Source organism: Halalkalibacter krulwichiae (assembly GCF_002109385.1).
Taxonomy (GTDB): Bacteria; Bacillota; Bacilli; order Bacillales; family Bacillaceae_D; genus Halalkalibacter; species Halalkalibacter krulwichiae.
Genome location: NZ_CP020814.1, coordinates 1,964,216 through 2,021,886 on the forward strand (window position 1 = coordinate 1,964,216; position 57,671 = coordinate 2,021,886).

Below are 57,671 nucleotides of genomic sequence, written 5' to 3' on the forward strand. Positions count from 1 at the left end.
ATCATATGATGTAAGGGTGTTCATGTAAAGAGGGGGAAAGTTGTATGAAATTTGTTTTTGTCTTTATAACATTGTTGTTGCTTGCAGGTTGTAATGGTTTTGCTTTTGCGGAAAATCCTAAAATAGTAGCGGCCCACTCTTCCTATTTTGTTAATGAAGTAAAAGCAAAAGCACCCGTGTATTGGCCAGTTGAATTAATTGATGAATGGAATGATACAGTTCACTCTATCTCAATGAATGATTATGGTTATTTATTTTCTGAAAAGATTGACAATGAGTCTCTGAGCCAATTAGCTAGTAAGCTTGCTAGTCAGATAGATAGCCCGATGGAGAATGCAAGGGTGAAACCAAATGACGAATTTGACCCGGGGAAAAAGCGAGTGATTTTATCTGAGAGTGAACTAGTAGAGAGTCTATTGAACCTTGAGGTTGGAACGAAGGAACTTATCTTACCCATTTATGTTACGGAACCAACTGTGACGAAGAATGATATTACGGGCATTGAGCAGAGAAAAATAGGTGAATTCAAGACGTTTTTTAATCCCTCGGTTACAGGTCGCTCTCAAAATGTTTTATTGTCGGCAGAAGCAATTTCTGGGATCGTTCTTGGCCCTGGAGACAGCTTTTCGTTCAATCAGATGGTAGGAGAGAGAACGAGAGAGAGAGGCTACCAAGAAGCAATGGAGATCGTTGATAAAGAATTTGTAATGGGAATTGGAGGAGGAATTTGTCAGACATCATCGACACTGTTTAATGCGGTTGATAAAGCCGGTTTAGAGATGATTGAACGCTATACTCACTCAAGAGAAATTGGCTATGTACCAACAGGAAGGGATGCAACAGTTTCTTGGGGCGGACCAGACTTTAGATTTAGCAACCCCCATCCTTACCCAGTTATAATTCGGTCAAATGTTGATTTGCAAAAAGGAGAATTACTCGTTTCCGTTCATACGAAATAACAATTTTAAAAGGTTAATCATCTACATAACATGTGGTGATTGACCTTTTCTTTGTTTGAAAATACAAACGGGACTGCATAATCCATTCATTTCTTTTCATACTAAGTAAAAGATTGGTAAGGAGAAAGTGAGGAAGTGTAACATGCTTGGTAAATGGTTGTTGAAGCAGTTAAGGGATAGTCAAAAGGAAACATTAAATGATGTCTTACAGTTGTTTCAACAGTCGAGTGACTTTGTCATTTTTCCTTTGCGTGTAGAAAAGAAGTTATTTCACGTTGGCTATTTTCAAACAATGATTGATAGTGATCGGTTGAATCGCGATTTAATGCCTTATATTACAAAGAGCAAGCAGCAAACGCTAGAAACGATACTTCCTAATATACCGATACAAAATAAAGAAATCATTGAATCGCCTAACGATCTCCGTGAAAGAGTTTTGCATGGCTCGATCGTGATCTATGATGGACAAAATCCAAAAAAATGTGCTGTTATTGATGCAGCGCTCGATTCTAATCGGGATGTTTCGGCTCCTGAAACGGAGTTTAGTGTAAATGGACCTCAGGAAGCATTTATTGAATCGCTAGAAACGAATATTAATTTGGTTCGCAAAAGATTGCCATTGCCTCAACTTCAAATTAAAGAATTAAAACTTGGCAAAATTACACAAACTCGTGTGGCAATCCTCTATATTGAAGGTTTTGTCGATCAAGACAACTTAAAAACATTAGAACAAAGATTATCAGATATTGAGTTTGATCAAGTAATTGATTCAAGTAGCCTTGCGCAAATGATTACAGATAATTCTATGTCTATCTTTCCTCAATTAATTAATACCGAAAGACCAGAGCGAGTCGCAGCGGTGTTAGCAGAGGGGAAAGTAGCTTTCTTAACCGATGGTTCTCCTGATGCAGTGTTTGGACCGGCAACATTGGTCGAATTCTTTTCTTCGTTAGAGGATTATTATTTACCATGGCAAATCGCGAGCTCTGTTAGATTGCTACGTTTTGCTGCCGTTATGTTTTCAGTATTAGCGACTCCTATCTATGTTGCTGTCTTGACATTTCATTATGAGTTAATTCCAAGAGATTTATTAGCGACCATTATTGCTTCTCGTAGTAACATCCCTTTTCCACCGATAATTGAAGCGATCTTTCTGGAATTGACGATTGAACTGTTACGAGAAGCAGGGGCACGATTACCAACTAAAGTAGGGCAAACCATTGGGATTGTTGGTGGGATTGTAATTGGACAAGCGTCAGTGGAAGCGGGCTTAACAAGCAACATTTTACTAATTATTGTTGCGTTAGCTGCACTCGCATCATTTACAACACCTGTTTATCAAATGGGTAATACGATACGTTTAATTCGTTTTCCATTCATAATCATTGCATCATTCCTTGGTGGAATAGGAATTGCTTTTAGTTTGTTGTTTACAGTTGTTCATTTGCTTCATTTAACGTCATTGGGTAGGCCATATTTAGAGCCTGTTTTTCCACCGAGATTCTCAGATTGGCGAGATGCTTTTGTCAGACTTCCATTTAGCTGGATGTCGTCTCGCCCTGTGTATTTAAGACCGAGAGATAAGGGGAGATTTAACTTTTCAAGGGCGACAAAGAAGAAGGATATTGATGAATAAGGCGGTGAGAAAATGGACAAACCGATTAAAGAACAATACCTTGTTTCTAGCTTCATGGCCAGCTTCTTAATTCATGGCATGCAAGTGGGAGTTGGAGTACTCGGCTTTCAACGAATTATTGTGAAAACGACAGGATACGATGCTTGGATATCTGTCATAATAGCTGGTATTATTGTCCATTTTATCATTGCTTGTATGTATGTGATGTTAAAAAAGGCTGATGGTGATATCGTAACAATTCAACGGCAAATCTTTGGTAAATGGATTGGCAATCTATTAAGTATTATTATTTGTTTTTATTTTATTGCGTTAGCAACAGCCGTGTTACGAACATATATTGAAGTTATTCAAGTATGGATCTTTCCAGATTTACAGACGTGGACTGTTGCTCTTGTTGCAGCTGTTTTTTTCTATTATGTTGTAGCGGGAGGTTTCAGAACAGTAGTTGGATTAACGTTTATTGGCGTAATCATACCATTTCTTTTGATGCCGATCTTATTAATGCCACTTGAGTTTGCCCATTTTATTAATATGCTCCCAATCTTAAAACACTCTATCGTGGAATTGCTGTTAGGCGCTAAAGATACTACGCTGACATTCCTAGGTTTTGAATTACTGTTATTGTATTATCCTTTTTTGAAAAAGAGGGAGCTCAGTCAAAAATGGGCGCAGTTTGGAGCGTTTGTGACCAACCTCTCCTACACAACCATCATGATTGTTAGTCTAGCATTTTATAGTGAACAACAGTTAGACAAAACGATTTGGGCTACTTTAACTTTATTTAAAGTAATACAACTTCCTTTTTTAGAACGTTTTGAGTACATTGGTATTTCGATGTGGATGTTTTTAATTGCGCCGAATATCGCACTAGCGTTATGGGGAGCAAGCCGTTGTGCCAAAAGGGCTTTCTCAATTAATCAACGAAAGGCTTTAGTGATTGCATTAGCAATGATGACAGTCATAACGATGCTGCTTCCGACACGACAAGAGGTTGATATGATGAGCAATATTGTCTCACAATTTGGCTTTTATTTTGTCTTTGTCTATATCCCTTTGCTCGTCATTCTTCAAGCGATTGTATTAAAAGTAAGGAGGAAGAAAAGTGAGGAAACGACTGCAATGTAGCTTCCTTATTCTTTTATTTGTAGTTATATTATCTGGTTGTGTTGAAACGAGTGTCGTTGATGAAGTGTCAATGGTTCGTGCAGCAGCATTTGATACAGTTGAAGGTGGACGAATAAAAGTAACGGCTAATTTTCCGACTTTCCCAGAAGACGGTGCGGAGAATACACTAGCAGATGGATTGCTAGCAGCTACAGGTGATACGACAAAAGGAGCGCGTATTATCTTAAATCAAAAAAATCAAAAGCCTTTAGTCGCCGGTCAACTTCGCTTATTGCTGTTTAGTGAAGAATTAGCGGAAGGAGGAATTGAGAACTTAATTGATGCTATGTATCGTGACCCTTCGGTAGGAAACCGAATTTATCTTGCTATCGCAGAGGGAAGTGATGCTGGTCGATTTTTAGAATCAGATGAAAAAAGTGGGGAGCTTTCAGGTGTTTTTTTACCTGAACTGATTGAGCATAACATGGAAAATAATATGGTTCCAGAGACGAATATGCACCAGTTTCTTTTTAGTTTATATAACGATGGACGCGATGCTTTTTTACCTTTAGTACGAAAAACGGAAGAAGAAAACATTGATGTCTGGGGGACTGCTGTTTTTTCAGGTGATAAGTTACATACGAAACTTGATCACGACGATTCTTTTATGTTGAAAATGATGCTTGAACGAACAAAGAGATCAACGAAACAGTTTAGCTTACAAAATGATGAAGATGAAACCTTTGTTGTCATCGATAATATTCATAGTTCGGTATCTAGGACCATTCATACACAGGGAGAAGTTCCAGAATTCAAAGTTGAGATCGATATCATTGGAGCTATAGATGATTACAGCGGCGACAAGAATTTAGATGATGAAACGATTATTAAAGAGATAGAAACCTCAGTTGAGGAAACCATTAAAGCGGATTCAGAAAATTTATTAAATGATTTTAGAGAGAAAGGTATAGATCCAGTTGGAGTTGGGGAAGTTTATCGAAGTACGAACAGGAATTGGGATGCGGAAAGATGGAAGAATGAGATTTATCCAACAGTTAGCTTTACTGTCGATGTTGAGTTGAAAGTTGTTCAATCTGGAGCAGTAGAAAATTAAGGAATAAATTGGATGAAATTCCATATGATAAAAAGTGTATGGAATGGAAAACTGAATATCGGTTTGGAATTAGAGGAGGAAAGTATGGTTGACTTTATTAAGCGTATTTGTATTGCCTTAGCTTTAGCGACATTTATTGGTTTGTTGTTTATGAGTACAACAACGACATTCGCGCAGACAAAATCCGAAGTGCCAGAGGAGCTTTTCGAAGCCCTCATCTGGCCTACTGTCGGTGAAATTACAGATACATATGGAACAAGAGGTGGCGAACATTATGGAATCGATGTAGCAGCACCTGAGGGTACTCCTGTCGTTGCCATTGCTGATGGGATTGTCAGTCGTTCCTATTATTCTGATACATATGGTAACGTTATTTTTATCGAACATGATAATGGATTAGAAACAGTCTATGCTCACCTTCACAAAAGAGAAGCAGAAGAGGGACAAGCTTTAATAGAGGGAGAAAAGATTGGAACGGTCGGGAATACCGGTCGATCATCAGGGAATCATCTTCATTTTGAGGTCCATGACGGCAATTGGAATATTGAGAAAACTGAATCGATCGATCCAATGTTAGTTCTTTCAAAAGAGTCTGAGTTTATGTATGCTGCTTTAGGAGTGGATTCTCCATATGGACAAGATTGGAAAGAAAGAGAAATTGCATCTGCTATGAGTCCAAATATGGACGAGACATCAAGAGAAACAAGTAAACCATTAAATAACAAAGAGCAAGTTGTGCAAGTGAAAGTACAGTCTGGAGATACACTTTGGAGTATATCAAGCAGTTTCGATGTTACGGTTGACGAGTTAAAGGAATGGAATGAACTAGAAAATGATGTGATTCAAGAAGAGGATGTATTAATTATTGAAGAATCAACGTTCGTTCATATTACGGAACAAGGAGATACATTATCATCGATTGCTACACAGTATGGCAAAACGCCTAATCAACTAGTAGAACAAAATGATTTAAATTCAGATCTCCTATTACCTGGACAAGCCATCATTGTAAACTAAGTCCGCCTCTACAAAAAAAAAATCAAATATGATAACATAAAGTCAAGTTTACATAGGTTAGGATGAACGTAGATGGCAATTGTTCAAGTGAATACGAATACGGAGTTATTTCAATGGTTGAATGAACAGACGGATTTAAATAGTACCCAAGTGGACCTTGTTGACGGTTTTATTTTTATGCTGAAAAAAATAAATCTTCATCGGTCGATTCGTCTTATAAATAATAAGACATTGCATCCAAGGTTCTGGAGGTCACATGATCGAACATTTGGTTATGAGTTAATGAAACAAAAAAAGAGAAGAGTCGCACACCTCTATCAATTCTATGTTGATGTTGCGTTTGCAGAGCATCTCGTTGAAACCGTGAATGACCATATTGCTTTAACTGAAGAAGGTCAGCGCTTTCTTGAAAAGACTTGTGATGAACAATTAGATTTATTGTTCTCTTATATATGGTAATTATTTCAAGAGCAAGTGGATATCCACTTGCTCTTATTCGTATAACAATCGTTGCTCTCTCCTCCGATAGAAATACTATCTTGGTAAATTTAGTTGTATGGTTCAGGGATTAAACTCATATATATGGAATAGAGGAGGGATTGTTATGAAGTATATTGTTCAAAAGGGCGACACGCTAATGAAAGTGTCAAAGAAATTTGGAGTCAGACCGTTTGATTTATTATTGTTTAATCCTCATATTTATTCAGCTGAAAGTTATATATATCCAGGTGTAGAATTACACATCCCAAAAATGAATCGTGACCATTCAATGGTCGATGAGCAATATATAGAAACCGAGTTTGGACAGGTCGATTTAGAAAATAGGCTACCAGATCTGAAGAAACTTGGCGTGAGAGTAGAAATTATTGGGTATTCCGTTATGAATCAGCCGCTTTACGCTCTGTCAATTGGAACTGGGAAAAAGGAGATTTTTTATTCAGGGGGCTGGCATGCGAACGAATGGCATACGAGTAAATTTCTTTGTAAATACATAGAAGAGTTAGCTATCCATCAACAACAAGCGATGATTTGGAACGGTTATGATGTGAAAAAAATGTTAGAAGATGTCACTCTTTTCATCGTGCCTCTTGTAAATCCTGATGGGGTTGATCTTGTTTTACAAGGAATTTATGACGAGCATCCTTATTTTAACGAAGTTCTCACCATTAATAAAGGCATGAGGCGATTTGATCATTGGTCATCTAATATTAGAGGAGTCGATTTAAATCATCAATGGCCAGCAGGTTGGGACATTGAAGCAAAAGAAAGCCCCCAACAGCCATGGGCGAGGCATTATAGTGGACCTGCACCACTTAGTGAGCCAGAAGCAAAGGCTATTTTCGATTATACGAAGAAACACTCCTTTTCACATGTATTAGCCTTTCACTCTCAAGGCCAGGTAATTTATTGGGGGTATCGTGGAATGGAACCAATCGAAAGCAAAGAGATGGTGGAAAAGTTATCTCTAGTAAGTTCGTATACACCTGTTCATACTGCTGATAGTGATGGTGGCTATAAGGATTGGTTTATTCAGGATTCAGGAAAGCCAGGGTTTACAATTGAAGTTGGAGTTGGGACGAATCCACTTCCAGTTGAGTCATTTGCAGAAATTTGGTCTAATAATTGTCTTCTTGCATTAGAAGGACTTTCGCTTTAACGTTTACAGTAGTTGCCAAACCTCGTGAACAGAGTTACAATTTTATTGTAAAAGACGGTAGATAGGTAGATTTACGGGGGTAATTACGATGGCTATAGAACATGTGCGACCAAAAAAGATATACGAAATTGTCGCAGAGCGTATAACTGAAATGATTAAAAACGGAGAAGTTTCGCCAGGTGAGCGATTAGCATCTGTACAACAACTTGCTGAAGACTTTAATGTAGGAAGATCAGCTATTAGAGAAGCATTAAGTGCTCTAAAGGCAGTTGGGCTAGTTGAAATTAAGCAAGGAGAAGGGACCTTTGTTAAAAAGATTAACCACGATATAGCAGCAAACGTCATTCCTTCTGTAGCCTTTATGAAGCAAGAGGATGTTAGACAGTTATTTGAAATAAGAAAGATTGTTGAAACAGGTGCTGCCTCATTGGCTGCTTTGAATCACACTGAAGAAGATTTACAGCAAATTGAAAACATTATTGACGAAATGAAGCGGGCAGTAGGAGACGGTGAGTTGGGTGAGAAGGCCGATGTTGACTTTCATATGGCAATCGTCCGTTCTACGAAAAATGAAATGCTTTTAAAGTTACTAGAGACGGTTTCAGATACGATGCAAGTGGCGATGAGAGAAGCTCGAAAGCTCTTTCTTTATACAGAAAGTGATCAAATGCAAAAATTGTATAAGGACCATCTGGAAATTTTTGAAGCAATTAAAAGCAAAGATTCAAAAAAGGCCTACGATGCCATGATGAAACACATTGTTGATGTAGAAAAGTCTGTTTTCCAAACTAAAGGGGTTTCAAAATAAAAAAGAGAGTAGCCTCCATTTGGCTACTCTCCAATTTTTTAAAAAGCGCTGATTCTATTCAAATTTTAAAGCATCGCCATCAAAAGACTCATCTGCTACTTTAATTGAGTCCGTTGGGCAGCCTTCTTGAGCATCAATCATGTCTTCTTCAAGCTCTTCAGGAATAGCAGCCGTTCCTTGGTTGTCATCAAGAATTACAAATGCGATACCTTCATCATCGTAATCATAAATATCAGGTGCTGCTGCGCCGCATGCACCACATGCAATGCATGTGTCTTTATCTACAATTGTGTACTTTGCCATTGGATTAAACCCTCCATTAATTTTCTCCTCGTTGTCATGGACAACTTTTTATCCAGAAATGTATTTTTCTACTGACTTATTGTAAAACGGATTGCCAAACTTTTCAACCAATTGATTTTAAGAAGCGGTATAAAAAGACAAGAATTGATAACGTTAGGCAAATAGTTGAAGCAAGAGTCCTTAGCTTATTTATTTCCTTGTTGTTATTTTTCAGACACTTTCTTCTCTGGAATTTGTTACAATAATAGTATGACGAGTGGCTTGTAAGGGTGATTAAATGAAAATGAGACTAAACATTATTGTAACCATTTTACATGCTTTTAATGGCGAACGTTCCATTTATGGAGCTTTCCATTTATTAAAGGGGAAAAGGTCAGCTCAAACGATTCAAGACGGAGCATTCTTCGGTTTAATGTCCTACTTTGGTTTATATCCAACATTATCTAGACAGCAATTAGAAGATGATGTAAAGCAATTAATTAAGACAGGAATTGTAGAAGTCGTGGAATCAGAACGTGTTAACGTAACAACCAAAGGAAAAGATCAATTAGACCAATTTCATAAGAAATATGCTTTTTTAACGGACCTACAAGGCTGGCGATATCATTCGTACTCTGAAGAAGTCTGGTTAAGACTATGTTTATTTATTCAAACATTACTAAATATTTCATCTAAAAATAGTAAATTTTTTCCTATAACACATCGGGTGCCCATTCAACTTTGGGTTAAAAGGAATCTTCCGCATCCAAATGAACGAAATCAAACGATTCAGTCTTTGTATGAAGAACTTTCAATATTCTTGTCAAACTGTTCAGAGGCACAGGCAATGATCTTCACTCACCAATTAAGTGGTTATAAAAAAGTTGGATTAATTCATAGCCAAATAGCTGAAAGTATGATGCTTAGTGAAGAAGAAGTTGAGCTTTGTCATAAAGCAAGCGTTCACCGTCTCATCACCGAAGTGACAGAAAATCCTCTTCAATTCAAACAGTTAGCAAGATTTATTCAAGATCAACAACAATCAGTTATTCTTACGGAATCAGCTAAACATACCTACTCCTTGCTTAAAAAAGGCATGTCTGCTGAAGCTATTTGTGAAAAAAGAAAGTTAAAAAAGAGTACAATTGAAGATCACATTGTTGAAATAGCCATTCAAGATCAACAATTTTCTATTAGAGAGTTTGTCCCTACCGAAACAGAACAAGCGATTCTGCAATTATCATCTCAAATGCAGACAACGAGGTTGCGTGAACTAAAGGAACATTTAGCTATTGAAGTTTCTTACTTCATGATTCGATTAGTATTAGCAAGAAAGAAGGGGAACTATGGAGCTTGAAAAGGCATTGTTGCATTATTTTGGCTATGAAAGCTTTCGAGAAGGTCAAAAGGAGATTATAACTTCACTTATGGATGGAGTAGATGTTATCGCAATGTTGCCAACGGGTACAGGAAAGTCAATCTGCTACCAACTACCGGCAATTTTGTCTGAAGGGGTTACAATTATCGTTTCGCCACTCTTATCGTTAATGGAAGACCAAGTGCAACAATTACGAAGTGAGGGTATAAAAGATGTTGTTGCAATTAACAGTTTCATGAATCGAGAAGACCGTGAAATCGTTTTACAGCAATTACATACCTATAAAATGATTTATCTTTCACCAGAAATGTTGCAATCTCCATTTGTGTTGTCAAAAATAAAAAAATTAAAAATTACTTATTTTGTAGTTGATGAAGCTCATTGTATCTCACAATGGGGGCATGATTTTAGACCAGATTACTTACGGTTAGACGCTGTACTACATACATTAGGTAGGCCTACCTGTTTAGCGATAACGGCAACAGCAACCACTGAGGTTCAACAAGATATTAGTAAACAGCTAGCACTAAGAAATCCGAACTACTATATCTATTCCGTTGATCGTCCTACAATTTCCTATCAAGTGGAAAAATGTCAAAATGCACAAGAGAAAATTGAGAGGATTAAGGATTTGGTTCAAAACTTGCAAGGGCCGGGAATGATTTATTTTTCTAGTCGAATGTGGGCTGAAAATATTTCCAATTTGCTTAAACAAGCAGGTGTAAAACGTGTTGCTTATTATCATGGTGGATTATCAACAGAAGATCGACTTTTGTTGCAACAACAATTTATGAGTGGTCAAATTGAACTAATCTGTTGTACTAGTGCTTTTGGAATGGGAATTAATAAAAAAGACATTCGGTATGTCATCCATTTTCATTATCCGATTGACCTTGAGTCTTATGTGCAAGAAATAGGACGAGCTGCAAGAGATGGAAACTCAGCTGCAGCAATTTTGTTATATTGTGAAGAAGATCAAGGTTTAGTGAATATGCTTTTGGAACGAGAGCTCTTAACAGATGAGCAACTGTATCAATTGTTAGCGCACTTACAAAAACATTCAGAGCTTGAGGATAACAAAGAGCAAGAGTTGGTTCAGTTTATGCAAATAAATGAAGTCTCATGGCGGACGATACGGTACCAGCTTGAGACTAGAGGTGTGTTAAAGAAACATCGAGTGTATCCTTTTTCAATGGACTCGCTGTTTGAAAGTATCCGACAAGAAGAACAGGAAAGAATGCAGAACAAACAAAAGAATCTTGCTAGTTTTTTGAGATGGATACGTACGAAAACGTGTCGACGTGAAAAGCTTTTATTATATTTCAACGAACAGTTAGAGAAACATCCAAGTAATTGCTGTGATAATTGTGGAGCCAATCTAACAAACTTTAAGCGTGCTGTTGGACGAGAAGATTCTCCCGTTTTGATACCGTGGAGGGAAGCATTAAGCGATTTATTTCGACAAAATGAAATGAGGAATAATGAGAAAACAACGTGAAATAGTAGCAGAATTAACCGACCGTCAATTAGTATTAAATGTTTATTTATCACAATTCATTATGTTGTTATTAGCTATCATTTTAAGTTTTTTTGTTTTCGATCATTGGATCGATTTTCTAGAATTATTTCAAGGTAATCTTCTAACGGTTGTCTTTCTTAGTGGTGCTATTGCGACTGTGATTGTAATGGTTGACCTGTTAATGGAAAGAGTTTTTCCGAAAGAGTGGCTAGATGATGGCGGGATTAATGAAAGAGTGTTTCGTGGTTTAACGATTCCTAAATTGTTCCTGCTGTGTGCAGTTGTAGCTATAGCAGAGGAGCTGTTATTTCGGGCAGTTATCCAAAGTACTTTTGGACTAATCATTGCCAGTTCAGTATTTGCGCTTATTCACATTCGCTATTTAGACAAGCCTGTTTTGTTTATAAATGTTTGTCTGGCAAGTTTTTTGCTTGGAGGGTTATTTTATTGGACTGGATCCATTACCGTTACGATTTTTACTCATTTTTTAATTGATGTTATTCTTGGGTTAATTATTCGCAATCGATACTTAAAGCAAGTTAAAAGGAGTGTAGTCAAATGACCATGCATGCAAAAGATGATAAGGAAAGAAGTGAACATGACGTTACATCCCAATCATTGCCTCCTAGAAGCCGAATGCATAGAAGAAAGATACAAAAAAAGAAAAAACAATCCTTATCTTTTCCGTTAATTCGTTTATTGTTGGTTTTATTTCTTGCACTCATTGTTGCTGCTGTTACTTCACCATATTGGTTACCGTAACTCACTTCTAAATTATATATAACCCACATATAGTTTGATGTGAGGGGGTGAAAGGAGTGAAGCCTTTTAAAGATTGGAACATAAGTTCATATTATGGTCCAGAAGCAGTAAAGTTTATGTTAGAGGAGCTCGTTAGCCGAAAGAACAAACTAGAAAAAATGGAACATGCAAAATTGTGGTGGTCGATGTTTGCATTATTTTGTGCAGCAGTCTTTTTCTTATTTGGTTATAGAGTAGTTAATACTCATGGAACCGATTATTCGGCCAATTTTCTGAGTGCATTATTAGGACATCCTGTGCTGCTTATTCTAATGCTACTTCTATCAATCTCTTTTATTCAATTAAATCATTTCGTCAAAAAAGCAAATAAGGCAGAAAAAGAATTTGATGAATTAAGAGAAGAATTCATCGCACGGAGCACTGAATTGTGGGAGATGGATGCGACTTGGGAAGCTCGGGACAAAGTATTCTCATTTATGAAGCAAGAACACGATATTAACTTATACCATAAATAAAAAGAGAATGATCAAATAAGGCCTTGATTCATTCTCTTTTTCCTGTAATTATGGCTCATGTTATTCTTGAAAATGGGCATCATTTAAGAATGAAAGCGATACATACGGCTTTCCAAAAAATAGAAAGGTTGAACGGCAATATTCGTCACCGCGAATTTGAATATATTTGTCATTAAAATCTCGAATAGCTCCAAAAGCTATCGTCTTCCCTTTCTTGAAACAGAAGACTTCAACTGGAAGCCCTAATCGATGATTATAATCGAGATCTTCATTGGTCACGAGCGATTTATCGATTAATTTAGTTAAAATCAAGCAGATCACTCCCTGTTGTATTTTGTAAGCGCTACCTTTTTGCTAATAATCTAAGTATATCCTTAATTTACTAAATTTTCAATCAAATTGTTCGCTTTTCTAACAACTGAATTCCCTCGATAAAATTCTTTAAATTGTCACATTGTTTTTTACGTTCCATTTCCATACTATGCTACTATTTTTATAGTGCAAATGTGAAATAGTAAAGACGTGAGATGAAGAAGGAGTGATTAGTATGACAGCGGTTCAATTAGTCGCGGTATTAAGCATTGGATTTATCGCTATGGCTTCAGCTATTGCGATGGCCATTTACATGCTTAAGGTGGCAGAACATACAGAATAATCTAACATAGTCATGAAGCTTCTTAAAAGGTGCACATCGAAATGATGTGCACCTTTTTCGTTTTTAATTAACAGAAGATTTTGGTTTGATTCTTTTCTTTTTATATTTTGAAGAGTACAATAGTAGGATAGGAGGGGTTTTCGTGCTTGATTCATTGTTCTTAAGATTAGAAGAATTGTATCCAGAAATGGTTGAAATTAGACGAGAATTACATTCGGAACCGGAATTGTCTTTTCAGGAAGTTAAGACACCAAAGTTTATTGGTGATTACTTAGAAAGATTAGGAATAGAAGTAAAACGTAATGTCGGTGGTCGCGGTGTTATAGGTGTTATAAAAGGAGCGAAGCCTGGAAAAACAGTAGCGCTTCGGGCAGATTTTGACGCGTTACCGATTGAAGAAGAAACAGGTTTACCTTTTGCTTCGAAGCATAAAGGCATCATGCATGCATGTGGCCATGATGGCCATACGGCTATATTACTTGTATTAGCTAAGGCATTAGCTGAACATAGGGATCAATTGAGGGGGACAATTGTCCTGATCCATCAATTTGCAGAAGAATTAGCTCCTGGAGGGGCAATTGAAATGATTAAAGATGGTTGTCTAGATGAGGTAGATGTAGTATTTGGAACTCATTTATGGTCAACGATGCCATTAGGAAAAATTGGTTATCGTAACGGACCAATTATGGCCAATGCAGATCGCTTTGATCTTGTCATTCATGGTCGTGGGGGCATGGAGCGAGTCCACATGAAACGGTTGATTCAATTGCTGTTGCGTCAAGTGTAGTTGCTCAACTACAGCAAATTGTTAGCCGGAATGTAAATCCTCTTAAAGCTGCTGTTGTAACTGTAGGTTCGTTCCACTCTGGGTCAGCCTTTAACGTTATAGCTGATCAAGCTGAGTTGACTGGAACAGTGAGAACATTTGATTCAGAAGTACAAGAGCTTATTATAGAACGAATAGAGCAGGTTACAAAAGGAATTTGTGATTCAATGGGTGCTACATATACACTTGATTATAAGAAAGGGTATCCTGCTGTTATCAATGATGAGGAAATAACGAACCATTTTGTTAAGTCGGTTGAATCAGTCGATGATGTGTCACTATTTGAAATGGAACCTGTAATGGGTGGAGAAGATTTTGCTTACTACTTACAAAAAGTTCCTGGTACGTTTTTCTTCACAGGAGCTGGGAATAAAGAGAAGCAAATTGTGTATCCGCATCACCATCCTAAATTCGATTTTGATGAGAAGGCAATGCTTTATGCGGCAAAATGCTTAGCGAAAGCGGCTATCGCTTATGGAGAAAGAATGGAAGTGAATGGGAATAGGGAAGTGCAATCGATTTAAAGAGTCAAAAACCAATAGGTGTCTTAAAAGATGAGATTGATCTTTTAAGATGCCTTATTTTTTGTGAAAAGTGGACTTGGTTGATAGCAGATGCATATAGTGGGTAAGGGAGGGAATAAATTTGAGATATTGGATCTATAAAAGAACCTTATTATTATTGGCAGCATTCGGAGGGGTAAGTGCTTCTGCAAGTTTATTACCGGATTCTCCGATTTGGTCTTTTTCATCATTTTTAGGTGAAGTGTTGTTTTCTCCTTTTAAATTACTACTAGCTGTATTATTATTTGTACTTGGCTTTCTATCTTACTCTATTTTTGTCAGAGACGTAGTGAAAATAGGTACAAGCAAATGGGTTACTTATTCTTTAGGCTTTCCGAAGTTAATCTTTATCATTATTTCTTTCATTTCCATCCTGTATTTAATTTTTAAAATTGGAACAATTGCTTTCATAGCGTTAGTGCTAGCCCTTTGGTATGGTATTATGGATGTTGGCTTAAAAAAACTTAACTGACTTGTCTTTTTTGGGAGGAGAATTATTATGACGTTTTTCATTGGAGGTATGTTCGTATTTCTCCTTCTGTTACATATGTTTATAGAAGCAAAAAGAAACCGAATTGACTACTTAGCATTAAAATATGAGACGTTACCTGAAGAATTTCATGGTTATCGCCTTTTTTTTATTAGTGATGTTCATAAGAGGATAATCTCAAAAAAAATATATCAAGAATTAATCAATCAGGTAGATATCATTATTATTGGTGGCGATCTTTGTGAGAAAAATGTACCTTTAGAACGTATTGAAGAGAATGTAAAGCAACTTTCTGCCATTGCTCCATGTTACTTTGTTTGGGGGAATAACGATCATGAAGTGGGGAAAGAGAATGTAAAGAACATTCTTATGAAATATCATGTTAAAGACCTAGAGAATAAAGAATGTGTAATAAAAAAACAACAAGATCAAATAACTTTACTAGGGCTTGATGATACGGGATTTGAAAAGTTACCTGAATTAATTCTCCCATTATCTCAGTCTTTTTCAGTGTTAATTTGTCATTATCCTGATGTGACAGAGCTTCTCCCTTCGAATCATCCTTTTTCATTGATATTGACTGGACATACTCACGGTGGCCAAATTAGGTTTTTTGGGTTTGGGATAGCAAGAAGAGGGGGACTTTTTAACGAAGGCAACTATAACCTTCTAATAAGTAATGGTTATGGAACTACAGCACTCCCTTTTCGATTAGGTGCACCTGCTCAAACACATATTATTACGCTTCTCAAAAAGTGATAATTTACTTGTACATTATTTACACAAGTTGTTTATTTCGCTATACTGACAAAAAGAAACGATCGGTATATGTTTTGTGATTGTATGGGAGGAAAGAATATGGCTTCAAAAGAAGGGAAATATAACATCAAGGCAATCTCAAAAATGCTCGGTATACAGGCTGGAACATTAAGAGCTTGGGAACGGCGTTATCAAATTATCGAACCCGTTCGCAATAAAGCAGGTCATCGTCTGTATTCGGATGAGCATGTTGCGATCTTACGATGGTTGATTGATAAGGTTAACAAAGGTTTTACAATTGGACAAGCAGTTGATTTAATGGAGAAAGGTTCTATTGCAGTTGAGTCGAATAATTTTCAAGGTGGAGATTATTCTGTTCAACTCTCAGATGAGATCCTTAAAGCACTGCTTTCATTTCAAGAGAATAAGGCGAATCAACTATTAAACGAAGCTTTTTCACTTTTTAGTGTCGATAAAGTTACAATAGATATCCTTGGAGCTTTAATGGTTAAGGTCGGACATATGTGGGAGAGTAATCAAATTACAGTCGCACATGAACATTTTGTTACCTCTTTCTTAAGAACCAAAATAGGTACCATTTTTCATAATATACCTATTAACGGTATGATGCCAAAAGTCGTTGCCGTTTGTGCTCCGAACGAAACACATGAATTAGGATTATTAATCTTCACTCTATTTCTAAGAAGAAAAGGATTTGAGGTTATCTATTTAGGAGCCGGTATTCCAAAAGAAGACTTAGAAGTCGTGATTAAAGAAGTAGAAGCAGATATTTTTGTGACTTCATGTACATTAGAGCCAAATTTATCTGAAGCACTTTCTTTAATTTCACATTTGAATCAAGTATTTCCGAAATTGAAAATTGGAGCTGGAGGCTTTGCTTTTGATCATCTCATCGAAGGACGAACTGATTATCAAAACATTTTAGTAGGAAAGACCAAACAAGATTGGGAACAATGGTTAAAAAACGTTGTTTAATTTGAAAATCTAGACTTGTGTATCGAACCTTCTTTTCAGTCTTTTCATATTGTATAGTAAACGGTTTATGACGGACCCAGAGATTGAGTAATGGATGTTCGTAATAAGGAGGGTTTCAAATGCGTCTTGAACGTTTGAATACAGATAAATTCAAAGCTTTCTTAACCTATGATGACATGCATGAAAGAGGGTTAACGAAAGAAGACTTATGGCAAGACTTGCCTAAAGTTCATGATTTATTTAGAGACATGATTTTAGAAGCTGATGATGAACTTGGATTTAAAGTTGATGGACCTATTGCTGTAGAGGTTTATGCAATGCCAGCTCAAGGCATGGTAATCATTGTTTCAAAGAGCAATTCTGATGATGAATTTGATGAGGAAGGCTTTGAAGAGGGCTATATTGAAATGCAAGTAACGCTTGATGAAACTGAAGATATATTTTACGTACTCCAAGATATAGAAGATGTCATCGCTCTAGCATCTAGACTTTATCCTTTTGGGATAAAGGGGGGCACTCTATATTCGTTTAAAGATAAATATTTCATCAAATTTGAAGAATATGATGTCGATGTAGTAGATGAAGAAGCTTTTGTCGCATTATTGTCGGAATTCGGATGTCCTTCAACAGTTTCTCCATATATGGTAGAAGAATACGGAAAAAAAATTATGGATAACAATGCAATTGCCTCGCTTTACCGTTATTTTATGGAAAATTAAAGGACTGATGTTAGATAGTCAGTTCTTTTTCTTTTTAAATGTAGAGTGCTTATTTAAGAAAACTTGAATTCTTGAATTAATAGTGGAAAAATCGTAGGCGTTTCTTTATAGTAGTATTGATAATAGCTTTAATTACCATTATTGAGGTGAAAAGGGAATGGCAGAAAAAGAACAGCAGGCCGAACAATTAGATGTGCTTGCATCGACACAAAGTGTCATCAAAATAGCATTGGACAAGCTTGGGTATCCTGAGGAAATGTATGAACTGATGAAAGAGCCTATTCGTATGCTCACAGTTAGAATACCTGTTCGTATGGATGATGGTTCAACGAGAATCTTCACTGGGTACCGAGCTCAACATAACGATGCTGTTGGTCCAACAAAAGGAGGAGTGCGCTTTCATCCGAATGTATCTGAAAAAGAAGTGAAAGCTCTATCGATCTGGATGAGTTTAAAAGCTGGGATTGTAGACCTTCCGTATGGCGGGGGAAAAGGTGGAATTATTTGTGATCCTCGTGAAATGTCTTTCAGAGAGCTTGAACGGGTAAGTCGTGGTTACGTACGTGCCATTAGTCAGATTGTTGGTCCAACTAAAGATATTCCTGCTCCTGATGTATTTACAAACTCTCAAATCATGGCTTGGATGCTGGATGAATATAGTCGAATACGTGAATTCGACTCTCCGGGATTTATTACTGGAAAGCCGTTAGTTTTAGGAGGCTCTCATGGAAGAGAATCGGCAACGGCTAAAGGTGTAACTATGTGCATAAGAGAAGCTGCTAAAAAGAAGGGGATAGACATTGATGGAGCTCGTGTCGTCATCCAAGGATTTGGGAATGCTGGTAGCTTTTTAGCGAAATTTATGCACGATGCTGGTGCGAAGGTGATCGGTATCTCAGATGCTTACGGTGCTCTTCATGACCCAGAAGGCTTGGATATAGATTACTTACTTGATCGTCGAGATAGCTTTGGAACTGTTACTAAGTTGTTCCGAGATACAATCTCCAATCAAGAGTTACTAGAATTAGATTGTGATATTTTAGTTCCGGCAGCAATTGAAAATCAAATTACTGAAAAAAATGCACACGATATTAAAGCGTCGATCGTTGTTGAAGCTGCAAATGGTCCAACAACTATGGAGGCTACTCGAATCTTGAATGAACGCGATGTGTTGCTTGTACCAGATGTATTAGCTAGTGCGGGTGGCGTAACGGTTTCTTACTTTGAATGGGTACAAAATAACCAAGGTTATTATTGGACGGAAGAAGAAGTTGAAGGTAAATTAGAAGCAGTCATGGTAGATGCTTTTGAAAATATTTATAAACTGGCGAAAACAAGAAGAGTAGACATGAGGCTTGCCGCTTATATGATTGGGGTAAGAAAGATGGCAGAAGCATCAAGATTTCGTGGTTGGGTATAGTTTGTTATAATATGAAGGACCCTTGCGTCATTATGATGTAGGGGTCTATGACGTTTAAAAGGGGTGAGAGCATGGAAAAAAAAGAGGTAATCATTGTTGGCGGTGGACCATGTGGTCTTGCTGCGGCTATAGCTTGTATGAATAAGGGGCTAGAGCCATTAGTCATTGAAAAAGATAATATTGTTAGTGCCATTCATCGGTACCCAACTCATCAAACTTTTTTTAGTACGAGTGAGAAGCTTGAAATTGGTGATGTGCCCTTTGTGATAGAGGATCGAAAACCAAGAAGAAACCAGGCGCTAGTTTATTATCGTGAAGTTGTCAAACGCAAAAATATACCTGTCAAGACGTATGAAAGAGTAATGAAAGTGGAAAAGTTAGAGAATGGAAGCTTTTACATAGAGACAACGAAACAAACATACCTAACTAACTATGTGATTATTGCAACAGGTTACTATGATTCTCCTAATATGCTGGATGTACCTGGTGAGAAGAATGATCACGTCCTTCACTATTTTAAGGAAGCGCACCCATACTTTGATCTTGATGTAGTTGTTATCGGTGGAAAGAATTCCGCTATTGATGCAGCTCTTGAGTTAGAGAAGGCTGGGGCACGTGTGACCAATTTATATCGAGGTAACGAATATTCTCAAAGTATTAAACCTTGGATTTTACCTGAATTTGAATCACTCGTCCGTCATGGGAACATAAAAATGGAATTCAATGCACATGTGAAAGAAATAACGACAAGTGAAGTTATTTTTAGTCAGAATGGTAAAGAGCATAGAGTGGCAGCTGATTTTGTTTTTGCGATGACCGGATATCATCCAGATCATTCCTTTTTACGTAAAATGGGAGTAGATGTCGATCGTGAAACGGGGCGACCAATGTTTAATCCAAACTCAATGGAAACGAATGTTGATGGTTTATTTATAGCTGGTGTGATTGCAGCAGGAAACAACGCAAATGAAATCTTTATTGAGAATGGTCGCTTTCATGGAGATCAAATAGCAGAGGCGATAGCTGAAAAAAAAACAAATAAGTGTTAATAAAACTTGTCTCATTCGTAATTAAGAGGCGTCAAAATGGTTGAGTGCATTGCAAACCTTTATGACGCCCCTTTTTTATTTGTAAAATATTTCTTGTAGTGTATATTTATCAGTCGTTTGTTCTAGAACGACCATTAATTTTAAACGCGCTTTTTGTCCATTTAAGCCATTTGTAAAAATGACTCCGCGTTCTTTAAGTATTCTACCACCGCCCTCATAGGCGTATGTATCTTGAACGACTCCACTAAAGCAACGTGAAACGAGTACTACAGGGATCTTACGTTCAATCAACTTTGTTAAAGCTTCCATAACTTGAGGCGGTACATTACCTTGTCCGAATGCTTCGATTATTAAACCGTCAATGTCTGTATTGGCTACAGCTTCAATGATGGTGTCATCCATTCCCGCGTAGGTTTTCAATAGTGCTACTTTTTTACTCAGTTTTTTAACTGGATAGCATTCACGGACCGAAGGAGTGTGGTGAAAAAAGACTCCGCGTTTTGTAACGATACCAATTGGACCATATTGAGGACTTTGGAAAGTAGCGATATTACTAGAATGAGTTTTCGTTACGTTCTTTGCTGTGTGTATTTCATCGTTTAATACAACCAATACTCCTTTCCCACAAGCTGAATCACTTGAAGCGACACGCACTGCTGAAATTAGGTTGTGTGGTCCATCAGCGCCTAGTTCATTGCTAGAGCGCATCGCACCAGTCACAACAACAGGTAGGTCCCAATCAAGTAAGAGATCTAATAAATAAGCAGTCTCTTCAAGAGTGTCAGTCCCGTGTGTAACAACGATGCCATCTAATTGATCAGAACTTGCTCTTTCCTTTAACCGTTCAGCTAAGTCAATCATTAATGATGGTGTCATATGTGGTGATGGTATATTTAAATAGTCATCGACAATGACTGATGCTAAGGTTGATAGCGATTCAATCGTGGAATATAATGGATTTATCAAATTTGGTTGGACAGCACCTTGCTCATTTTCTTGCATGGCAATTGTGCCGCCTGTATGTAAGATAAGAATTTTTTTCATATCGGCACCTCTACTTTAGTTTGTCTTAAATCCTTATACATATTAACATAATTTTCGAGAGAAATTATAGTAAATTTATGCAAGAGGAAAGGAAGGGCGAATTGTTTGCGATCGTAACAGCTGCAATGGCGCCGGGGATGGCATTATTATCTTATTTTTATTTGAAAAATGGTTATAGTTCAACAACAAAATCACTTGTATTACGAACGTTTATTATCGGAATTCTTCTTGTTTTTCCCGTAATGGTTTTGCAATATGCTTTCACAGTTGAAGGTTTTTTTATACATCCGTTTACGAAGGCATTTATCTTGTATGGTTTTATAGAAGAATTTTTTAAGTGGTTCTTGCTATGGGCTTTTGCTTACCAACATGCGACTTTCTCAAGGCGTTATGACGGGATTGTATTTGGGGTATCCCTTTCATTAGGGTTCGCAACGGTAGAGAATGTCTTTTATTTAGTTGCAAATGGATTGGAAGCGGCTATTGGTCGTGCGTTACTTCCGGTATCGAGTCATGCTTTGTATGGAGTGATTATGGGCTACTATTTTGGTTTGGCAAAAGTTGAAAAAATAGGTAGGAGAAAGAATATGGTGGTTGCTTTACTGTTGCCTGTTGTTCTTCATGGTACTTATGATTTTATTCTGTTAAGTTTTGATATCTACTTTTTAATTGGTCTTATCCCGTTTATGTTAGTACTATGGTGGGTAGCATTAAATAAAGTAAAGCGTGCCAATGAACTTGATTATTAAATACACAAATAGGGAGGTTGTTAAAAGTGACATCTGAAGGGCGTTATCGTGTAGTAATCCGTTGCCCACTTTGTGGAGAAAAATATATTTTACGTGGTAGAAAAAATGAAAAAGGAGAATATGAAACGGGTTTTAAGCGCTGTATTTGTGGAAATGAGGAAACTTTGCATGTAGATGCAACTCTTGAATAATTGCTTTCTAAAAAAAAATTCTCTTGCAATATTGTGAGAATTGTTGTAATTTTGATTAAACGAATAACTTTATACATTGATTTCTTATCAAGAGAGACGGAGGGGATGGCCCGAAGAAGTCTCAGCAACCAGCCAAGTTTGGTCAGGTGCTAATTCCATCAAGTCATGAGACTTGAAAGATAAGAAGAAGAGACTAACGATACAACCACCTTCTTCTTATAATGAAGGTGGTTTTTTGATTTTTTATTATTGGAGGGCAACTATGAACAGAGAAAAATTAGAGACCATTTTAGTACAAATCGGAAACCGATCAGAGGATCGAACAGGAACGATTAACACACCTGTCTATTTCTCGACTGCCTATCGCCATACTGGTATAGGAGAGTCGACTGGATATGATTATGCTCGTACAGGTAATCCAACAAGAGAAGTTGTTGAAAAGACAATTGCGACGCTTGAAGAGGGAGACAGGGGGTTTGCATGTAGTTCTGGAATGGCTGCAATCCAAACGGTACTTTCATTATTTGAACAAGGAGATGAAATATTAGCATCTCAAGATTTATATGGAGGGACATATCGACTCTTCGAACAAGGTTGGAATCGTTGGGGCTTATCTTTTGCATTTGCCGATCCAAGGAAGTTAGAGGATTTTGAAAAACGTATAACAAATAAAACGAAAGCATTGTTTATTGAAACGCCAACGAATCCATTAATGCAAGAAGCTTCTATCTCTGAATTAGCCAAAATAGCAAAGAAGCATGGTCTATTACTTATCGTAGACAATACATTTTATACTCCATTGCTTCAACAACCACTTGTTGATGGTGCGGATATTGTGATACATAGTGCAAGTAAATACTTAGGTGGCCATAATGATGTGATAGCTGGTTTAATTGCTGCAAAAGGACAGGAGTTATGTGACCGTATTGCTTACTATCATAATGGAATTGGTGCGATATTATCAGCATTTGATTCGTTCTTACTAATAAGAGGTATGAAAACTCTTGCATTAAGAATGGAAAAACATGAAGAAAATGCAAAGGCGATTGTTAAGTATTTAGAGCAGGAAGAGGGAGTGACTGATGTTCTCTATCCAGGTAAAGGTGGAATGATTTCCTTTCGTATTTTAAAAGAGGCATGGGTTAATCCATTTCTTCAACAACTAAAACTAATTTCTTTTGCTGAGAGCTTAGGAGGAGTCGAAAGCTTAATGACGTATCCAGCAACACAAACTCATATGGATATTCCGGAAGATATTCGTATTGCAAATGGTGTTTGTAACAGGCTACTACGTTTTTCAGTTGGAATTGAACGAGATCAAGATTTAATTGCAGATCTTGATCAAGCATTTAAATATGTTAAAGAAAGCATACAGTCATAATGGGGGAGAAGAAATGAATTTTCTAAAGAAGCTTGCCCAGCAAGTCTTAATTGGTGATGGAGCGATGGGCACGTTATTATACGAACAAGGTGTCGACCAGTGTTTTGAAGAAGTAAACGTAACAGAGCCGGATAAGATCGTACGTGCTCATCGGGAATATATTGAAGCTGGTGCAGATGTAATTCAAACAAATACATACGCAGCAAATAGATTAAAGTTGGAAAAGTATGGATTGCAAGATCGTGTTAGTGAATTAAATAATAAGGCTGTCCGATTAGCTAAAGAAGCCGCACAAGGTGAAGTCTATGTTCTAGGAACAGTAGGAGGAATCAGGCGATTTCAACTTGAGGAGTGGGATTTAACAGAGATTAAAGCGGCTTTCAAAGAGCAAATGACTGAATTAGTAGCAGGAGGCATAGATGGCCTTTTGCTTGAAACTTTTTATGACCTTGAGGAAGCGAAAGTAGCCACAAGTTTAGCTCGGCAAATTACAGATATTCCTATTATTGTGAACTTATCAATTGGAGAAGTTGGAGTCATGAATGGAGGGATACACGTTTCTGATGCGTTTGACCAATTAAAATCAGTTGGAGCAGATATTGTTGGATTAAATTGTCGTACAGGCCCTTTTCATATGTTACGATCATTTGAAACAATTCCTTTAAAGGCAGGTGTATTTTTCTCAGCTTATCCCAATGCTAGTTTGCCAGATTACCGAGATGGTCGTGTCTTTTATCAATCGAATGCAGATTATTTTAAGGCGATGGGGGAAAAGTTCATTCAGCAAGGTGTTCGCTTATTAGGAGGGTGTTGTGGGACAACTCCCGAACATATCAAAGCCTTTGCCGAGGTAAGAGAGAAAGTAGCTCCTGTTACAACGAAAAAAGTAAGGTCGATTGTGACGATTAAGGAAATGAGTGAGACACGACGAGTTCAGGATCCTCTACCTGAGATAGTTGAGAAGAGAAAGTCTGTTATAGTTGAACTAGATCCTCCGAAAAAATTAAGTACAAAAAAGTTTATGGACGGGGCACGAGCATTAAAGGATGCAGGGGTCGATGCGGTCACGATGGCAGATAACTCACTAGCTTCGCCGAGAGTAGATAACCTAGCTTTAGGAGCGATGATTAAAGAGCAAATTGGGGTGAGGCCCCTTGTTCATGTGACGTGCCGTGATAGAAATTTAATAGGGTTACAGTCGCATTTAATGGGTCTTCATGCATTAGGAATTGATGATGTGTTAGCTATTACAGGTGACCCGACAAAAATTGGTGATTTTCCTGGCGCAACGTCTGTTTATGATGTAAGTTCGTTTCAGCTAATTTCCTTCATTAAGCAATTAAACGAAGGAATTTCGTTTTCAGGAAAAGAGTTGGGACAAAAGGCAAATTTCTCTGTAGGGGCAGCATTAAATCCTAATGTTAGACATCTAGATAAAGCAGTAAAAAGAATGGAAAAGAAAATAGACAGTGGCGCAGATTACTTCATGACTCAGCCGATTTATAGTTCTCAACAAATTGAAGAACTTGCAAACGAAACGAAGCACATCTCTAAACCGATCTATATTGGGATCATGCCACTAACTGGAACAAGGAACGCCGAATTCCTTCATAATGAGGTTCCGGGAATTAAATTAACAGATGATATTCGCCATGCAATGGCTGCTTGTGGAGAAGATCGAGAAGCATCAACAAAGGAAGGAATTGCAATTGCGAAATCATTAATTGATACTGCTTTAGCACATTTTAATGGGATATATTTAATCACTCCTTTCCTACGTTACGAGATTACAGTCGAATTAACTCAATATATAGAATCGAAAAAACAAGCTATATACAGGTAAGGGCCTGGGAAGTAGAAAGGAAGAGTTTATGAGTAAGTCACTATTTGAACAACAACTTGAAAAGAAAATTCTCATCTTAGATGGTGCGATGGGGACCATGTTACAGCAAGCTAACTTAACCGCTGATGATTTTGGGGGCGAGGAGTTTGAAGGGTGTAATGAGCATTTAAATGAAACAGCTCCGCATGTTATTGAAACCATTCATCGCGACTACTTAGCTGCAGGTGCTGACATTATTGAAACAAATACGTTTGGTTCTACAGATATCGTGTTAGATGATTATGATATCGGCTATAAAGCAGAGGAGCTAAGCTATCAGGCAACTGCAATCGCGAGGAAGGTTGCGGATGAGTTTTCTACACCAGATTGGCCTCGATTTGTTGCGGGTGCAATGGGGCCTACGACAAAATCACTGTCAGTAACTGGCGGAACGACTTTTGAAAAGTTAATTGAGTCCTATCACATTCAGGCAAGGGGGATTATTCGCGGCGGTGCGGATATCATGTTGCTAGAGACAAGTCAAGATATGCGAAATGTCAAAGCCGGCTATATTGGAATTGAACGTGCGTTTTCTGAGCTAAATGTGACATTACCAATCTTTGTATCGGGAACTATTGAACCAATGGGAACGACATTAGCTGGGCAAAATATTGAAGCTTTTTATTTATCGCTTGAGCATATGAACCCAACGGTAGTTGGTCTAAATTGTGCTACAGGACCTGAATTTATGCGAGATCACATTCGTTCCTTATCAGAGTTGGCAACAACTTATGTTAGCTGTTATCCGAATGCGGGATTGCCAGATGAAGAAGGACATTACCATGAATCACCAGAGTCGCTTGCGATTAAGCTTAAAGCATTCGCTGAAAAAGGTTGGCTAAATGTAGTAGGAGGGTGTTGTGGAACGACTCCTGATCATATTCGAGCAATGGTTGAAGCGACTAGAGACTTTAAACCTAGACAGTTTAACGAATCTCATCCTCATGCAGTGTCAGGAATAGAACCTCTCATCTATGATGATAGTATGAGACCGTTATTTGTTGGAGAGAGAACGAATGTAATTGGTTCGCGTAAGTTTAAGCGATTGATAGCAGAAGGGAAGTTTGAAGAGGCTTCTGAAATTGCTCGAGCTCAGGTGAAACGAGGGGCGCATGTAATCGATGCTTGTTTAGCTGACCCAGACCGAGAAGAATTAGAAGATATGGAAAGCTTCTTAAAATACGTTGTTAATAAAGTCAAAGTTCCGTTGATGATTGACTCAACTGATGAGAAAGTGATTGAAAAAGCACTAACCTATTCACAAGGGAAAGCAATTATTAATTCAATTAATTTAGAAGATGGCGAAGAGCGTTTTGAAGCGGTTGTTCCTATTATTAAGCAATACGGGGCAGCGGTTGTAGTTGGTACAATTGATGAAACTGGAATGGCTGTGACAGCACAAAAGAAAGTAGAAGTGGCAATTCGCTCTCATGATTTACTTGTTCATAAATATGGACTTAAATCAGAGGATATAATCTTTGATCCATTAGTATTCCCTGTTGGAACTGGCGATGAGCAATACATTGGTTCAGCTGAAGCGACAGTTGAAGGGATCAAGTTAATAAAAGAAGCACTTCCGAAGTGTTTGACTATTTTAGGTGTTAGTAATGTCTCATTTGGTCTTCCTCCTGTAGGTAGAGAAGTATTAAATGCGGTTTATTTATATCACTGTACTCAAGCGGGCTTAGATTACGCTATCGTAAATACAGAAAAACTTGAGAGATATGCATCCATATCTGATGAAGAAAAAGAAATGGCGCGAAAGCTATTATTTGAAACAACAGATGAAACACTTGCCGAATTTACAGCCTTTTACCGCGGAAAGAAAGCAGAAAAGAAGGTCGACAATTCAAATCTAACACTTGAAGAGCGGTTAGCCTCCTATATCGTTGAAGGGACGAAAGAAGGCCTTATTGACGATCTAAACCAAGCATTGGCTACTTATTCTGATCCGCTTGATATTATAAACGGGCCATTAATGACGGGAATGGATGAAGTTGGACGTTTGTTTAACAATAATGAGTTGATTGTAGCTGAAGTACTACAAAGTGCTGAAGTTATGAAAGCTTCTGTTGCTCATCTGGAACCACATATGGAGAAAAAGGAAGATGACAACGGAAAAGGGAAAATCTTGCTTGCTACCGTAAAAGGTGATGTTCATGACATTGGGAAAAATCTTGTAGAAATCATTTTAAGCAACAATGGTTTTAAGATTGTTAATTTAGGGATAAAAGTTACATCCCACGAGTTAATAGAAGCGATTAAAAAGGAAAACCCAGATGCAGTTGGTTTATCTGGCTTATTGGTTAAGTCGGCACAGCAAATGGTATTAACCGCTCAAGATCTTAGACAGCAACAAATCTCGATCCCCATTCTTGTTGGCGGTGCTGCTTTAACACGTAAGTTTACAGATACGAAAATTGCAGCGGAATATGACGGTCTTGTTTTATATGCAAAAGATGCAATGAATGGCTTAGATATTGCCAATCGTTTAGCTAAGCCTGAAGAGCGTGAACGCTTAGCAACTGAGCTTGCTGAGGCTAGGGCAAAAAAAGAAGCGGTTCGTCCTGCGGCCCGTAAACAAATCGAACGTACAAATGAAATTGGTCAATCAGACGTTAAACGAGATGGCCCTATTTATAAGCCAGAAGATATGGACACTCATATTTTACGGGATTATAAATTGTCGCATTTAGAGCCATACATTAATATGCAAATGTTACTTGGCAGACATTTAGGAATTCAAGGAAAGGTGAGCAGACTCTTAGAAGAGAAAGATCCTAGAACGGTAGATCTAAAAGAAAAGGTTGATGCCTTTTTAACAGAGGCAAAGAAAAATCAGGTGATACAAGCTCACGGAATGTATCAATTTTTCCCGGCTCAAGCTGATGGAAATGATATCATCATTTATGATCCGATTGATCAAACAACTGAAATTGAAAGGTTCAGCTTTCCTAGACAAAGTCATAAGCCGTTTCTATGCTTAGCTGATTATGTGCGACCTGTTTCCAGCGGGGAAAAGGATTATGTTGGATTTTTATCTGTGACAGCAGGTCATGGTGTTAGAGAGCTTGCTGAACAAGCAAAACGAGATGGTGACTATTTATATAGTCATTTAATCCAAGCTGCTGCATTAGAAATAGCAGAAGGTTTTGCTGAGCGTGTGCATCAATTAATGAGAGATAAGATGGGTTTTCCAGACTCTGCTGACATGACGATGGAAGACAGGTTCTCCGCTAAGTACCAAGGAGTTAGAGTTTCTTTTGGATATCCAGCATGTCCAAATCTTGAAGATCAAGAGAAGTTATTTAAATTACTAAAACCAGAAAAAATCGGTGTCAAATTAACGGAAGGTTTTATGATGGAGCCTGAGGCATCCGTAACTGCAATGGTATTTGCTCATCCTGAAGGACGCTATTTTAATGTGTTAGCATAAAATCATATGAATTTGACGAATGCTCAAAAGGTCATATTTGACTTTTTGAGCATTTTTTTATTTTTATAAAATTTAAGTCCAATCATGGTAAGGGGAACTTTTTTAACTAAAAATTGTATAAAAAGAGATTGCCAACAAACAATATCTATATAACTCATGACCAAAAAAAGGATGTGTCATGAAAAGATAACATGAACACAAGGAGGTCTACATCATGAAACGAAATTTGTTATCTCTTAAGATTCCACTTTTCATGGCATTTTTTTGTATTGCATTGATTGGACAAAGCGGAACAAGTTATGCATTTACCGATCAAGTGATTCAAAGGGGTGCTACGGGTGATGATGTTGTCGAACTGCAAGCTCGCCTTCAATACAATGGCTTTTATAACGATACCATTGATGGGGTATATGGGTGGAGTACGTATTGGGCAGTTCGTAACTTTCAAGAACAATTTGGGTTAGAAGTAGATGGTTTAGTAGGACCGCAAATGAAAGATATGTTAGTTCGCGCAACTAATTACAATGAAGAGTTTGTGAAAAAAGCATTAAATGAAGGACGGAAATTTACTCATTATGGCGGAACGCCAAAAGACATCCAAAAAGGTCCTAAAGGAAGTAGGGATGGTCAAGCTCAAGCTGGACGCGACGCCAAGCAGCAACCGGCGCAACAACGCGAACAAGATCGGAGAGAGCCACAACAGCAGCAGCAACAGCAACAGCAACAGCAACAGCAACAGCAGCCACAACAACCTGGTACGCCGGAGGGTCAACCAGCACCACAAGATCAACAACCGGCACAACCGGAAGGCGAACAACCAGACCAACAACCAACACCAGAACAGCCAGCTCAACCTGAACCGACTCCAGAAGAGCCTGTTCCGTATGCAGAGGAACCGCAAGAGCAAGACAATGAAGCAAATATTCAAAAGGCAACGAATGTTCCTGCAGGTTATTCAGAAAATGATATTCAACTAATGGCACAAGCTGTTTACGGAGAGGCGCGAGGGGAACCGTATGTAGGGCAAGTTGCTGTCGCAGCCGTGGTCATTAATCGAATAAACAGTCCAACATTCCCAAATACAGTTTCTGGCGTAATTTTTGAACCAAGAGCATTTACGGCAGTAGCTGATGGCCAGATTTATATGACACCGGATGAGACAGCCCGTCGTGCAGTACTTGATGCAATTAATGGGCAAGATCCGACTGGTAATGCAATTTACTATTTTAATCCAGACACAGCTACTTCAGGTTGGATCTGGTCAAGACCGCAAATTAAGAAAATTGGCAAACATATTTTCTGTCATTAATCTTTGGAGGTGATAATGTGGTACGAAATTTTGTGATTGGACTATTAGCTGTAGCCGTAGTTGCAACAGGAATTTGGGGCTTTCAAGAACGAGAAGAGAAGCAAGTGCTTCGAGTAACAGCGGAAAATAATTACCAACGTGCTTTCCATGAGCTGGCCTATCATCTAGATTTAATTGAAGATCAATTGGGAGCGACACTTGCCATGAATTCGAGACGTCAATTAACACCAGCATTAGCAGATGTTTGGCGTGTAGTAAGTTTAGCTCAAGAAAATATAGGACAGCTTCCTCTAAGTAGTGTCGAACTTGGCAAAACAGAGGAGTTCCTATTTAAATTAGGGAGATTCAGTTATCGTACGTCGATTCGCGATCTAGAAAAGGAACCGTTGACAGATGAAGAATATGAAACATTAGAAAAGCTTTATGGTTATGCAAAAGAAATAAGGGAAGAAGTACGTGAGTCACAGGCAATGATGATGCAAAATGGAGAAGAATGGGTAAACATTGATGCAGAGTTAGCTGCTTCAAAGGAACCTCTTGATAATATGATGGTTAATAACCTAGAGGTGATGAATAAGTCCGTTGATAGTTATAGTGAAACGGATTGGGGGCAGGATTAGCTGCAATCGATGACTTGAACGGGGAGTTGAAGAGGGCCTTGGATGGCGACCCTGTTTCAAAAGAAGAAGCGGAGAAGGTTGCTAGACAATATTTAGACGTCGGAAATCAAGCAAATGTTCATGTAGCGGAAACTGGAAACGGATTAGCCTATCCAGCATATACGGTTGTTGTAGATGATCCAGATCATGAAACAAATTACTATATGGATATAAGTGTGAACGGTGGAGAACCTATTTGGTTCCTTCAAGAAAGGCAAATAAATGAGCAAGAAATAAGCCTTTCTGATGCAGTAGAAAAGGCTGAGAAATACCTTAAGGAAATGGGCAAAGAGGATATGCAACTTGTTGATAGTAGACAATATGATTCTATTGCCTTGCTTGAGTTTGTTCATCTTGAAGACAATGTTCGCGTATATAATGATTTGATTTCACTAGAAGTAGCACTAGACGATGGTGATATATTAGGTTATGAAGCTAAAGCATATTTAATTAACCACAAAGAACGTGATATTCCTGATCCGAAATTGACGAGTGAAGAAGCTAGAGAACGCTTGAATACTCGTTTAGATGTAATGGAAGATCATCTAGCTGTAATTGAAAATGACTTGGGTCAAGAAGTATTATGTTATGAGTTCTATGGTGTCATTGACAATGATACGTATAGAATTTTTATCAATGCTGAAGATGGTGAAGAGGAAAAAGTTGATCGCTTAAATACTTCTGAACCTGTTTATGATTTTACGAATTAAACATAAAAAGAAGGAGCATATATGCTTCTTCTTTTTTTTCTGTAATCATGCGATAATAACCGTATAAAGTCATCTATGTTAGGTTGGTTATTACTTGATGAGGGGAGAAAGAAGTTTTGGTTAAGATTGGTTCTACCATCTTCTTAGAATTAGAGGAAACAAAAAACAATGTTAAGGTAACAAGGAGTTTTCGCTGCAGGTTTGTAGATATTGAAAGTAATAGGTTAATTATTGATTATCCTATAGACGAAGAAACGAATAAACCTAGTTATTTCTTCGATGGTACTGAATTTAGAGCTTGGTACATAGCTGAAGATGATGCGGTTTATTCATTTAACACAGAAATAGTTGGTAGAAGAAAAGGGCATATCCCTGTTTTATTATTAAAAGATCCAGGGAAAGAAAACTATATTCGAATTCAAAGAAGGAACCACGTTCGTGTGGAAACTGCGGTAGATGTAGCGCTACATCCGATTAATCAAGAATTCTCCCCTTTTACTAGTGCGACAATAGATATTAGTGGTGGCGGCTGTGCACTCATAATTCCTCAGGGGAATTCTTTGCCACAAAATGGAGAATTAACTATCTGGCTTATATTACATTTGCAGTCGGGAGAAATTAGTTATGTAAAGGCACGCTGTCGTATTATAAGAATAGTTAAACCGAGAGAAGACGCTAGAGAAAGAGTTTCCTTACAGTTTATCGAAATGGATAAACAAGACAGAGAAAAAATTATCCGTTTTTGTTTTGAACGGCAGTTGGCTATACGACGAAAACAAGAAGCTTAAATTCGGAAATGTCTGAAATATTGTGTGTCTTTCGTTAGACCGGCAAGTCATAGTATGATAAGATGATGATGAGAACAATTGGCTAAGTGTCTAAATGAAAACACTTTCAAATGTTCGGATGGTTATGAGGTGTAGAAGGAAATGAACAAACAGATGAATATTGCCATTGATGGTCCTGCAGGCGCAGGAAAAAGTACTGTAGCAAAGTTAGTTGCTGAACGATTATCGTTTCTTTATATTGATACAGGTGCGATGTATCGTGCATTAACATATGCTGCTCTTGAAGAAGGTGTTGACCTTAAAGACGGACAATCCTTACATAAGTTATTAAGTAAAATAACAATTTCATTGAACCATGAGGAAAGTAGAATAACTGTTCTTGTTAATCAGAAAGACGTGACAGAAGAAATTCGATCAAAAGAAGTGACATCGAATGTTTCGCTAGTTTCTAGCCATGAACAAGTTAGGGTTGAAATGGTCGAAAGGCAGAGGGAATTAGCCAAAAGTGGAAATTCAGTTTTAGATGGAAGAGATATTGGTACTTTTGTATTGCCAAATGCTCAGCTAAAGGTCTTTTTAACTGCTTCGGTTGAGGAACGTGCCAGACGTCGATTTGAAGAACATGAAGCTAAAGGAATAGCTTCAGATTTCGAACAATTAAAAAAGGAAATTGCGAAACGAGATGAGCTGGATTCAACACGTGACTTTGCTCCTTTAAAAAAAGCAATTGACGCTGTGGAAATTGAATCCACTAAGATGTCTATTCATGAAGTTGCTGAAAAAATTATTAAATTAGCAAAGGAGAGAACAGTGTAAATGGGAATCTATCAATTTGGTCAAGCCGTTTCGAGAATGGTTCTCTCGTCATCCTATAAAGTTGAGATCATTGGAGAAGAGAATATACCGAAAGATGGTCCTGTTTTACTTTGTTGTAATCATATTCATAATTTTGATCCTCCTTTGTTAGGGGCTTATATTAAAAGACCGATAAGTTATATGGCGAAGCAAGAGTTATTTGAGCAACCGATTTTAAAGCAACTTCTACCTCGGTTAGGAGCTTTTCCAGTTCGCAGAGGGATGAGTGATAAGCAAGCACTTCGGACAGCATTGAAATTATTAAAGGAAGGGAAAATGCTTGGCCTTTTTCCTGAAGGAACGAGAAGTAGAGATGGTCAGTTAGGGAAAGGATTATCTGGGGCAGGTTTTTTTGCTTTAAGGACAGATGCTGTTGTTATTCCTTGTGCCATTATTGGACCTTATAAGCGATTCAAGTCATTAAAAATGGTTTATGGGAAACCAATCGACTTTTCACAACTTAGAAGTGAAAAAGTTTCAGCTGAAGAAGCAACTGAAGTTATCATGAACCAAATTAAAGAATTACTTGAGGAGCATTCTAATTAAAATCTTAGTAATAAAGTTTTCTTTCGCATATTGTGAAAGATCGTTAAAATAATAGTGAGTTACCGCAAGGAGCGGATTGAAGGAGGAGGCAAAAGTCAATGGTCGAAGAAATGAACAATGAAGTTACAAAAATGAAATCCTTTGCTGTAGGGGAAATTGTTACAGGTAAGGTAACAAAAGTTGAAGACAAACAAGCATTTGTGGATGTGGGATTTAAAGTAGATGGTATTGTTCCTATTAGTGAGCTTTCGAGTCTGCACGTTGAAAAAGTAAGTGACGTTCTTTCGGTTGACGATGAGCTCGAATTAAAAGTTCTAAAATCAGAGGACGATGAGCTAATCCTTTCAAAGCGGGCAGTACAAGCAGAGAAAGCATGGGACGAACTTCAAAAAGCGTTTGAATCAGGAGACATTCTAGAAGCTGAAGTGGCTGATGTTGTAAAAGGCGGTTTAGTTGTAGATGTAGGAGTTAGAGGATTTATTCCAGCATCTTTAGTTGAGCGTCATTTCGTTGAAGATTTCTCTGACTACAAAGGTAAAACACTCCGTTTAAAAGTGACAGAAATAGATAAAGCCAATAATAAGTTAATTCTTTCTCAGCGAGCTGTCCTTGATCAAGAAGTTGAAAATAAGAAGAAATCAGTTTTGAAATCTTTAAAAGCCGGTGATGTGGTTGAGGGGAAAGTTCAAAGGCTTACTGATTTTGGAGCATTTATTGATGTCGGAGGTGTAGATGGATTAGTACATATCTCTCAACTTGCCCATCATCGTGTGGAAAAAACATCCGATGTTGTCAAGGAAGGGGATACCGTTAAAGTGAAAGTACTATCTGTAGACCAAGATAGTGAACGTGTGTCATTATCTATAAAAGATACACAGCCGGGTCCTTGGGAACTTTTTACAAATCAAGTATCTGCAGGGGATGTCTTAGAAGGTACAGTAAGAAGGTTAGTTTCGTTTGGGGCATTTGTTGAACTTGCACCTGGAGTTGAGGGGTTAGTGCATATCTCTCAAATCGCGAACCGTCATATTGGAACGCCTTCTGAAGTGCTGACTGAAGGGGAAAAAGTTCAAGTGAAAGTGCTAGATGTGAATCTAGAAGAAAAGCGTGTTTCATTAAGTATTCGTGAATTAATTGAAGAAGAAACGGTTGATGAAGATTACAAAGCTTACGAGGCTTCTAAAGAGGAAGAACAAGGCGGTTTTTCTCTTGGTGATATGATTGGAGATCAATTAAAGAAATATAAAAGCTAACAAAAGGTGATGTGATGAGACGTGAGTAGATCAGCTCGGAAGGTAGACCACATAAACCATGCATTATTAACCGGTCAAGCCCTATCACATGGATTTGAGGATGTTAAATTTGTTCATAATAGCATTCCTGAAATAAATGTAGATGAAATAAACCTCTCATCAAAAATCGGCGAACTTACTCTAAGTTCGCCGATTTTCATCAATGCGATGACTGGTGGCGGTGGGAAAGAAACGACAAAGATCAATCAACAACTTGCTGAAGTGGCTGCTGAAACGGATATTGCTATGGCTGTGGGGTCACAAATGGCCGCTATTAAAGATAAAGAGCAGCAACCGAGCTATACAATTGTTCGCAAAGTTAACCCTAAAGGAATGGTAATTGCGAATTTAGGTAGTGAAGCAAGTATTGACCAGGCAAGACAAGCTGTTGAAATGCTTGAAGCAAACGCATTTCAACTTCATGTAAATGTCATACAAGAGCTTGTTATGCCAGAGGGTGACAGGAATTATGCTGGGACGTTCAAAAGAATAGAAGAACTTGTTCACAAATTGGAAGTACCTGTAATCGTCAAAGAAGTAGGATTTGGAATGAGTCAAGAAACGATAAAGAGGTTGGCCGCCATTGGAGTTGAAATGGTCGATATAGGCGGTTTTGGTGGTACGAACTTTTCTAAAATTGAAAATAAACGCAGAGACCGTCAATTAAGATTCTTTGATAATTGGGGAATACCAACAACAGCTTCTTTATTAGAAGTGCATCATGCTAACACATGTATTGATGTTTTAGCATCAGGAGGAATGCAAACAGCGTTAGACCTTGCGAAAAGCCTAGCTTTAGGAGCAAGAGCTGGCGGCTTTGCAGGTTACTTTTTGAAAATATTGAAAGAAGACGGTCAAGAGGCATTAATAAATGAAATAACAGACTTGAAAGAAGACCTGACAATGATTTTAACGGCCCTTGACGTTAAAAGCCCACATGATTTAACAAAGGTACCATTAGTTTTTTCAGGAGAAACCTATCAATGGGCTTGTCAACGTGGGATCGATATTCAGAGTATAAGTACACGGTAAGAAAGTTGAGTTGTTTCATTTTAGTAAATGAATAGTGGGGGAAAATCGCATTTTATTCAATTGATGAATAGGATGCGATTTTTTCCGTTACGACTAAAAAGTTTGTGGAGCTTTAAACAACGTATTGTCAAAAAATCATATATTTTATATTATCGTTTTTGTTGTCGTCTAGCTTCTTCTGGACTTTGTAGCTTTGCAGCGCCAGCGTATTCTAAACTCTGATCGCGATCAGATTCAACGTGTCCAGACTTTCTTAGTTTGCTTTCTTGTCTATCTTTTCCCATTATTTCTACCTCCTTTGATATTCTGAAGTCCATTTTAATGTTCCTAGAAAGTTGCTTTCTTATGTATTTTATGGTTAGAACATTTAACCTTCGTCGATACTTATAAGGAAGGAGGTGGAAGAATGGAAGGGATTTTTGTTTATTGGATTGGTTGGAGTTTCTGGGTAGTGGTAAGTTTCTTTTGGGCGAAGTCGAGTAAAAGATTTTTTGCTGCGTTATCCATTCTTATTATGTTAATCATTCTCCCGCTCTCAATAAATATAGGTCATTTGGAAATAAGTATTGCTTTTATTCTTTTTTCTATTTATTTATGTTCACAAATTAAATTGTATAAAAAGATGCAACTCATTCGGTTATTTATTATTTCTACAACGATAGCAGGTGCCTATGGCGGCTTTCAAATGATTTTAATTTATGATCCAGTGATTGAGTATATAGATAGCAGATGGATGTCAGCGTCTTTAATAGGAATGATTGCATTTATATTGTCGCATTCTATAAAAGACCGTTTTATAACTTCTTTGTTTGGGTTAGTCCAAGGGGAATTATTAACCAAATTGGTTCTCAAACGCAATATATATATTCATCAAGAAATAGGGAGTCTATATGTGTTTGATGTAATCGCCATTCTATCTTTATTCTTTTCTGTCATTTGGCTACTTCTAAAAGTCTCAACATGGGCTTCGAGATTATTTATGACAGAACAAAAGACTCATACACTTAAAAGAAGTTCTTGAAAAGGATGATTGACCTGCGAGAATATGTCGACAAGTGAAAGGAAATCAAGTAAGATAAAAAAGTTACAATAAAATTTGGATGTTTTTACATATGAAAAGAAAGGTTGTGACGTGATGACAAAGCCAGTTGTTGCGATAGTCGGACGTCCTAATGTAGGGAAGTCAACAATTTTCAATCGGATAGTAGGAGAACGAGTCGCGATTGTCGAAGATATGCCAGGGGTTACTCGTGATCGTATTTATAGTAAAGGTGAATGGTTAAATCGTGAATTTAATCTAATTGACACTGGTGGGATTGAATTAGGAGATGAGCCGCTTTTAATTCAGATGAGAGCACAAGCGGAACTAGCAATAAAAGAAGCTGATGTGATTATATTCATTGTTAATGGAAGAGAAGGGATTACAAGTGCTGACCAAGAGGTTGCAAAAATCTTATTCCGTTCTGACAAACCTGTCGTACTAGGAGTAAATAAAATTGACAATCCGGAAATGCAAGAGCAATTGTATGAATTTTATTCATTAGGGATGGATACGCCTTATCCAATTTCAGGCTCCCACGGCCTAGGACTAGGTGATTTACTTGATGAGGTTATCAAGCATTTTCCTGATCTTGAGGAAGACCCTTATGATGAAGACACAATTCGAATTTCATTGATTGGTCGCCCAAATGTCGGGAAATCGTCACTAGTAAACGCGATGTTAGGAGAAGACCGGGTTATTGTAAGTAATATTCCGGGAACTACGAGAGATGCTATTGATACTCCGTTTTCTCGAGATGGACAAGACTATGTTTTAATTGATACGGCAGGAATGAGGAAGCGTGGTAAAGTCTACGAAGCCACAGAGAAATATAGTGTTCTTCGATCGCTAAAAGCAATAGAACGATCAAATGTCGTATTAGTAGTAATTAATGCGGAAGAAGGATTAATTGAACAAGATAAAAAAATTGCTGGTTATGCACACGAAGCGGGACGAGCGGTAGTAATCGTTGTTAATAAATGGGATGCTGTTGAGAAAGACGATAAAACAATGAAGAATTTCGAAACAAAGCTACGAGAAGAATTACTTTTTTTAACATATGCACCTATTTTATTTGTATCAGCGAAAACAAAACAGCGTTTACAGCATGTATTGCCTATGGTGAAAAAAGTATCAGAGAACCATCATTTACGTGTTCAAACTAATATTTTAAACGATATGATCATGGATGCTGTAGCGATGAATCCGACACCGACAGATAAAGGAAAACGCTTGAAAATCAATTACGTGACACAAGTGGCAGTTGAGCCTCCTACATTTGTTTTCTTTGTTAATGAACCAGAATTAATGCATTTTTCATACGAGCGCTTTTTAGAAAATCGATTGCGTGCAACCTTTGAGTTTGAAGGAACACCAATTAAAATTTTTGCTAGAAAGAAAAATGTATAAAGGGAGAGAGTGAAATGGGGGAAGGTACAATGATCATTACACTCATTTTAACAATTGTATTTGGTTATCTATTAGGATCATTAAGTTTTAGTTACATCATTGCAAAAAAGATTAAAAAAGTAGATATTAGACAGCACGGAAGTGGAAATGCAGGAGCTACGAATACATTGCGTGTTTTAGGGATCGGTCCCGCAATAGCTGTCTTGGCGCTTGATGTTCTAAAAGGAATTATTGCTGTACTTATAGCAGCGCTAATTGCGCCGGAGAATTCAGCGGGGGTTTTCCCGGCTTTAACGGGATTAGCGGCAATACTTGGTCATAACTGGCCTATTTATTACGGGTTTCGTGGAGGAAAAGGTGTTGCTACTACAATCGGAGTATTAGCTACTCTTGTTTTTTTTCCAGCATTGTGGGCAGGGATTATTGCCATCTTAAGTATTGTCTTTACTAAATATGTATCTTTAGGTTCTTTATTGTTTGCGATACTAACACCGATGTTCGTCTTTGTACTTAACGCTTATTATGATTATCCGAGTATGTATTTGTACTTATCTAGTATCATTGCCCTACTCTCGATTTGGAGACATCGAACAAACATTAGCCGATTACTAACAGGAACTGAAAGCAAAATTGGAAAGAAGTCAACGATAGAGAGTAAGGAGTGAATAACTTGAATAACATAGCTGTCATTGGAGCGGGAAGTTGGGGCACTGCACTATCAATTGTGTTAGCCGATAATGATTATAATGTCAACCTTTGGGCAAGAAGGGCTGAACAAGTGAATGAGATTAATCAACAACAAACCAATTCGAAGTATTTACCGAATATTACACTCTCAAAAAACATAAAAGCTTTTACAGATCTTTCAAATGCTTTGGAAAATACGGAAGTAGTTGTTCTTGTTGTTCCGACAAAGGCTATTAGAGAAACCGTAAAGCAAATGATAGATGTCTTATCCCAACCTGTAACAGTCATTCATGCAAGTAAAGGGATTGAACCCGGTTCCCATAAAAGAATATCGGAAATGATTGTCGAAGAATTTAGTGAGACAAATTTGTTGCGTGATGTTGTTGTGTTATCTGGCCCTAGTCACGCTGAGGAAGTAAGTTTAAGGCAACCAACAACTGTAACTGTTTCTTCAGAACAAAAAGCGGCATCCGAATTAGCACAAGACTTGTTTATTAATAAGCACTTTCGAGTTTACACGAATTCTGATTTGGTTGGAGTAGAAATAGGTGGAGCGCTTAAAAATAGCATTGCTCTTGTTTGTGGTTTAACAACAGGTCTAGGATTAGGGGATAATACAAAAGCAGCTATTATGACTCGTGGATTAGCGGAAATTGCTAGAGTCGGAGTGAAGTTAGGAGCGAATCCATTAACATTCGCTGGTTTGTCGGGGTTAGGCGATATGATCGTTACTTGTACAAGTATCCATTCTCGAAATTTTCGAGCAGGGAAAATGTTAGGTGAAGGAAAATCATTAGATGAAGTTTTGGAATCAATGGGCATGGTTGTAGAAGGGATTCGAACAACAAAGGCTGCTCATGAACTAGCTTCCAAACTAGACGTAGATATGCCGATTATTAATGCTCTATATGCTGTTTTGTTTGAAGGGCTTCATCCAAAAGATGCTACAGAAAAGCTAATGGGACGTGTTAAAAAACACGAAGTAGAAGAGCTATCTATGAAGTTCTTAAAGTAAATACATAACTTGTGATGTGCACCATCTTTTCCCTCACGCATATAATATCGTGATATTACAATGAGGGAGGGCGCATCATGGTTCAAAATAATGACTCATCTTTCATGGATCAAATTCAAAAGAAAACAAATGTAAAGCCTGAGGAGTTATTCAAACTTGCTAGTTCTGTCAGCAATACAAATCTTCAAGATGAAGCTGCTGTTAGACAGCTCATTGCACAAGTGGCAAAACTTGCAAACAAACAAGTACCGAAAGAAAAAGAAGATCAAATCGTAGAAGCAATTACAAAGAACAACATGCCAATGGATTTTGCTTCACTTGCAAAAATGTTCAATAAAAAATAAGGTTTGTAGGCACTTGCTGCAAACACTTATAAAGTTTATGCATATACTTGTAAAGAACGAACATTATTATAGGGCTGTGTTTTAGGCGAAGGGTTTCGTCGTCAAATTGGAGAAGCGCGCCCCCACTTCTCCAATTTTATTTATTTACCCAAAAAAAGGCCGCTCTTTTCCCTTCTTTGGGTAAATAAATAAAGTATGAGCGGGTTTACCGCGATCATGTGCGCACTTAGATCATTTTGAAACAAAATGTCTATATCCTGACACCGACTTTTGGGACGAGCTATGCTATAATGTGTGCTGGAATAAATTATTGGAGGATGATAATCGTGTCACAAGCGATGATGAATATGTGGATTTCGTTCTTTGCAATGGCATTAATGTTTGTCTCGGTCATTGCTACTATTTTTAGTCGTGAAAAATTAAAAGGTTGGATTCAAAAAGTTGTATTAGTTTTTTCTTTTGTTTGTTTAGTTGTTTCAGGGATTATTGTCTTTCTGATTGTTTTAGGTGGACCTACTGCTACTTAGAACATAAAGAGAGGGTGATTACTGTGATGAATCGATTATTTGGAAGTTTTATTCTTTTAGTAGTTTTATTGTTAAGTGGTTGTATGTTCCCAGACGATCAGCGTGCAGAAAACCGGATACCTTACCCAGATCAATTACAGTCTGTCCAACATGCAGTCGAGCAATTTCAGACAGATACAGGGGTTTTACCAATTAGGACATTTGATAAACATACGCCAATATATCAACGTTATATTGTAGACTTTAATCAGTTAATACCAAGATATCTACAACAACCTCCTGGTACAGCGTTCGAAAACGGAGGGGTGTTTCAATATGTTCTTGTAAATGTTGAGGAAGAACCGGAAGTGAGAGTCATTGATCTAACATCTCAAAATGAAGTACGTCAATTACAACAACGCTTAAATGACTATATGAGGCAGCACCAATTTGCACCGATAGAAGAAATGCTTGATACAGGGCTGTTTAAGCTAGATCATGAGGCGCTTAATTATAAAGAAGCTCCCCATGTGAAAAGTCCGTATCATGATACATTACTTCCCCTATTGTTAACAAACGATGGGGAGATTATTATTGATTATCGAATTGATCTAAATATGATGCTCCAAGAAAATGAAGTTGATTTACAAAAAGGAGAAGATATTCGTTCACTCCTTTACGAGAATTCACCTTTTGTTCCGTTTCGAAGTGTTCCATACGTGATTGATGATCATGGTGAACCTTCCTACGCGATGAATTTAAGAAAAAAATAATATACTTAGATTTTTTTGGTCTAATGCCCCTTCTTTATTGATATATATATCAAAGGAAGGGGCATTTTTGTTATCTCCCCTTCTCGGTAGCCCAAAAACGAGAATCTACTTTCTTTTAGAAGTTGTCATAAACCTTGGACAACGTCATAGATATGATAGTGTCAATGGTTTAGCGGAGGAAGTTGAATCTCAAATTTTTACTCGATCGGGAGGGGATCACGTGGAAAAGGTTGATATTTTCAAAGATATCGCTGAACGCACAGGTGGCGATATTTATCTTGGAGTTGTAGGTGCGGTTCGAACAGGGAAGTCGACATTTATTAAAAAATTTATGGAACTAGTCGTACTCCCGAATATTACGAATGAATCTGAGAAAGCTCGTGCTCAGGACGAGTTGCCACAAAGCGCGGCCGGGAAAACAATTATGACCACTGAACCAAAGTTTGTGCCCAACCAAGCAATCTCTATTCATGTAGATGATGGATTGGACGTCAATATTCGTTTAGTGGATTGTGTAGGATACGCAGTACCTGGTGCAAAAGGGTATGAAGACGAACATGGACCACGGATGATTAATACGCCTTGGTATGAAGAACCGATTCCATTCCAAGAAGCGGCCGAGATTGGTACTCGTAAAGTAATTCAAGAACATTCAACTTTAGGTGTAGTTGTTACAACGGACGGATCGATTGGAGAAATCCCAAGGCAAGACTATTTAGAATCAGAAGCTCGTGTAGTTGAGGAATTAAAAGAGGTAGGTAAACCATTTATTATGGTAGTCAACAGTGTCCGTCCTCATCATCCTGATACTGAGGCATTACGCGCACAACTTGCTGAGGAATATGACATTCCTTGTCTAGCAATGAGTATTGAGAGCATGACAGATCAAGATATTAATAATGTTCTCCGCGAAGTCTTATACGAGTTTCCAGTTCATGAAGTAAATGTTAACCTTCCAAGCTGGGTTATGGTCTTGAGAGAAGATCATTGGTTACGCCAAAGTTATGAAGAATCTGTCCGTGAGACAGTTAAAGATATTAAGCGACTACGCGATGTCGATCGTGTCGTTGGACAGTTTACAGAATATGAATTTATTGATGATGCACGCCTTGCAGGCATCGAAATGGGGCAAGGAATTGCTGAGATAGATTTGTACGCACCAGACGACCTATATGATCAAGTATTAAAAGAAGTCGTTGGTGTAGAAATTAGAGGGAAAGACCACCTTCTTCAATTAATGCAGGATTTTGCTCATGCGAAAGAAGAGTATGATCAAGTTGCAGATGCTTTGAGAATGGTGAAACAAACTGGCTATGGAATAGCTGCGCCTGCTTTATCAGACATGAGCTTAGATGAGCCGGAGATCATTCGTCAAGGGTCACGTTTTGGAGTCAGATTGAAAGCAGTTGCTCCATCTATCCATATGATTAAGGTGGATGTTGAATCTGAATTTGCTCCAATCATTGGGACTGAGAAACAAAGTGAAGAGCTAGTAAGATATTTAATGCAGGATTTTGAAGAGAACCCACTATCCATCTGGAACTCGGATATTTTTGGGCGATCGTTAAATTCAATTGTTCGTGAAGGGATATCAGCAAAGCTATCCCTTATGCCAGAAAATGCACGTTATAAGTTAAAGGAAACGCTAGAAAGAATTATAAATGAAGGTTCCGGAGGACTTATCGCGATCATTCTTTAAGTAATATGCTTAATCGAGGAACCCCCTATTTTCATAGGGGGTTCCTTTTGCTTTATAAGCAATCTTTATGCTAAGATTTTAACGGGATACGAAGAGATTTCTGCAATTATTGAACATATGAAGCGAAATTGTTTGTTTCATGTTAAAATAGAAAAAGTGAATTCATCCGTTTTAGAGATAGGAGAGTTGAGATGAGTAATGAAAATGAATTTTTTGTGATTAAAGCTAAGGAAAACGGTGTAAATGTAATAGGGCTTACACGTGGTTCAGATACTCGCTTTCATCACTCGGAAAAATTAGATAAAGGCGAAGTAATGATCGCTCAATTTACGGAGCATACTTCTGCTGTGAAAATTAGAGGGAAGGCAGTTATTCAGACTAGTCATGGAACAATAGAAACCGATGAATAGTTACGGTTTAGGTAAAACAGAATAGATTACTTTCACTTACTCGCTATAAGAAGCTATGTTATAATAGAGTGCATTAATTAAAGCGAGTACAACAATGTTGGACGGAATTTGGGGGATTTTGAATGGTGAGTATGAGTCAGTTTAATGACAAAGTAAAAGAAATCAAAAAGAGCTTCTATGGCCTTACAGAGCATCGCTTCTTACAGAAATATGTACATGAGCCGCATCTGGATGAAGATAAGGTACGGTTTCTATATGCGATGATGCAGAAAAGGATATCTACAAACGAAGCTAAAATGTTTACGATTTCAGCTCTATTACTGCAAGCTGCTCTAGATATGCATGATGAAGTCTCCCTTCATCCTATTCATTCGGATCGGCTCCGTAAGAATCGTCAATTAACCGTTCTCGCAGGTGATTATTACGTTGGGCTCTATTATTATTTATTAGCAGAAAAGAAACAGCTGCCAATGATTCGAGTATTTAGTCAATCAATCCAAGAAATCAATGAACATAAGATGAATCTCATGAACACCGATAACCTTTCTTATGAAGAAATTCAGAATAATGCAGCTCAAATTGAATCAGTTCTGTTACAAAACATGTGTGATTATTTTGATGAAGGAAATTGGAAGAGAGTTATCAAGGACTTCTTTTATTTAAAACGGTTATTAGGTGACAAGGCCAAATGGTTTGAAGGCAAAACAAGTCCTATTATGAGTTCTATCCTTAAAGATTCCGATGGAAAAGGTAGTGAGTTAAAGGCGATTGAAGCTAAAATAGAAGACGTCAAAGATCGGTTACTAGCAAATAGTAAGGCATTGAAATCATTCGATCGCTTTGTGATTGAACATGTGGATGAACTAATTAAACGTACGTCGCTGCAAGAGATCGTAGCAGAAGAAGGGTGAGACAGATGGTACAGTCGAAAGAAGAACGAGTTCATCAAGTATTTGAATCGATTTATAAAAAATACGATGTTATGAACTCTGTAATTAGTTTCCAGCGTCATAAAGCATGGCGTAAGGACACTATGAAGAAAATGAATGTGAAACCAGGAGATCATGCGCTAGATGTGTGTTGTGGTACGGCAGATTGGGCAATAGCATTGGCAGAAGCAGTTGGGCCAACAGGAAAAGTAGAAGGACTTGACTTTAGTCAAAATATGCTGAAAATTGGACAAGAGAAAGTGGAAGAACGTAAATTGTCTCAAGTTCATTTGAATCATGGGAATGCAATGGAGTTGCCATATCCAGACAATAGTTTCGATTTTGTTACAATTGGATTTGGTTTGAGAAACGTCCCTGATTATATGCAGGTGTTAAAAGAGATGTATCGCGTGACAAAGCCTGGAGGTATGACGGTTTGTTTAGAAACATCGCAACCAACTATCCCAGTCTTTAAACAGCTGTACTTTTTTTATTTTCAGAAAATCATGCCGATATTCGGAAAAGTCTTTGCAAAGAGTTATGATGAATACTCATGGTTACAAGAATCTTCGATGTCATTTCCCAATCGTGAAAAGTTGGCTGAAATGTTTAAAGAGGCGGGGTTCAAAGAAGTAGAAGTTAAAGCTTATTCTGGTGGTGTAGCAGCAATGCACCTTGGTAAGAAGGAGTAGAATTGGAGTAGATATTGTGATTAGAAAGATAAAAATCATCTTAGAAATGATTAAGTTCGAACATACAGTTTTTGCATTACCATTTGCTTATTTTGGAGCTGTTTTAGGTTCTTTTATTGTGAATGGAGGTTTCCCATCACTCTCTCAATGGATTTGGATCACTATTGCCATGGTAGGGGCAAGAAGTGCTGCAATGTCATTAAATCGTGTCATTGATGAACAAATTGACAAACATAATCCAAGGACGGCAACAAGAGCGATACCAGCAGGATTAGTGTCAAAAATCGAAGTTTTATTATTCATTATTGTTTCTTTCGCATTACTTTTCTATTCAGCGTTTCAGTTAAATATGTTAGCAGTTTACTTATTACCACTAGCTGTCTTCTTTCTTGTTATTTATTCTTATACGAAACGGTTTACTTGGGCATGCCATCTTATATTAGGCGTTACAATTGCACTTGCTCCACTTGGAGGCTGGGTAGGTGCAACTGGAACACTAACGTGGGAGGCACTGTTATTATTCCTTGCTGTTGCATTATGGACGGCTGGTTTTGATGTGATTTATGCTACTCAAGATGCCGATTATGACCGTGAACATCATTTACACTCTATTCCGAGTCGGTTCGGTATAGGACGATCACTAAAGATTGCTCGAGTTCTTCATGTGTTAAGTTTCTTATCTTTTGTTAGTTTGTTTTTTATAAGCCCACTCGGTTGGATTTACTTTATAGGTGTTCTAATCGCGGGAGCCATTATGGTGTATGAGCACACACTTGTATCTGAAAATGATTTATCTAAATTAGATGTAGCATTTTTTACAATGAATGGCATACTAAGCCTTGTAATGTTCATATTTGCGATTGGAGATATTTTACTATGACCAACAGACAGAAAGGGATATACGTTGTCGGAATTACAGGAGCGAGTGGGGCCGTCTATGGGGTAAGGTTGGTGCAGGAACTCTTAAGACAATCATATAAAGTCCACTTAATATTAACTGAGGCAGCATGGCGTGTTTTCAAAGAAGAATTATTATTAGATACAGAAGATCGAAATGCTGTCATTCATGATTTATTTGGTGAATTTGATGGGGAGCTTCATACCCATCATCTTCACGACTATGGAGCACCTATTGCAAGCGGTTCTTATCAAAATGATGGAATGATTATAATTCCGTGTTCAATGGGGACGCTCTCAGGAATTGCAACTGGAGCATCCGGAAATTTATTAGAGCGAACAGCTGACGTTATGCTAAAAGAAGGCCGGCAATTAATTCTTGTTCCAAGAGAAACACCGTTGAATCAACTTCATTTAGAAAATATGCTCCGTGTCTCAAAAGTTGGGGCGAAAATCTTACCTGCGATGCCAGGTTACTACCACTTACCAAAATCCATGGATGATTTAATTAATTTTCTAGTTGGGAAGGCTTTGGATAGTTTGGGTGTTGAACATCAATTGTTTACAAGGTGGGGAGAAAAGCAATGAGTGTTGTCGTTGGGGAAATCTCATATACCAATATTCTTCCTTTTTTTTACTACCTTGACCGAGAAGAACTACATAAACGTCATTGTACGTTTATTCCTCAGGTACCAGCACAGTTAAATAAGGGGATGTCTGAAGGAGTAATTGATATAGGAGGCATTTCGTCATTTGCCTATGCCACTAATGCTAATTCCTATTCATTGTTACCTAACCTTTCAGTTACTTCATATGGAGCAGTTAATTCGATTTTTCTAATATCTAAAAAACCGTTAATGGAGTTAAATGGTTCGAAGATTGCGTTAACATCAAGTTCTGCTACATCGGTTCATTTGCTTAAGATCATATTGGAACACTTTCATTCATTTACGATTGAGTGTAAGATGATGAAGCCTAATCTTGCAATGATGTTACAGGACTATGATGCCTGTTTACTGATTGGTGATGACGCTATTGTTGCAAAGAGAGAAGTAGGTCATCTGTATCACTTTTATGATTTGGGTGAATTATGGTATAAGCAAACGGGTTACTCGATGACGTTTGCCGTTTTTGCAGTTCGTAATGAAACATTACAAAAGCATTCCAGTATTGTTGGGTATGTGTATCGCTCCTTTTTAGAAAGTAAAAGAAAGAGTGAAATTGATCAGTATGAACAGATGATTGATGATATCGTTCTGACGCATGGTGGCGAACGATTATTTTGGAATACATATTTTCAAAATTTATGTAATGATTTTGGTGAACGGGAACAAGAGGGCTTGATCTATTATTATCAACTTCTATATAAGTTGGGGTACTTGCCTAGTCCGGTTACGAGTTTAAATATATGGGATGTTACGCGAACACTTGAGTAAGCACTTGCAAATATTACAATACAATGATCTAATAAATACAGTGATTGAGTACCGGCGATGTGAAATCGCCTTCGAATAAATAAGGTGGACGACATGAAACTAGCAGAAATATATATGCAATTTCAATCTGATATTACGATAATTGAGAAGGAACTTGAGAGCTCAGTTAAATCAAACAATGACATTTTGCAAGAGGCTTCTATCCAGTTACTTAAAGCAGGAGGAAAACGAATTCGTCCTGTATTTGTCTTGTTGGCTGCTAAATTTGGGCAATATGATATTTGTGCTTTAAAGCATATTGCAGTACCACTTGAATTGATTCATATGGGTTCTCTTGTTCATGATGATGTAATTGATGATGCGGAACTTCGAAGAGGAAAAAAGACGATAAAGTCACAATGGAATAACCGTATTGCCATGTATACGGGTGATTTTATTTTTGGAAAAGCAATTGAGACAACGACTTTCTTTGATAACCCTAAAATACATGAAATATTAGCTAATGCGATGCTTGAAATGTGTCTAGGAGAAATTGAACAAATTAAAGACCAGTACAATTGGGAGCAAAATTTCCGTATTTATCTTAGGAGAATTAAAAGGAAGACTGCACTTTTAATTGCTGTTAGTTGTGAGTTAGGAGCCTTAGCAGCTAAGGCTGATTATAAGACGCAAAGGAATTTATATCGATTTGGTTATAATGTTGGGATGGCATTTCAAATAACAGATGATGTATTAGATTTCATTGGGACAGAGGAACAATTAGGAAAACCAGCTGGTGGAGATCTTCGTCAAGGAAATGTGACCTTACCTGCTCTTTATGCGATGCATAAGGATCCTGATATTTTTAATCTTATTAAGGAGATGCTAGCGACTAAGTTTCCAGAGAACATTGATCTCACCGAAATTCTAACAGAAGTTAAACAATCAGGTGGAATTGAATATTCTCTCTCAATTAGTGATCGTTATTTACAAAAGGCTTACGATGCTTTAGAACAGTTACCTGATATAGAGGAAAAGCAATATTTAAGAGAGATTGCAGCATATATTGGGAAACGGAAATTCTAATTGGAAAAGATCTCAAATTTGTTTATTTGAGATCTTTTTTTGGTAAAGAATTTGACATTGTTTGCGTTTTCCAAGAAATATTTCACAAGTAATATTGTTCAGTAAATAATTGTTTGATATACTGATAGATGTGTTTTGATACTACTTATACTCTGATAGGAGAGGTTACAGATGGAACGTACATATTTAATGATTAAACCAGATGGAGTTCAACGCAATTTAATCGGAGAGATTGTTTCACGCTTCGAAAAGAAAGGGTTTACATTGGTTGCTGCCAAATTAATGACTGTATCAAAAGAAACTGCTGAGACACATTACGGTGAGCATAAAGAGCGTCCTTTCTTTGGGGAGCTTGTTAGCTTTATTACTTCAGGACCTGTATTTGCGATGGTATGGGAAGGTGAAAGCGTTATTTCGACAGCACGCACAATGATGGGAGCAACTAACCCGCAAGAGGCAGCACCTGGTACCATTCGTGGAGACTATGGTGTTCAAGTTGCTATGAATGTTATTCATGGTTCTGACTCTCCAGAAAGCGCTGAAAGAGAAATTAACATCTTCTTCAATGAGGAAGAATTAAATTCTTATGATAAAGAAGTAAATAAATGGGTTTAATGTAAGCGTATTAAAAAGAAAGCTCGTCCATCCTTGGACGAGCTTTCTTTTTGGCTAGTATTTTACATTTTTTCATCGTATCATTAACTCAGAACACATTGAGGAGAAAAGAAATGATCGACGATTATCAACAGTTTATTGCGAAGGTTAAAAAGAAAACGGGCATTGATTTATCATTATATAAAGAAGCCCAGATGAAAAGACGACTTGAAGCATTGCGAACGAAAAAAGGGTATCCTGATTTTATGTCCTTTTATCAAGCGATGATTTATGACAATGAGATGTTTAATGAATTCCTAGATCGAATGACAATTAACGTCTCAGAATTTTTCCGGAATGCAAAAAGGTGGGAAGTGCTTGAGAACGTTGTTCTTCCTCAAATAATACAAGAAAATCCAAACCCAAAAGTATGGAGTGCAGCTTGTTCGACAGGTGAAGAACCTTTTACACTTGCTATGATTCTTTCAAAATTCATGTCATTATCAAAGGTTTCTGTTTTAGCTACTGATATAGATCGAGGAATTCTTGAACAGGCAAAGGCGGGCTTTTATACTGAACGTTCATTAAAGGAAGTTCCTAAGGAAATGTTAACTACCTATTTTACGAAAGATTCTGTAGGATACAAAGTCGATGACTTAATAAAACGAGCTGTACGTTTTAAACAGCAAAATCTTTTGGCTGACCGTTTTGAGGAAAGCTTTGATTTAATTGTTTGTCGTAACGTCATGATTTATTTTACAGAAGAAGCTAAAGAAGAGCTCTATCATAAATTTAGTAGAGCATTAAGACCTGGTGGAGTATTATTTGTTGGTAGTACCGAACAAATTTTTAATCCTGCTGCGTATCAATTCAAGACAGAAGAAACGTTTTTCTACAAAAAAATATAGTTGCAACTGTGAATGAAAGTTTGGTAACTCGACAGGAAAGAGAAGAATGGGGCCAAACTTTCTTTTTTTCCTTAGACTAAAGTCTGCTGATTTGTTACAATATTTAAATAATAATGAAATTGTCTTAATTTTTCGAGACACCAATAAAAAATCATGTTATAATTTAACGCATAAAAGCGATAAAGAGAAAGAGCTAAATTGGAGGAGTAGAGATGAGATACTTAACTGCTGGTGAATCACATGGACCGCAATTAACAACGATTATTGAAGGAATACCAGCTCAACTAGAGTTGGTGGCTGAAGACATAAATCAAGATTTAGCGCGTCGCCAAGGTGGATATGGACGTGGAAGAAGAATGCAAATCGAAAAGGATCAAGTCCAGATCTTAAGCGGGGTTCGACATGGTAAAACAACTGGGGCTCCTATTGCATTAGTAGTTGAAAATAAGGATTGGACACACTGGACAAAAATTATGGGTGCTGAGCCAATTGGTGAAGACGCAGAAAAGGAAGTTAAGCGTAAATTGACAAGACCGCGTCCTGGACATGCTGATTTAAATGGCGCAATTAAATACGGACACCGTGATATGCGTAATGTTCTAGAGCGTTCCTCAGCGCGTGAAACAACAGTTCGAGTAGCAACAGGAGCTGTCGCGAAAAAGTTGCTTTCGACTTTTGGCATTAAAGTTGGTGGTCATGTTCTTGAAATTGGTGGAGTGAAAGCAGAAAATACTTCTTTCGATTCAGTAGAAGATTTACAAGTTCGCTCTGAAGCATCACAAGTTCGTTGTTTAGACGAAGAAGCAAGTGTCAAAATGATGGAAGCAATTGATGCTGCCAAGAATGACGGGGATTCTATTGGGGGCGTCGTTGAAGTAGTCGTTGAAAATGTGCCAGTAGGACTTGGAAGTCATGTTCATTACGACCGGAAGCTTGATGCGAAATTAGCAGCTGCAGTTATGAGCATTAATGCATTTAAAGGTGTTGAGATTGGAATTGGCTTTGAAGCTGCTCGTTTACCTGGTAGCCAAGTCCATGATGAGATAATTTGGGATGAAGAAAAAGGATATACACGTAAAACAAATCGTTTAGGTGGGTTTGAAGGGGGCATGACTACAGGAATGCCGATCGTTGTTCGTGGAGTAATGAAGCCAATTCCAACACTTTATAAGCCTCTTCAAAGTGTCGATATTGATACGAAAGAACCGTTCGAGGCAAGTATTGAGCGTTCGGATAGTTGTGCTGTCCCTGCGGCGTCTGTAGTAGCAGAAGCTGTAGTAGCTTGGGAAATAGCTAATGCACTTCTAGAAACGTTCGGGCACGATCAAATGTCAACGATTGAAGCAAATGTTAAACGTCACCAGGATGAAGCGAGGACCTTTTAATGAATCAAGTGCAAATTGAAGCCAAATCAAAAACATATGGTGTTTACATCGATGCCGGTATTCGTCATCAAGTTGGTGATTTGATTCAAGATGTAGTGACTGAGCCGATTTCATCGGTTCTAGTCATTACAGATTCCACTGTAGAACCACTTTATTTGCAAGATGTTGTAGCAAGCTTTCAAGATGTAGACATCTATACGGAAGTCATTAAGAGTGGAGAAGCATCTAAATCTTTTTCTGTGTATGAACAAGTCTTAACGAAGGCATTGGAAAGTTCTTTGGACAGGAAATCTTTAATCGTTGCTTTAGGTGGGGGAGTAGTTGGTGATTTAGCTGGTTTTGTAGCTGCTACTTACATGCGTGGGATTCGCTTCGTTCAAGTCCCAACGACCTTACTAGCACACGATAGTAGTGTTGGGGGAAAGGTGGCAATTAATCATCCGCTCGGTAAAAATATGATCGGAAGCTTTCATCAACCTGAAGCTGTATTTTACGATACAGAGGCATTATCTTCATTACCTGATAAGGAATGGAGATCAGGTTTTGCCGAAGTGATAAAACATGGATTTATCCAAGATGAGAATTTCTTAGTTTGGTTGCAAGGAATTAATAAGGTTAAAGAAATTCCTCTTGATCAACTTAGCACGTTATTAAAAAGGTCCATTTCAGTGAAAGCAAAAATCGTTCAAGAAGACGAACAAGAATCGGGTGTACGTGCTTACTTGAATTTTGGGCATACACTAGGCCATGCAATAGAATCTGAACTAGGTTATGGAGCAATAACGCATGGAGAAGCTGTAGTGATTGGAATGGTTTTTGCTTTAAGAGTAAGTGAAGAAGTCAATCAGGTTGATTTAAATGTAACACAATATGAACAGTGGTTTAACGAATTAGGCTATCAAACGAAGGTACCTATGTCGTGTGATAAGAAAAGTCTTATTAGCAAAATGAAGCAAGATAAAAAGGCTGAGGCAAAATCAATAAAACTGGTTCTTTTAAATCGTGTTGGAGACCCTATTTTGATGAAAGTTCCACCGACCATTATTGAGAAAATATTAGTTGAACGAATGGAGGTGGAAAGTGTTGGTTAGAGGTATAAGAGGTGCTATAACAATTGAACAAAATACTGATCAAGAGATTACAGAGGCATCGAAGGAATTAGTTCAAATCTTAATTGAACAAAATAATATTGATCCAGAAACTGTAGCCCAAGTACTTTTTACTGTTACAGAAGATGTTACTGCGACATTCCCAGCAAAAGTGTTGAGAGAATTCCCAGGTTGGTCTTTTGTTCCTGTTGTATGTGCACGTGAAATTCCTGTTCCAGGTTCATTGCCGATGTGTATTCGTGTTCTTTTAACGGTTAATACAGAGTTAAAGCAAGATCAAATCTTTCATGCTTACTTACGAGATGCTAAAAAGCTCAGACCCGATTTAACCTTGACGAATGAATAAGAACAGGGTAGACTGAGGGCAGATGAGAAAAGGAAAAAGAATTCCTTTATAGTTTAGTTTAAGTATGAGAAGAATTTGTATTAAATGAGAGATGAGTAGAGAATGAGATTGAGTTGAGGAGAGCAGAGTTTAGTTGAGGGATAAGTCTACCTATTAACCTCCTAAACAATTAGTTTAGGAGGTTTTATTATAATTAATTTCATATAAAGCTTTTATTCCCCCTCTCACTCATTTCATTCATTCCAAAATTAAGGAGTGATTGTTAATGATAACCCCAACGTTTTTAGAATTTGAGAAAGCTGCATCGTCGTATCAAACTATTCCCGTTTATCAGCGTTTTTTTGCGGATGGATTAACTCCTATTCAAATTGTCCATCAATTATCCGACCAAGTTTCCTTTTTACTTGAAAGTAAAGATGAACAATCACCGTGGTCTAGATATTCTTTTATTGGATTAAACCCAATGTTTGAACTAGTAGAAGAAGAACGCGTTTATCGTACGTACTCAAAAGACCGCGAAGTGATTATTGAATCAAGTTCATTTCAAGAGGCTTTTAACGACACAATGAATTATTTGAATGTTCAGCCGGTTGATATCCCAATTCCATTTCGTGGTGGAGCAGTTGGATACATGAGTTATGATGCAATTGAAACAATTGAACCTATTCTTTTGACTAATTCTACAGATCGTTTGCCATATTATCAGTTTCTCTTTTGTCAAACATTAATTGCATATGATCATACGAATAAAGAGCTTTCGATTGTCGTTCACGCACAGCCAAGTGAAGGAGAATCTTTAGTTAATACGTATCATTGTGCTCGAGCAGAGATTAAACGAATTTCTTCTATATTGGAAAATCCGACTAATGGATTAAACTTGAAAAACACGCCTAATGCTGAAGAAGAAGTTTCTTTTGAACATATTACATCAAACTATGAAAAAGAGTCATTTATAGCTGATGTTGAAAAAATAAAAGAGTATATCAAAGCTGGGGATGTCTTCCAGACCGTGTTATCTCAACGTTTTGAAATGAATCTGTCTGCATCTGCCCTAGATGTTTATCGTGTACTAAGAATGGTCAATCCATCTCCATACTTGTTTTATTTAAAGTTCGATGAGGTTGAAGTTGTTGGAAGTTCTCCAGAACGACTTGTTCAAGTACAAGATGGTCACGTGGAAATTCATCCGATTGCCGGAACGAGAAAGCGCGGAAAAACAGAGCTCGAAGATCGTTTATTGGAAGAAGATTTATTAGCTGATGAAAAAGAAAGAGCTGAACATTATATGCTTGTTGATCTAGCCCGAAATGATGTAGGTCGTATTGCTGAATATGGCTCTGTAGAAACCCCTACTTTACTCGAGGTTGGAAGATTCTCACATGTGATGCATATTATATCGAAAGTAACCGGTAGGCTACGTCAAGGTACTGAGCCATTAGAAGCACTTATGGCATCTTTCCCGGCAGGAACGGTATCTGGAGCTCCGAAAATTCGTGCAATGGAAATTTTACAAGAGCTTGAGCCGACTAAACGTGGGATCTATGCAGGTGCAATCGGTTATCTTGGATATGACGGAAATATAGATTCGTGTATCGCAATTCGGACAATGGTCATTCAAAATGGTAAAGCCTTTATTCAAGCAGGAGCAGGAATTGTAGCAGATTCAGATCCTGAAAAAGAGTATGAAGAAACGCAAAATAAGGCGAAAGCATTGATTCGAGCAGCTCAAATGGCGGAAGAAATGTTTGGTGAGAAAGGGGTAACTAATCATGCTTAAGAACATTTTGAGGTCTTGTTTAGATGGATATACGATGACTGAGCAAGAGGCGCAAGAGGTTATGGATGAAATCATGACCGGTCAAGCGACGGCAAGCCAAATTGCAAGTCTTTTAACATTAATGAGATTTCGAGGAGAAACAGTTGATGAAATGACCGGCTTTGCTCGATCTATGCAAGCTCATTCGATTCGTATTAAAACAGATGACTTTACTGTTGTTGATACGTGTGGAACTGGTGGAGATGAATTAAGTACGTTTAACATCTCAACGGCTTCAGCTATTGTGTTATCAGCTTTGGGTGTTCGTGTTGCAAAACATGGGAATCGCGCTGTATCTTCTAAAAGTGGTAGTGCAGATGTTCTAGAAGAACTTCAAGTTCCAACTCAACACACAAAAGAAGAAGCTAGGAAATCTCTGGTTAATTCCAACTTGTGTTTCTTATTTGCACCTCTTTATCACCAATCTATGAAACATGCTGTTACTCCTAGAAAAGAAATTGGATTTAGAACCATTTTTAATTTACTTGGTCCTTTAACGAATCCAGCAGGTGCCAAGCATCAATTATTAGGAGTATATAACCATGATTTTGCAAAGAAAATGGCAGATACATTAATCCGCTTAGGGACGACGAGAACGCTTCTGGTCACTGGTGGAGAGGGCTTAGATGAGTTATCAATTACAACTGAATCGAAAGTGATTGAAGTGAACGGAACAGAAAAGAAAATCTATACGATTAGTCCTGAGGATGTGGGATTAAAGCGAGGGGCTTTAGAAGACATACAAGTAAAGACTCCGTCTGAAAGTGCTGCTTTAATTCAGCAAATTTTTAAAGGTGAAGCAAATGAATCAGCTACTGGAATTGTTGCGTTCAATTCAGCAGCAGCTCTTTACGCTGTTAAAGAGGTCTCATCAATCGCCGAAGGCGTTGAAATAGTTCAAAAGGCCATCCAAACTGGAGTGGTTTACAAGCACTATCAATCGATACAGGAGGCTCGTCAACATGCTTGAAAAAATACTTGAAACGAAGCGAGAGGAAATTGCGGCATTAACACTTCCTGATCAAGTTGATGTTCCGCATTTCTCTCTATACAAAGCATTAAAAAAACCTAAGCGCTCTATTGGCTTAATTGCTGAAGTGAAAAAAGCATCACCGTCGAAAGGGCTTATTAAAGAACATTTTAACCCTGAAGAAATAGCAAAAGGGTATGAAGCAGGAGGGGCAGATGCGATTTCTGTTCTAACAGACCAAAAGTACTTTCAAGGTCATCGTAATTATTTAACAACTGTGAAAAAAACAGTTGCATTACCAATTATGAGAAAAGACTTTATCATAAGTAAACAACAAATTGATGAGACAGTAAGAATGGGCGCCGATGCAATGTTATTAATTGTAGGGACGGTCCCTATTAATGAATTAAAAGAGCTTTATGACTATGCGTATAGTCTAGGGCTAGAGTGCTTAGTTGAAGTTCATGCGAAAAGTGAATTAGAAGAACTAGTATCATTATTTCATCCGAAAATTATTGGAGTAAACAATCGTAATCTTAAAACGTTTGAAACCTCCTTATCGCAAACAGACGAGATGGCGTCACTTATTCCAAAAGGTAGCCTTTTTGTAAGTGAGAGTGGTATCCATCATAAAGAAGATCTCGAACGAGTAGGAAAAGCTGGAGCTTCTGGAGTACTAGTCGGAGAATCGTTAATGAGGGCTGTCACACCAGAGGAAGGTATTTCCGTTTTGTTTGGGGGAGAGTCTATTGTATCCTCTTCTTAAGCTTTGTGGAAATCACTCTTCTGATGATACGAAACTAGTTTTCTCTAGTACGGCAGATTACGTCGGTTTCGTTTTTGCACAAAGCAAGCGACAAGTGTCCGTGGATCAGCTGAAACGGTGGTTAAAGGATAGAAAAACAGAAGAAAAAAAGGTTGTAGCCTTATTTGTTAATGAGTCAGTTGAGACAATCAAGGAAGTTGTTTCAACGTTACCTATTGATATTATCCAATGTCATGGGAGTGAAAGCGCGGAACAATTAAGAGAAGTAAAGAGCGTTACAGGTTTACCCATATGGAAAGCCATTCACCACAATGAACAAGCGATAAATACGATGAGCAGCTATACAGGAATTGTTGATGGATATATTGTTGATTGTAAAGTTGGCAATCAGTGGGGAGGAACAGGAGTTTCTTTTGACTGGAACTATATTCCAAACTATTTAGCAGAAGGAAAAGTTCAAGGGGTTCCTGTGTTTATCGCTGGTGGAATCAACCCTAGCAATATTAAAAAAGTTCTTCGCTACAAGCCAGACGGAATCGATGTTTCTAGTGGGATTGAAGAAGAAGGTAGAAAATCGCGGAAATTAATAGCAGAGCTAGAAGAAAGGATGAATCGGCATGATAACAGCACATCCAGATAAAAACGGGCGCTTCGGTGAATTTGGAGGGAAATATGTTCCTGAGACGCTTATGAGTGTAATTGAAGAACTAGAAGCAGCTTTAGACGAAGCGATGGCTGATGAATCTTTTAAAGAGGAATATTTAACAAATTTG

61 protein-coding genes, 1 pseudogene and 1 riboswitch (1 of these 63 cut by a window edge) are annotated in these 57,671 nt (G+C 37.7%); of the genes and pseudogenes, 58 read left to right on the forward strand and 4 right to left on the reverse strand.

The window, feature by feature from the left end; translation table 11 throughout:
- Positions 1-44 precede the first annotated feature (44 nt).
- The 8 genes from BkAM31D_RS09840 (at position 45) to BkAM31D_RS09875 (ending at position 8,295) form a co-directional block, all read left to right on the forward strand.
- Entirely contained in the window at positions 45-959 is a 915-nt protein-coding gene (locus BkAM31D_RS09840) for a VanW family protein (protein WP_066151599.1), read from the forward strand.
- A 142-nt stretch (positions 960-1,101) separates the two neighbouring features.
- Positions 1,102-2,595, forward strand: a complete 1,494-nt coding sequence (locus tag BkAM31D_RS09845) for a spore germination protein (protein WP_084372047.1) — start codon at positions 1,102-1,104, stop codon at positions 2,593-2,595.
- A gap of 12 nt (positions 2,596-2,607) precedes the next feature.
- On the forward strand, positions 2,608-3,720 hold the full coding sequence (locus BkAM31D_RS09850) for a GerAB/ArcD/ProY family transporter (RefSeq protein WP_066151596.1): 1,113 nt from the start codon (positions 2,608-2,610) through the stop codon (positions 3,718-3,720).
- Entirely contained in the window at positions 3,698-4,813 is a 1,116-nt protein-coding gene (locus BkAM31D_RS09855; RefSeq protein ID WP_066151594.1) for a Ger(x)C family spore germination protein, read from the forward strand. Before BkAM31D_RS09850 ends, BkAM31D_RS09855 begins: the two co-directional genes overlap by 23 nt.
- A gap of 84 nt (positions 4,814-4,897) precedes the next feature.
- Complete coding sequence (locus BkAM31D_RS09860) at positions 4,898-5,830, forward strand: peptidoglycan DD-metalloendopeptidase family protein (protein ID WP_066151592.1); 933 nt, start codon at positions 4,898-4,900, stop codon at positions 5,828-5,830.
- Between the two features lie 72 nt (positions 5,831-5,902).
- Positions 5,903-6,289, forward strand: coding sequence for a hypothetical protein (locus BkAM31D_RS09865; protein WP_066151591.1), 387 nt, complete (start codon positions 5,903-5,905; stop codon positions 6,287-6,289).
- A gap of 145 nt (positions 6,290-6,434) precedes the next feature.
- A complete protein-coding gene (locus BkAM31D_RS09870; RefSeq protein WP_066151589.1) occupies positions 6,435-7,487 on the forward strand; it encodes a M14 family metallopeptidase in 1,053 nt (350 codons plus the stop codon).
- Between the two features lie 88 nt (positions 7,488-7,575).
- Entirely contained in the window at positions 7,576-8,295 is a 720-nt protein-coding gene (locus tag BkAM31D_RS09875; RefSeq protein ID WP_066151587.1) for a FadR/GntR family transcriptional regulator, read from the forward strand.
- Positions 8,296-8,349: 54 nt separating this feature from the next.
- On the opposite strand, the gene BkAM31D_RS09880 is transcribed toward BkAM31D_RS09875, so the two are convergent.
- Positions 8,350-8,598 (reverse strand): ferredoxin, encoded by a 249-nt coding sequence (locus tag BkAM31D_RS09880; protein ID WP_066151585.1) that lies wholly within the window; start codon positions 8,596-8,598, stop codon positions 8,350-8,352.
- A gap of 277 nt (positions 8,599-8,875) precedes the next feature.
- Between BkAM31D_RS09880 and BkAM31D_RS09885 the strand changes: the two genes are divergently transcribed.
- The 5 genes from BkAM31D_RS09885 to BkAM31D_RS09905 are packed head-to-tail and all read left to right on the forward strand — an operon-like array spanning position 8,876 to position 12,751.
- A complete protein-coding gene (locus tag BkAM31D_RS09885; RefSeq protein ID WP_066151582.1) occupies positions 8,876-9,934 on the forward strand; it encodes a YpbB family protein in 1,059 nt (352 codons plus the stop codon).
- Positions 9,924-11,453: a RecQ family ATP-dependent DNA helicase gene (locus BkAM31D_RS09890; protein ID WP_066151579.1), complete on the forward strand. Its 1,530-nt coding sequence runs from the start codon at positions 9,924-9,926 to the stop codon at positions 11,451-11,453. The genes BkAM31D_RS09885 and BkAM31D_RS09890 overlap by 11 nt, the downstream gene beginning before the upstream one ends.
- On the forward strand, positions 11,437-12,036 hold the full coding sequence (locus tag BkAM31D_RS09895) for a CPBP family intramembrane glutamic endopeptidase (RefSeq protein ID WP_066151577.1): 600 nt from the start codon (positions 11,437-11,439) through the stop codon (positions 12,034-12,036). Before BkAM31D_RS09890 ends, BkAM31D_RS09895 begins: the two co-directional genes overlap by 17 nt.
- On the forward strand, positions 12,033-12,236 hold the full coding sequence (locus tag BkAM31D_RS09900) for a hypothetical protein (RefSeq protein ID WP_066151575.1): 204 nt from the start codon (positions 12,033-12,035) through the stop codon (positions 12,234-12,236). The genes BkAM31D_RS09895 and BkAM31D_RS09900 overlap by 4 nt, the downstream gene beginning before the upstream one ends.
- Before the next feature lie 56 nt (positions 12,237-12,292).
- Entirely contained in the window at positions 12,293-12,751 is a 459-nt protein-coding gene (locus BkAM31D_RS09905) for a DUF2663 family protein (RefSeq protein WP_066151572.1), read from the forward strand.
- Between the two features lie 60 nt (positions 12,752-12,811).
- Here BkAM31D_RS09905 and BkAM31D_RS09910 read toward each other — a convergent pair whose 3' ends face one another.
- A complete protein-coding gene (locus BkAM31D_RS09910) occupies positions 12,812-13,063 on the reverse strand; it encodes a hypothetical protein (protein WP_066151569.1) in 252 nt (83 codons plus the stop codon).
- Positions 13,064-13,548: 485 nt separating this feature from the next.
- Here BkAM31D_RS09910 and BkAM31D_RS09915 point away from each other — a divergent pair.
- From BkAM31D_RS09915 to BkAM31D_RS09945, 7 genes and pseudogenes are all read left to right on the forward strand, one after another.
- Positions 13,549-14,756: pseudogene (locus tag BkAM31D_RS09915) on the forward strand (M20 family metallopeptidase).
- 121 nt (positions 14,757-14,877) lie between these two features.
- Positions 14,878-15,267, forward strand: coding sequence for a hypothetical protein (locus tag BkAM31D_RS09920; RefSeq protein WP_066151564.1), 390 nt, complete (start codon positions 14,878-14,880; stop codon positions 15,265-15,267).
- Positions 15,268-15,294: 27 nt separating this feature from the next.
- Complete coding sequence (locus tag BkAM31D_RS09925) at positions 15,295-16,044, forward strand: metallophosphoesterase (protein WP_066151561.1); 750 nt, start codon at positions 15,295-15,297, stop codon at positions 16,042-16,044.
- A 99-nt stretch (positions 16,045-16,143) separates the two neighbouring features.
- Positions 16,144-17,040: a MerR family transcriptional regulator gene (locus BkAM31D_RS09930; protein WP_066151559.1), complete on the forward strand. Its 897-nt coding sequence runs from the start codon at positions 16,144-16,146 to the stop codon at positions 17,038-17,040.
- Between the two features lie 119 nt (positions 17,041-17,159).
- Positions 17,160-17,759: a genetic competence negative regulator gene (locus BkAM31D_RS09935; RefSeq protein WP_066151557.1), complete on the forward strand. Its 600-nt coding sequence runs from the start codon at positions 17,160-17,162 to the stop codon at positions 17,757-17,759.
- A 157-nt stretch (positions 17,760-17,916) separates the two neighbouring features.
- On the forward strand, positions 17,917-19,179 hold the full coding sequence (locus BkAM31D_RS09940; protein WP_066151555.1) for a Glu/Leu/Phe/Val family dehydrogenase: 1,263 nt from the start codon (positions 17,917-17,919) through the stop codon (positions 19,177-19,179).
- A 71-nt stretch (positions 19,180-19,250) separates the two neighbouring features.
- Positions 19,251-20,228: a YpdA family putative bacillithiol disulfide reductase gene (locus BkAM31D_RS09945; RefSeq protein WP_066151553.1), complete on the forward strand. Its 978-nt coding sequence runs from the start codon at positions 19,251-19,253 to the stop codon at positions 20,226-20,228.
- A 75-nt stretch (positions 20,229-20,303) separates the two neighbouring features.
- On the opposite strand, the gene BkAM31D_RS09950 is transcribed toward BkAM31D_RS09945, so the two are convergent.
- Positions 20,304-21,272, reverse strand: coding sequence for an asparaginase (locus BkAM31D_RS09950; protein ID WP_066151551.1), 969 nt, complete (start codon positions 21,270-21,272; stop codon positions 20,304-20,306).
- A gap of 101 nt (positions 21,273-21,373) precedes the next feature.
- Between BkAM31D_RS09950 and prsW the strand changes: the two genes are divergently transcribed.
- The 13 genes from prsW to fni all read left to right on the forward strand — a co-directional run bounded on the left by prsW (position 21,374) and on the right by fni (position 36,102).
- The gene (prsW, locus tag BkAM31D_RS09955) at positions 21,374-22,021 is read left to right on the forward strand and encodes a glutamic-type intramembrane protease PrsW (protein WP_066151549.1); all 648 of its coding nucleotides are present in this window, start codon (positions 21,374-21,376) and stop codon (positions 22,019-22,021) included.
- A 26-nt stretch (positions 22,022-22,047) separates the two neighbouring features.
- Positions 22,048-22,212, forward strand: coding sequence for a hypothetical protein (locus BkAM31D_RS23935; protein WP_169801087.1), 165 nt, complete (start codon positions 22,048-22,050; stop codon positions 22,210-22,212).
- Positions 22,213-22,293: 81 nt separating this feature from the next.
- Positions 22,294-22,398: riboswitch (SAM riboswitch) on the forward strand.
- Positions 22,399-22,474: 76 nt separating this feature from the next.
- Positions 22,475-23,593 (forward strand): methionine biosynthesis PLP-dependent protein, encoded by a 1,119-nt coding sequence (locus tag BkAM31D_RS09960; RefSeq protein WP_066151811.1) that lies wholly within the window; start codon positions 22,475-22,477, stop codon positions 23,591-23,593.
- Positions 23,594-23,606: 13 nt separating this feature from the next.
- Positions 23,607-25,436, forward strand: coding sequence for a bifunctional homocysteine S-methyltransferase/methylenetetrahydrofolate reductase (locus BkAM31D_RS09965; protein ID WP_066151548.1), 1,830 nt, complete (start codon positions 23,607-23,609; stop codon positions 25,434-25,436).
- A 28-nt stretch (positions 25,437-25,464) separates the two neighbouring features.
- The gene (gene metH, locus BkAM31D_RS09970; RefSeq protein ID WP_066151546.1) at positions 25,465-28,911 is read left to right on the forward strand and encodes a methionine synthase; all 3,447 of its coding nucleotides are present in this window, start codon (positions 25,465-25,467) and stop codon (positions 28,909-28,911) included.
- 214 nt (positions 28,912-29,125) lie between these two features.
- A complete protein-coding gene (locus BkAM31D_RS09975) occupies positions 29,126-30,220 on the forward strand; it encodes a cell wall hydrolase (protein WP_066151544.1) in 1,095 nt (364 codons plus the stop codon).
- Positions 30,221-30,237: 17 nt separating this feature from the next.
- The gene (locus BkAM31D_RS24270; protein WP_257391654.1) at positions 30,238-30,840 is read left to right on the forward strand and encodes a germination protein YpeB; all 603 of its coding nucleotides are present in this window, start codon (positions 30,238-30,240) and stop codon (positions 30,838-30,840) included.
- Entirely contained in the window at positions 30,825-31,589 is a 765-nt protein-coding gene (locus tag BkAM31D_RS24275) for a PepSY1/2 domain-containing protein (protein ID WP_257391655.1), read from the forward strand. Before BkAM31D_RS24270 ends, BkAM31D_RS24275 begins: the two co-directional genes overlap by 16 nt.
- Positions 31,590-31,705: 116 nt before the next feature.
- Positions 31,706-32,377, forward strand: a complete 672-nt coding sequence (locus BkAM31D_RS09985; RefSeq protein ID WP_066151541.1) for a flagellar brake protein — start codon at positions 31,706-31,708, stop codon at positions 32,375-32,377.
- Between the two features lie 141 nt (positions 32,378-32,518).
- Entirely contained in the window at positions 32,519-33,193 is a 675-nt protein-coding gene (gene cmk, locus BkAM31D_RS09990) for a (d)CMP kinase (protein ID WP_066151539.1), read from the forward strand.
- A complete protein-coding gene (locus tag BkAM31D_RS09995) occupies positions 33,194-33,778 on the forward strand; it encodes a lysophospholipid acyltransferase family protein (protein ID WP_066151537.1) in 585 nt (194 codons plus the stop codon).
- Between the two features lie 98 nt (positions 33,779-33,876).
- On the forward strand, positions 33,877-35,031 hold the full coding sequence (gene rpsA / locus BkAM31D_RS10000) for a 30S ribosomal protein S1 (protein WP_066151535.1): 1,155 nt from the start codon (positions 33,877-33,879) through the stop codon (positions 35,029-35,031).
- 21 nt (positions 35,032-35,052) lie between these two features.
- Positions 35,053-36,102 carry a type 2 isopentenyl-diphosphate Delta-isomerase gene (gene fni / locus BkAM31D_RS10005; RefSeq protein WP_066151533.1) on the forward strand — a complete coding sequence of 350 codons (1,050 nt, stop codon included), beginning with the start codon at positions 35,053-35,055 and terminating at the stop codon, positions 36,100-36,102.
- Between the two features lie 149 nt (positions 36,103-36,251).
- On the opposite strand, the gene BkAM31D_RS10010 is transcribed toward fni, so the two are convergent.
- Positions 36,252-36,386 carry a YpzI family protein gene (locus BkAM31D_RS10010; protein WP_084372046.1) on the reverse strand — a complete coding sequence of 45 codons (135 nt, stop codon included), beginning with the start codon at positions 36,384-36,386 and terminating at the stop codon, positions 36,252-36,254.
- 122 nt (positions 36,387-36,508) lie between these two features.
- On the opposite strand from BkAM31D_RS10010, the gene BkAM31D_RS10015 reads away from it, so the two are divergent.
- The 25 genes from BkAM31D_RS10015 to trpB form a co-directional block, all read left to right on the forward strand.
- On the forward strand, positions 36,509-37,123 hold the full coding sequence (locus BkAM31D_RS10015; protein ID WP_066151531.1) for a YphA family membrane protein: 615 nt from the start codon (positions 36,509-36,511) through the stop codon (positions 37,121-37,123).
- A 114-nt stretch (positions 37,124-37,237) separates the two neighbouring features.
- On the forward strand, positions 37,238-38,551 hold the full coding sequence (gene der / locus BkAM31D_RS10020; RefSeq protein WP_066151528.1) for a ribosome biogenesis GTPase Der: 1,314 nt from the start codon (positions 37,238-37,240) through the stop codon (positions 38,549-38,551).
- A gap of 14 nt (positions 38,552-38,565) precedes the next feature.
- On the forward strand, positions 38,566-39,216 hold the full coding sequence (gene plsY / locus BkAM31D_RS10025) for a glycerol-3-phosphate 1-O-acyltransferase PlsY (RefSeq protein WP_371807189.1): 651 nt from the start codon (positions 38,566-38,568) through the stop codon (positions 39,214-39,216).
- Positions 39,217-39,221: 5 nt separating this feature from the next.
- Entirely contained in the window at positions 39,222-40,253 is a 1,032-nt protein-coding gene (locus BkAM31D_RS10030) for an NAD(P)H-dependent glycerol-3-phosphate dehydrogenase (RefSeq protein ID WP_066151526.1), read from the forward strand.
- A gap of 104 nt (positions 40,254-40,357) precedes the next feature.
- Positions 40,358-40,597, forward strand: coding sequence for a stage VI sporulation protein F (locus tag BkAM31D_RS10035; protein WP_371807199.1), 240 nt, complete (start codon positions 40,358-40,360; stop codon positions 40,595-40,597).
- 326 nt (positions 40,598-40,923) lie between these two features.
- The gene (locus tag BkAM31D_RS10040) at positions 40,924-41,124 is read left to right on the forward strand and encodes a DUF2768 domain-containing protein (RefSeq protein ID WP_066151522.1); all 201 of its coding nucleotides are present in this window, start codon (positions 40,924-40,926) and stop codon (positions 41,122-41,124) included.
- Between the two features lie 26 nt (positions 41,125-41,150).
- Positions 41,151-41,876, forward strand: a complete 726-nt coding sequence (locus BkAM31D_RS10045) for a YphF family lipoprotein (RefSeq protein WP_066151520.1) — start codon at positions 41,151-41,153, stop codon at positions 41,874-41,876.
- 220 nt (positions 41,877-42,096) lie between these two features.
- Positions 42,097-43,575, forward strand: coding sequence for a stage IV sporulation protein A (gene spoIVA, locus BkAM31D_RS10050; RefSeq protein WP_066151808.1), 1,479 nt, complete (start codon positions 42,097-42,099; stop codon positions 43,573-43,575).
- 191 nt (positions 43,576-43,766) lie between these two features.
- Positions 43,767-43,985, forward strand: a complete 219-nt coding sequence (gene mtrB, locus BkAM31D_RS10055; protein ID WP_066151518.1) for a trp RNA-binding attenuation protein MtrB — start codon at positions 43,767-43,769, stop codon at positions 43,983-43,985.
- A gap of 122 nt (positions 43,986-44,107) precedes the next feature.
- Positions 44,108-44,896 (forward strand): heptaprenyl diphosphate synthase component 1, encoded by a 789-nt coding sequence (locus BkAM31D_RS10060; protein WP_066151516.1) that lies wholly within the window; start codon positions 44,108-44,110, stop codon positions 44,894-44,896.
- 5 nt (positions 44,897-44,901) lie between these two features.
- Positions 44,902-45,606: a demethylmenaquinone methyltransferase gene (menG, locus tag BkAM31D_RS10065; protein ID WP_066151513.1), complete on the forward strand. Its 705-nt coding sequence runs from the start codon at positions 44,902-44,904 to the stop codon at positions 45,604-45,606.
- 13 nt (positions 45,607-45,619) lie between these two features.
- Complete coding sequence (locus BkAM31D_RS10070; RefSeq protein WP_276565209.1) at positions 45,620-46,486, forward strand: UbiA-like polyprenyltransferase; 867 nt, start codon at positions 45,620-45,622, stop codon at positions 46,484-46,486.
- Positions 46,483-47,091, forward strand: coding sequence for a UbiX family flavin prenyltransferase (locus BkAM31D_RS10075; protein WP_066151512.1), 609 nt, complete (start codon positions 46,483-46,485; stop codon positions 47,089-47,091). Before BkAM31D_RS10070 ends, BkAM31D_RS10075 begins: the two co-directional genes overlap by 4 nt.
- Positions 47,088-47,939 carry a menaquinone biosynthetic enzyme MqnA/MqnD family protein gene (locus BkAM31D_RS10080; protein ID WP_066151510.1) on the forward strand — a complete coding sequence of 284 codons (852 nt, stop codon included), beginning with the start codon at positions 47,088-47,090 and terminating at the stop codon, positions 47,937-47,939. The genes BkAM31D_RS10075 and BkAM31D_RS10080 overlap by 4 nt, the downstream gene beginning before the upstream one ends.
- 93 nt (positions 47,940-48,032) lie before the next feature.
- The gene (gene hepT, locus BkAM31D_RS10085; RefSeq protein ID WP_066151508.1) at positions 48,033-49,004 is read left to right on the forward strand and encodes a heptaprenyl diphosphate synthase component II; all 972 of its coding nucleotides are present in this window, start codon (positions 48,033-48,035) and stop codon (positions 49,002-49,004) included.
- 171 nt (positions 49,005-49,175) lie between these two features.
- The gene (gene ndk, locus BkAM31D_RS10090; protein ID WP_066151506.1) at positions 49,176-49,619 is read left to right on the forward strand and encodes a nucleoside-diphosphate kinase; all 444 of its coding nucleotides are present in this window, start codon (positions 49,176-49,178) and stop codon (positions 49,617-49,619) included.
- 113 nt (positions 49,620-49,732) lie between these two features.
- Positions 49,733-50,506, forward strand: a complete 774-nt coding sequence (locus BkAM31D_RS10095) for a CheR family methyltransferase (RefSeq protein ID WP_169801086.1) — start codon at positions 49,733-49,735, stop codon at positions 50,504-50,506.
- A 212-nt stretch (positions 50,507-50,718) separates the two neighbouring features.
- Positions 50,719-51,891 carry a chorismate synthase gene (gene aroC / locus BkAM31D_RS10105; protein WP_066151504.1) on the forward strand — a complete coding sequence of 391 codons (1,173 nt, stop codon included), beginning with the start codon at positions 50,719-50,721 and terminating at the stop codon, positions 51,889-51,891.
- Positions 51,891-52,982, forward strand: a complete 1,092-nt coding sequence (gene aroB, locus BkAM31D_RS10110; RefSeq protein ID WP_066151502.1) for a 3-dehydroquinate synthase — start codon at positions 51,891-51,893, stop codon at positions 52,980-52,982. Before aroC ends, aroB begins: the two co-directional genes overlap by 1 nt.
- The gene (aroH, locus tag BkAM31D_RS10115; RefSeq protein ID WP_066151500.1) at positions 52,975-53,346 is read left to right on the forward strand and encodes a chorismate mutase; all 372 of its coding nucleotides are present in this window, start codon (positions 52,975-52,977) and stop codon (positions 53,344-53,346) included. Before aroB ends, aroH begins: the two co-directional genes overlap by 8 nt.
- A 265-nt stretch (positions 53,347-53,611) precedes the next feature.
- The gene (trpE, locus tag BkAM31D_RS10120; RefSeq protein ID WP_084372043.1) at positions 53,612-55,123 is read left to right on the forward strand and encodes an anthranilate synthase component I; all 1,512 of its coding nucleotides are present in this window, start codon (positions 53,612-53,614) and stop codon (positions 55,121-55,123) included.
- The gene (trpD, locus tag BkAM31D_RS10125) at positions 55,116-56,132 is read left to right on the forward strand and encodes an anthranilate phosphoribosyltransferase (RefSeq protein ID WP_066151498.1); all 1,017 of its coding nucleotides are present in this window, start codon (positions 55,116-55,118) and stop codon (positions 56,130-56,132) included. Before trpE ends, trpD begins: the two co-directional genes overlap by 8 nt.
- Positions 56,125-56,898: an indole-3-glycerol phosphate synthase TrpC gene (trpC, locus tag BkAM31D_RS10130; protein ID WP_066151497.1), complete on the forward strand. Its 774-nt coding sequence runs from the start codon at positions 56,125-56,127 to the stop codon at positions 56,896-56,898. Before trpD ends, trpC begins: the two co-directional genes overlap by 8 nt.
- Positions 56,882-57,538, forward strand: a complete 657-nt coding sequence (locus tag BkAM31D_RS10135) for a phosphoribosylanthranilate isomerase (RefSeq protein ID WP_066151496.1) — start codon at positions 56,882-56,884, stop codon at positions 57,536-57,538. The genes trpC and BkAM31D_RS10135 overlap by 17 nt, the downstream gene beginning before the upstream one ends.
- Positions 57,516-57,671: the 5' end (the start) of a tryptophan synthase subunit beta gene (gene trpB, locus BkAM31D_RS10140; protein ID WP_066151495.1), read on the forward strand. The gene runs 1,047 nt beyond the window's last position; only the first 156 of its 1,203 coding nucleotides appear in the window; it begins with the start codon at positions 57,516-57,518; its stop codon lies off the right edge, out of view. Before BkAM31D_RS10135 ends, trpB begins: the two co-directional genes overlap by 23 nt.

Coding starts and splice junctions, on each gene's coding strand:
- BkAM31D_RS09840 (WP_066151599.1), top strand. CDS start 45: ATGAAATTTGTTTTTGTCTTTATAACATTGTTGTTGCTTGCAGGTTGT.
- BkAM31D_RS09845 (WP_084372047.1), top strand. CDS start 1,102: ATGCTTGGTAAATGGTTGTTGAAGCAGTTAAGGGATAGTCAAAAGGAA.
- BkAM31D_RS09850 (WP_066151596.1), top strand. CDS start 2,608: ATGGACAAACCGATTAAAGAACAATACCTTGTTTCTAGCTTCATGGCC.
- BkAM31D_RS09860 (WP_066151592.1), top strand. CDS start 4,898: ATGGTTGACTTTATTAAGCGTATTTGTATTGCCTTAGCTTTAGCGACA.
- BkAM31D_RS09865 (WP_066151591.1), top strand. CDS start 5,903: ATGGCAATTGTTCAAGTGAATACGAATACGGAGTTATTTCAATGGTTG.
- BkAM31D_RS09870 (WP_066151589.1), top strand. CDS start 6,435: ATGAAGTATATTGTTCAAAAGGGCGACACGCTAATGAAAGTGTCAAAG.
- BkAM31D_RS09875 (WP_066151587.1), top strand. CDS start 7,576: ATGGCTATAGAACATGTGCGACCAAAAAAGATATACGAAATTGTCGCA.
- BkAM31D_RS09880 (WP_066151585.1), bottom strand. CDS start 8,598: ATGGCAAAGTACACAATTGTAGATAAAGACACATGCATTGCATGTGGT.
- BkAM31D_RS09885 (WP_066151582.1), top strand. CDS start 8,876: ATGAAAATGAGACTAAACATTATTGTAACCATTTTACATGCTTTTAAT.
- BkAM31D_RS09890 (WP_066151579.1), top strand. CDS start 9,924: ATGGAGCTTGAAAAGGCATTGTTGCATTATTTTGGCTATGAAAGCTTT.
- BkAM31D_RS09895 (WP_066151577.1), top strand. CDS start 11,437: ATGAGAAAACAACGTGAAATAGTAGCAGAATTAACCGACCGTCAATTA.
- BkAM31D_RS09900 (WP_066151575.1), top strand. CDS start 12,033: ATGACCATGCATGCAAAAGATGATAAGGAAAGAAGTGAACATGACGTT.
- BkAM31D_RS09925 (WP_066151561.1), top strand. CDS start 15,295: ATGACGTTTTTCATTGGAGGTATGTTCGTATTTCTCCTTCTGTTACAT.
- BkAM31D_RS09930 (WP_066151559.1), top strand. CDS start 16,144: ATGGCTTCAAAAGAAGGGAAATATAACATCAAGGCAATCTCAAAAATG.
- BkAM31D_RS09935 (WP_066151557.1), top strand. CDS start 17,160: ATGCGTCTTGAACGTTTGAATACAGATAAATTCAAAGCTTTCTTAACC.
- BkAM31D_RS09940 (WP_066151555.1), top strand. CDS start 17,917: ATGGCAGAAAAAGAACAGCAGGCCGAACAATTAGATGTGCTTGCATCG.
- BkAM31D_RS09945 (WP_066151553.1), top strand. CDS start 19,251: ATGGAAAAAAAAGAGGTAATCATTGTTGGCGGTGGACCATGTGGTCTT.
- BkAM31D_RS09950 (WP_066151551.1), bottom strand. CDS start 21,272: ATGAAAAAAATTCTTATCTTACATACAGGCGGCACAATTGCCATGCAA.
- BkAM31D_RS09960 (WP_066151811.1), top strand. CDS start 22,475: ATGAACAGAGAAAAATTAGAGACCATTTTAGTACAAATCGGAAACCGA.
- BkAM31D_RS09965 (WP_066151548.1), top strand. CDS start 23,607: ATGAATTTTCTAAAGAAGCTTGCCCAGCAAGTCTTAATTGGTGATGGA.
- metH (WP_066151546.1), top strand. CDS start 25,465: ATGAGTAAGTCACTATTTGAACAACAACTTGAAAAGAAAATTCTCATC.
- BkAM31D_RS09975 (WP_066151544.1), top strand. CDS start 29,126: ATGAAACGAAATTTGTTATCTCTTAAGATTCCACTTTTCATGGCATTT.
- cmk (WP_066151539.1), top strand. CDS start 32,519: ATGAACAAACAGATGAATATTGCCATTGATGGTCCTGCAGGCGCAGGA.
- BkAM31D_RS09995 (WP_066151537.1), top strand. CDS start 33,194: ATGGGAATCTATCAATTTGGTCAAGCCGTTTCGAGAATGGTTCTCTCG.
- rpsA (WP_066151535.1), top strand. CDS start 33,877: ATGGTCGAAGAAATGAACAATGAAGTTACAAAAATGAAATCCTTTGCT.
- BkAM31D_RS10010 (WP_084372046.1), bottom strand. CDS start 36,386: ATGGGAAAAGATAGACAAGAAAGCAAACTAAGAAAGTCTGGACACGTT.
- BkAM31D_RS10015 (WP_066151531.1), top strand. CDS start 36,509: ATGGAAGGGATTTTTGTTTATTGGATTGGTTGGAGTTTCTGGGTAGTG.
- der (WP_066151528.1), top strand. CDS start 37,238: ATGACAAAGCCAGTTGTTGCGATAGTCGGACGTCCTAATGTAGGGAAG.
- plsY (WP_371807189.1), top strand. CDS start 38,566: ATGGGGGAAGGTACAATGATCATTACACTCATTTTAACAATTGTATTT.
- BkAM31D_RS10035 (WP_371807199.1), top strand. CDS start 40,358: ATGGATCAAATTCAAAAGAAAACAAATGTAAAGCCTGAGGAGTTATTC.
- BkAM31D_RS10045 (WP_066151520.1), top strand. CDS start 41,151: ATGAATCGATTATTTGGAAGTTTTATTCTTTTAGTAGTTTTATTGTTA.
- mtrB (WP_066151518.1), top strand. CDS start 43,767: ATGAGTAATGAAAATGAATTTTTTGTGATTAAAGCTAAGGAAAACGGT.
- BkAM31D_RS10060 (WP_066151516.1), top strand. CDS start 44,108: ATGGTGAGTATGAGTCAGTTTAATGACAAAGTAAAAGAAATCAAAAAG.
- menG (WP_066151513.1), top strand. CDS start 44,902: ATGGTACAGTCGAAAGAAGAACGAGTTCATCAAGTATTTGAATCGATT.
- BkAM31D_RS10075 (WP_066151512.1), top strand. CDS start 46,483: ATGACCAACAGACAGAAAGGGATATACGTTGTCGGAATTACAGGAGCG.
- BkAM31D_RS10080 (WP_066151510.1), top strand. CDS start 47,088: ATGAGTGTTGTCGTTGGGGAAATCTCATATACCAATATTCTTCCTTTT.
- hepT (WP_066151508.1), top strand. CDS start 48,033: ATGAAACTAGCAGAAATATATATGCAATTTCAATCTGATATTACGATA.
- ndk (WP_066151506.1), top strand. CDS start 49,176: ATGGAACGTACATATTTAATGATTAAACCAGATGGAGTTCAACGCAAT.
- BkAM31D_RS10095 (WP_169801086.1), top strand. CDS start 49,733: ATGATCGACGATTATCAACAGTTTATTGCGAAGGTTAAAAAGAAAACG.
- aroC (WP_066151504.1), top strand. CDS start 50,719: ATGAGATACTTAACTGCTGGTGAATCACATGGACCGCAATTAACAACG.
- aroB (WP_066151502.1), top strand. CDS start 51,891: ATGAATCAAGTGCAAATTGAAGCCAAATCAAAAACATATGGTGTTTAC.
- trpE (WP_084372043.1), top strand. CDS start 53,612: ATGATAACCCCAACGTTTTTAGAATTTGAGAAAGCTGCATCGTCGTAT.
- trpD (WP_066151498.1), top strand. CDS start 55,116: ATGCTTAAGAACATTTTGAGGTCTTGTTTAGATGGATATACGATGACT.
- trpC (WP_066151497.1), top strand. CDS start 56,125: ATGCTTGAAAAAATACTTGAAACGAAGCGAGAGGAAATTGCGGCATTA.